Here is a 57,266-nt window from a genome sequence, read left to right as displayed (position 1 = left end):
GGAGCCAAGTTTGTTGCGGTAGGCAGTGATACTGGTTTATTGATGAAATCAAGCGGAAATTTAGTTACCAGCTTTAAACAAACCGTTAAAACATCAGCCACAGATACACCTGTGAGCATATACTAAAGATTGGAACTAGCCTTGTTGCCCATGACACCATGGGCTTTTTTTAAAAGTGGTTAATATGACTAATGATGATTGGATTCCCAATATTGATATAGGTAATGACTACGATAAAAAGTACCTCAACGCCAATATCCATTTAGATAAACTTACCCATTTGGCTGACCACTTTGGTCGAGATATGCCTATCCATTTGCATGCTCAATATCTACAAATTCATGTTATTAATGAAGGTGAAACACACTTTCATTTAGAAGAGAAGGTTTATCATGTATCAGGCCGAGCTTGTTTCTTAACGCCTGCATCAACCCCTCATGCTATTTTAACAGATGACAATGCCCAAGGTTCAGTCATCACAATCCATAACTCGTTAGTTTGGAATCTAATACAAGATTGTCAGATCAAGGAAGGTTACCGAGATGGCATTCCTGCTATGTGCATTGAAGAAAGCCAGATTCCACATGAACAGCAAGCTCACTGGTCCGCTTTTCTAGCAACATTGCAGCTAATACAAGATGAGTGGGGTCAAAGTTCTGATGATAAGGCCTTAGCGCTAGAAACCTTGGTTAGGTTACTTTTAATCCACTTAAAACGCATTTCAGCGACCAAGGCAAAAACCTCTACATCAAATTTTGAAGAGATAAGAATATTTCGCAACTTTTGTAATTTAATCGAGCAAAACTACACTCAACATGCCCCACTTAATCAATACTGTGAGGCCTTAAACATCAGTGAAAGTAGGCTTAATAATATTTGTCACAGAGTTTCGAGTACGCCTCCCAAAAAGCTAATTAATCATAGATTAATAAAAGAAAGTGAGCGCCTACTTACTCACACTAACAAGAGCATGAGCCAAATCTGCTATCACCTAGGATTCCAAGACCCTTCATACTTTTCACGATTTTTCAGAAAGTATCGAGGAATCAATCCAAAATTATTCCGCTATAACTTAAATCAAAGTAGCTAAGGAAGTCATTGCTTAGATTATTTTTAGCGACTCAAAAGAAACAAAGATAAGGGCTTTTTCATAACCCGTACTGAGGTCATAAAAAACCCTATTTCAAACATTTTTGTACCAGTTTTAATGATTGACTTTGCAATTGAAGACACATAAATTATTAACATGTTAACTATTTTAAAACCTATTCGAGAATCAATTTTTTAGGAGCCAGTTTATGGGCGAACTTAGTATTGCAGCCAAAATTACACATGTCCCTACCATGCTAATGTCAGAGCAACCGGGAAGATTAAAAGGCTGTCGTCAAGCAGCTATAGATGGCCATAAAGAAATCGTTCGTCGTGCTCGTGAAGCAGGCGTAGACACAGTTGTTGTACTCGATACCCATTGGCTGGTTAATGCTGGTTTTCATATAAACAGTAATGAACACTTTGAAGGTGTTTATACCAGTCATGAGTTCCCTCATTTTATCCAAAATATGGGTTATCAATATAAAGGAAATGGTGCACTAGGCGATGCTATCGCAGAAAAAGCGACGGCTAAAGGGGTCTTTACTCTTTCCCATAAAGTTGAAACGTTAACCCTAGAGTATGGCACTTTAGTCCCTATGCACTTCATGAATAAAGAAGCGGATCTCAAAATAGTTTCAGTTGCGGCTTGGGGTACAGTCCATAGTATTGAAGACTCTCGCCAGCTAGGAGAAGCAATTCGTGAAGCGATCGAAGAGTCAGACAGCAAAGTCATGTTACTCGCATCAGGTTCACTCTCCCACCGTATTTGGGATAACGATAAATACGAAGCAAATAACGGTACCTTTACCATTTCTAAAGAATTTAACCGACAAGTAGATTTAAGGGCTGTTGAACTACTGGAAAAAGGGGATATCAGCACCTTTTTAGCCATGCTACCTGATTATGCAAACCTATGTAGTGGTGAAGGCGGAATGCATGATACAGCCATGCTATTTGGCGCACTTGGTTGGGACGAATACCAAGGAAAAGGTGAAGTAATCACTCCCTACTTCCCAAGCTCAGGAACAGGCCAAATTAATATGGTTTTTCCTGTATTGCCTCTAGATTAAGTAGTACCAACAAAACTATGACGGCAATTATCCATCATCAAGAGTTAAGTTATCAGACGGCCATGTCCTTGGCCGTCCTTGTGGCTGACTACGCTGAGCAAGAGCACTTGGCTATCTGCATCAGCATTTTGTGTCCAAAGGGAAAGGTTTTAGCAAGCCTAAATATGAATAAGGCTCCTCTTCATAGTGCAAAAATAGCATTAGATAAAGCCTATACTAGCGCTAGCTTTGGATTAGCAAGTCATAGCTGGAAACAAAAGCTTGTGACTCAAAAAGATACCTTAAATGCCCTCTCTTTACAGCCTAACTTCACTACTTTGGGAGGAGGTTTTCCCTTGATATATCAAGGTGAAGTCATTGCTGCAATTGGTGTCTCAGGCGCCAGTGAAAAAGAGGACATGCAATGTGCGCAAATAGCGATAAATGGTCTTAGCAGTCTGCTTGAAGCAAGGTTATAAAGCACACCTATGACACTATCCCCCCGTTACCTTATTATCTTGTTAGCTAGCCTAGTTGCCTTTGGCCCCTTGTCTATTGATATGTATCTGCCTAGCCTGCCTTTGATTGCAACTAGCTTAAACGCGATAGAATCTGATGTACAAAAAAGCATTACGGTATTCTTATTCGGCTTGTTTCTAGGCATGCTTTTATACGGCCCACTATCGGATAAATATGGCCGTAAACCTCCTTTATTAATTGGTATTGGCCTTTATTTTCTGGCAAGTTTTGGCTGCGCTATGGCTCAAGACATTGATCAGTTACTCATTTGGCGATTTATTCAAGCACTAGGAGGTGGTGCAGCCTCTGTGCTCGCTCGAGCAATCGTAAGAGATATTTTTGCGGCCAAGGATACCGCTAGAATCTTGTCTCTAATGCATCTAGTGACTATGGTTGCGACACTTATAGCCCCTTTATTAGGGGGATACCTTATTCTCTTTTTAGGTTGGCGCATTATTTTTATCTTACTCATGCTGCTTGCTTGCATCTGTTTTTTCTTTGTTCAAACAAAAATTCAGGAATCCCGACCAGAAACACTTAATACACCAAGCGTAAAAAGCGCTTTTAACAGCTATTTCCTGATTTTAAAACAACCAACAGCCTTGTGTTTAATACTCTGCAATGCTTTTTCATTCAGTGGTATGTTTGCTTATATAACAGGCTCTTCATTTGTATATATTCAATATTATAGTACGTCAGCCCAAACCTACGCTTGGTTATTCAGCTTGAATATTGCAGGAATATTTATCATGACATTAGCGAATGCCAAACGGTTAAAGCACGATACCTCAAAAGCCCTACTATCTTATGCAAGCCATTTAAGTGGCTTAAGTGGTGTCGCTATTATTGTTAGTTATTGGCTCTTTGATCAATTAACTACAATGGTACTTTTTACCTTTTTGTATATCAGTGTTACTGGCGTCATTGCAGCGAACTCAACCGCCAATTTGCTCAACCTTTTTGCCAAACAAGCAGGTGCAGCTGCAGGTTTAGCCGTCGCGATACAGTTTGGATTAGGTGCTATTGCTAGCTTTTTTGTTGGCTTTTTCTTTGATGCTAGCCCTAAAGCCATGGTTTTAATTATGTCACTGTGCGGTTTATCTGGCCTCTTCTTTCTAAAACTCAGCCAACAGAACCACAGTACATAAATTCGTAGCTAAACAGAAAAGTACCCGTTTTCCTCAGAAAACTACATTCAAACCCAACACCTTTTTTTTAATAATTGAACCAAGACTTCAGTAAGTGAAGTCATTCAATAACAATAAAAGGTGCCCTATGCAGACTCAAAACCCTCTATTAGATGACCTAAAAGGTATTCTTCCTCTTATCGCTAAAAACGCTTGCGACGCTGAAACCTTGCGCCGTGTACCAGATGAAAATATCCGACTATTAAAAAGTGTTGGTTTACATAAAGCATTTCTGCCTAAGGTGTACGGCGGCTTTGAAGTGTCATTACCTGAATTTACCGAGTGTATTTCAGCGCTAGCAGGCGCTTGTTGTAGTACTGCATGGGCCTTCAGTTTACTTTGTACTCATAACCACCAAATGGCAATGTTCTCAAAACAGTTACAAGAAGATGTATGGGGAGACGACCCAGATGCCACTGCCTGCAGTAGCATCGCACCTTTTGGTAAAACTCAAGAAACTGAAGGCGGTATTATCTTTAATGGCGACATGCGTTGGAGCAGTGGCTGTGACCATGCTGAATGGGCGATTGTTGGCTTTTTAAGAGATAACAAAGAAGGCGCTAAGGACTATTGTTTTGCAGTCATCCCTGCTTGTGACTATCAAATTGATGATGATTGGCATGCGATGGCCATGAAAGGCAGTGGTACAAAAACCTTACAAATAAAAAATGCCTTTGTGCCTGAACATCGTATCGAGAAAGCCAAAGATATGATGGAAGGACGCTCATCAGGTTTCAATTTATACCCAGAATCTGAAATATATTTTGCCCCATATCGCCCTTATTTTGCATCTGGCTTTGCAGCAATGAGCTTAGGTGTTGCTGAACGTATGGTAGAGGTTTTTCGAGATGTTACGAAAACTCGTGTAAGAGCTTATACAGGTGCAAAAGTGGGCGCTGCTACTCCAGCTTTAATGCGTTTAGCTGAATCTCATCATCAAGTCAGTGCCGCTAAAGCTTTTATGCAAGCAACATGGCAGGAGCATAAACAACACGCGTTAGAGCATAAATATCCAAGTACAGAAACCCTAACACATTGGCGAACAAACCAAGCTTATGCCGTCAAAATGTGTATTCAAGCAGTAGATCGTTTATTTGAAGCCATTGGCGGTAATAACTGGTTTGAAGATAAAGAAGCTCAAAGACTATTCAGAGATTGTCATATGACAGGAGCACATGCTTATACAGATTATGATGTTTGCGCTCAGATTTTAGGTCGAGAGTTGATGGGGCTAGAACCCGATCCAGCATTACTTTAAGCCACATTATATTCAAGATTAAAAGTAGGTATTCATATGTCTGATTCAAACTTTGATACTAAGTCCTTTCGTAACGCTTTAGGTAGTTTTGCCACGGGTGTCACTGTCATTACAGCACAAGACACTAACGGTGCATTAGCTGGCGTTACCGCGAATAGTTTTAACTCTGTCTCACTTGATCCCCCATTAATTTTATGGAGTATCGCAAAACAGTCCAGTAGCTTTACTATTTTTGAGCAAGCAAGTCATTTCGCTGTAAACATTCTAGCTGCTGACCAAATAGATTTATCAAATAATTTTGCCAAACCTAGCGATAATAAGTTTGCTGATATCCCACACACATTTGGTTTAGGGCAAGCACCTCTTCTAGAGAATTGTACTGCTCAATTTGAATGCGAGAATCATCAAATATTAGATGGCGGTGACCATTGGATCATGCTTGGTAAAGTCATGAGCTTTAATACCTCAAATAAAGCGCCTTTGCTTTATGCTCAAGGTAGCTATGCAGGAGCAGTCCCTTTCCCTGCTCCCAAAAAGGACATGAATGCCGCAGATATCTTTAGTCATCAGCCGAAGAAGTTAGAATCAAATCTTTTTTATTTAATGACCCAAGTTGTACGAAAATATCAGCAAAGCTATCAACCTATTCAAGAATCTATGGGGCTTAGCGTTAGTGAAGCACGAATACTAATGATAATTGCCGAAGCACCAAGCTTGCCTTTAGTACAGTTAGAAGGAGCTGTTGCCATGCCGGCTATTGATGTAAACAACGCCATTGAAGGCTTAGTTGATAAAGGCTTTATTCGACAGTTAGAAGACTTTATTAAACTAACAGAGAAAGGCGCTAAAAAAGCGGATCAGTTATGGAGTCTAGCTCAGCAACAGCAGGAGAAAGTATTCCAAGACTTTAGCCAAGATCAAGTCGCTTCTTTCAATCAATCTCTTATTAAATTACTCACTTAGAGTTTATTGCCCCATTAACATATTTCAATTTTAATGGGGCTCTTTTCTTATCCTTTGTTTAAATAACGCAAAGCTTGATTACAGGCTAAACGAATTAACTTAGGCGCCATATCCCTTGCAGTACTTGTCTCTTGTCGAGTTCGAATCCAGCCAAGATATGTCATTGCTCGAGCGGTTAAAAATAAGTCTAACTTAGATTCTTGTGCCTCACTTAAATAACGATACTTTCTATAACCCGTGAATAACGCAGCTTTAGCTATAGGGTAAATTTCCTCTTCACGTATAAAGTAAAGCGCGGTAGCCAACTCAAACATATGCCAACCAAAGCCAGCATCATCAAAGTCTATCAAGCGGACTTTTCCAGCATCATTTATCAGATTCTCAGGAACAAAATCCGCATGAATCAAGCCATAATTATTCTGCTTTTTATCCAAGTGAGATAAGTCTTTCTCAAGCTTTTCTCTCACTTCAATAAGTAGCGTTTTTTGTTCTTGGGTTAATAATGCCAACTCCCAAAATCGCCCCCAAAAAGGCTGTTCCCCAACAAGGCCAGCTTGATCCCACGCATGTCTCTCAAAGCCTTCGGGTAATGGCCAACGACTCGATTGGTTGTGTAGTTTGGCCGCAAGCTCGCCTAGACAAGTAAACATGCTGTCTATCTCAGCCATATTTTGTCCTAACCCAGCTTCAATAGAGCCAATTTGCTTACCCTCAACCCAAGCAAATAAGTCGACTTGCCTAGCCTCTGGCACCTCTTCAATCTGAACCACAATAGACAGCTCGCCAGTTAAAGAAGGAATCACTTCGGGCACTAAAATATTCGACTCAGCTAACGCGCCTAACCAAAGCAGTTCACTATTTAACGCTTTGTCAGTGTGATAACCAGGCCTGTGGATACGCAAAGCATATTTTCTGCCATCCTTCAGCCTTACTTCATAAACGGCATTTTCTCGATATTTAATTAAGCTTAAATCAGCCTCTTCTAACCCCCAAAAAGCTAAAGCTTTCGAGCCTAATGATTGCAGTCTTTTTTCTTGTTCATACTGATCTAATTGATAGAAACCTTTCATCAATGCCCCTCCTCAATTAATTGCTCAAAAGAAGCGTCTAAAGTCTCTAACAAAAGGTTTGCATGAGTTTCATTAAAAGGCATGGGAGGTCGTAGTTTTAGAATCGAATCGGTAACACCTATAGTGCTAATTAATACTCCTCTCTCTCGCATAATATTGATAAGACGTTTCGCTTGATGGATCGCTGGCAGCTTAGTTTTTCTATCAAGCACTAACTCCAGAGCAAAAAACATTCCTAAGCCTCGAACATCACCAATAAGCTCAAACTTACTCTGTAATCGTTTTAAACCCTTGATTACATAATCTCCTGTGGATATCGCGTTTTGTTGAAGGTTTTCATTAGCTAAAACATCCAATACAGCCATACCAACCGCACTGGATACGGGAGTACCTGCAAAAGTATTAAAGTACATGGCTTGTTTACTGAAGCTTTCTACTAAGTCAGGCCTTGCGACCACACCAGCAAGTGGGTGACCATTGCCCATGGGCTTACCTAAAGTGACAATATCTGGAGTCACACCATAGGCTTGATGAGCCCACATATGCTTGCCAGTTCGCCCAAAACCCGCTTGCACTTCATCAGCAATAAAGAGTCCACCAGCCTTACGTACTATGGCTACAGCTTCCTCTAAAAAACCTGCAGGTACATTTAATAAACCTTCATTAGCAAAGTCAGGACAGACTAATATAGCGGCAACCTTTATTCCGGCGTCTTCAAATTCATCAATCGCTGTGCGTACTTGAGCAACATAAGCTTGTGCAAGCTCCTCATGTTTTACATCCGCCAAACCTCGGTAAGAGTCTGGTATTGCAAAGGCTTTGACACGCTTGGTTCGTTTTGCCTCTGGCATAAAACCTGTACCAATTTCGGCCACCGATTCAGTATTACCGTGATAGGCAAAATCTGTCACTATCACACCTTGAGCATTCGTTGCATGGCGAGCCATACGTAAGGCTAATTCATTCGCTTCACTGCCAGTACAGGTCAACATAGCCATGGATAGTGAGTCATCAAAGCTTGCTGTTAAACGCTCTAAATACTCAACCACATTATCGTTAAGGTAACGGCTGTGGATATTTAGCTGACTTGCTTGCTTATTTAAGGTTTCAACCACATGAGGGTGACAGTGGCCTACATGAGGTACATTATTGTAGACATCCAAATATCGACGCCCTTGTTTATCATAAAGCCAGACACCTTCTCCACGAACCAGATGTAAAGGCTGCTCATAAAAAACAGGGCTATGTTGCCCCATCACCTGAAAGCGGCGAGCAAGTAGCTCATGAGTCGTACTTTTTTTCATAACCTTATCTTCTATGTTTCAAATGTTAGAAGATAAGTATCAAGTTAGGCGGGCAAATTGGGCATCAACCAAAAGGTTGAAACCCTATTTTATTAAACTTGATGATGGGCCGTTTAAATTTAGGCTTGAACTAAGAAAGCACCATTAGTTGACTACGTGAGTTGACCTGACATTTACGAAAAATATGAATCAGATGGGTTTTCACTGTCGCGAGACTTAGGCCTAACTCATTCGCAATATGTTTGTTCTGCATGCCTCTTAATAACAAAGCTAAAACATCAAATTCCCTTTGAGTTAGGCCAAACTTGGTTTTCAGGCTCTGCTTTTGATTGGCTCGCTGAGGCAAATATATTGTCCCTAAAGAGAACTCTAAAAAAGGCTGTAACTTCTTTAACAAATCTAATTCTTGCTGGCTAAAGTCGTCTAAAATTTGTTCTCTTAAAAGGCTAATCACAGCCACTATCTTGCCTTCAATACGCAAAAAAATATCAAGTACATATCTATGGTTATTAGGCACCATAAAGTCTTGAAAGTAGCGTGTTTGTTTTAAAAAGTGGGGCTTAATTTGTGAGTCCAAGGTTGCAAGTTTGACCTGGCTCCCCTTAAATTTTGTCAGATTCAATGGGTCAAACTGTTTATAATCACGGCAATACTGACTCTCTATATCGTATTTTCCCTTATAACTAACAACACTATTGTGATGATCATTTTCTTCGACCAGAAAAAAAACAGCATCAGTGATTGGCAAGAGTGAATTAATAAGACTCAGGCTCTGAGTTTGAAACTGAGGTAAAAAAGTGGCGTTTGGTAGCATCATAATAACGTCGGAGGCTAAAACTTTAGCCTCCGTCACTTATCAATGTTTAGCGAATGATTTGAAACGGCCATAGGCAAAAATCAATATGGCTAAAAGAGTAACTGTTAGTAAAGTTAAACTGATAGGTCGCTCAATAAAAACCATAAAGTCTCCACCTGATACCCCCAAGGCTTGTCTCATTCGGGTGAGAAATACTGGCCCTAAAACTAGCCCTAAAATAATTGGCACTGCCGGAATATTGTTCCGCTTCATAATGTACCCAATGATAGAGAAGAAGAGTGCAATCAAAGCATCACTGAATTGGTAATTTTGGCTATAAGCACCGAGGAAGCCCAATACTAAAATGAACGCACCAATAAATCGTCCACGAATACGAGTAATATTTACGATGAATCTACTTGCCATACTTAAATAAAAGAAAACAAAGACATTCATGACAAATAAGGAAACATAAAGCCCGGAGATAAACTCAGGGTGTTCTGAGAATAACCTAGGCCCTGGGATATAGTTATGCACCATAAAAACAGATAATAACATGGCCATTAATGCATCAGCAGGGATACCAAAAGCTAATAATGGAATCAATACCGAGGCTGTTACCGCATTATTTGAGGTTTCAGAGGCGATTAAACCCGCTTCTGCACCATGGCCAAACTCCTCAGGTTTTTTTGAGAATTTTTGCGCTAACGTATAGGAGAAAAACTGCGATCCAAACTCACCCACACCAGGTAAAAGCCCCATTACCACGCCTAAAAAAGCAGAGCGTATAGCTGTTACCTTATTGCGCATTAAGATAAAGAAGCCCTCAAAGAAGTCACCCTTTTCCAATTTTGTAGCACTTGAGTCTTGCCCTCTAGTTGAAAGCAAAATATAAGCTTGTGACATGGCAAATAGACCAATCACAGCTGGTACAAGGGGCACTCCACCTAGCAGCCATTCTTGATCAAAGGTATATACTTGAGTGTTATAAGATCGGTCGATGCCAACTGTCCCCAAAAAGATCCCTAGACCAATCATAGCAGCCGCCTCAAGTACAAATTTATTGTGAGCCAGCACCACGAATACCATGCCTAACAAGGCCAGCATCGCAAATTCTGCACTCCCAAAAAGGGTTGCTACTTGGGATAGAATTGGAGCAAAAAATACCAGTGATAGCACACTAATAATGCCACCGAAAAAAGAAGAGGTGTAGGCAATAGAAAGGGCTTTTTTTCCCTTACCTTTTTTTGCCATAGGGTGGCCATCATAGGTTGTTAACACTGCAACAGGAGTACCAGGAGTATTCATCAATATTGCAGGTATGGCCCCACCATACCAAGCGCCTCCATAGACACCAAGTAGCAGGGTGACGCCAAATAATGGTTCCATCGAAAAAGTGAGTGGCAGCAAGATTGCCATCACACCTGCTGGCTCTAAACCAGGAATAGAGCCAATTGTGACACCAATTAAGGCCCCAAGAATTACCGCAAAAATAACGCCATTACTAAAGACTTCATTAATGCCTAACGTTAGCAGTTCCATACGCGTCTCTTAACTAAAAATATTTATTCATAAACCACAATAATTCGCCTTCAAAGAAAGCTTCATATAGGGCAACGTCTGGAAACCAAATATTCACACCAACACGGAATATGAGTACAACACCAATGACAGTTAAGCAGGTGCAAAGGGACCAGAATGGGTTTAATAAACGAGATAGCCACAACAATAGATGAACAAAAATTAAGGTTGAAAAGAAAAAGCCTATTAATGAAATACTCGATACATAAAAGTAAAACAGAACCGAAGTGATAAGCATGACACGATAGTTCGACAATGCAGTCATCAAAAAATCGAGAGAGAAATCACTAAAATCTCGCGTGCTTTTCAGATAAATAACAGACTTAATAAAAGAAAAAAAAGCCAATATGGATAAACCAAACAAAGGCGCAACATAAGGCTGAGTAAACCAACCTCTGCTAGAGCTAATCTCTTTCGTTTGAGTGGGATATATCAAGATGAGGATTAATGTAATCACAAATACATAGATAAACAGGTAATCATCTTTTTTTTCAGTAGGTGCCATTACTCGAACCCTCTTTCTTATTCTTAAGTTGGTTTGAGATAGGCACAATCAACACAGGTATTTTTGATTTGTGAATGACTTTTTGTGCAGTAGAACCCAAAAAAACTCGTGTTAAAGCATTTACTCTACGATCGCCCATTACAATTAAATCAATATCATATTGCTTAGACATATCTATGATAGTTTTGCTGGGCTCGCCAAACTCAACTAATACTTCAATTGACTCAATATCAATAGAATCCTCTTCTAGCTCCTCTACCATAAAGTCATAAATACGCTTATTTAGGAGCGCTTTCATGTCTTTGGTAACTGAGTCTAGATGTTGCTTATGTGCTTTTTTGATTCGAAATTGACTCGACCTTTCTCCATCGTCACGAATAAAGGGTTCAAATACATGTAAAAAATAAATGGTAGATTTATTCTGTATTGCTTGCTTTACAGCAATTTTAAACACATCTCTACTTCCTCGATTTAAATCGGACGAATAGAGAATTCTATTGAAATTCTTATCCATAAAAGCTCCATAAAAAAAGGAGGACTTTCGCCCCCCCTTTCACTTGAGATTATGATTTTGTAAGGTTTACAACTTTACGAACGGTATTTTCTAAAAGGCCTTCAAGACCAAATTCGACACCATAACCAGAGCTTTTATTACCGCCAAATGGTACATGCGGCAAAACCTCAGCGTGGTTATTTATCCATACTGTTCCGGAATCCAATTGCCCCACTGCATAGTCCATTTCTTCACCTGGCTCTCCCCATACAGATCCACCTAGTGCAAAATCAGTATTGGTTGCTTGCGTAATGGCATCATCTAATTCGTCATAAACTATGATAGGTAGAACTGGCCCAAATTGCTCTTCACTAACCACTCTCATGGTTGTTAAAGCCCCTTTCACAATCGTTGGCGCAATAAAGTAACCTTGAAGGCCTGCAGGAAGATCTGCGCTCAGAACTTCAGCGCCAGCGGCTTCGGCCTCACTAATAAGCTCTGAAACCTTATTAAATTGAGCTGCATTTTGTACAGGACCAAAGCTCACGCCATCTTGCATGCCGTCACCTACTTTTTGGCTCATGGCAAGCTCAACAAGAGCATCTGATAAAGCATGATATTGGCTTCTATGAACATACAAGCGCTTTAAGGCCGCACAAGTTTGCCCCATATTGACAAAGGCGGTAATAAAAATTGGCTCTGCAATTTTACTAATATCTGCACCCTTGAGTACGATACCTGCATCATTACCACCTAGCTCTAAAGTCACCTTTTTTAAGGTAGGTGAAATCAAGCCTGCTATATGCTTACCCACCAATGTAGATCCAGTAAACACAACCTTATTCACTAAGGTATTTTGAACTAGGGCTTCCCCAACATCCTTTTCACCTAATACAAAATTAACAATACCTTTCTCAGGCAAAGCCTGATTAATAATCTCTACTAACTTAAGTGTGCTTAAGGGAGTAAATGTTGAAGGCTTTATCACCACAGTATTGCCAACTTTTAATGCTGGCATAATATGCCAACAAGCAATCATTAAAGGCCAGTTCCAAGGTGTAATAGACGCAACCACACCAACCGGTTTTCGATGTACCTCTACCTTTCTTTGAGGGCTATCTTCTAGTACTTCAACAGGAATTTCTAACTCAGCATGATAACGAGTCCAACCAATTGCACCACCAACTTCCATCATAGCCAACGGCATAGGCTTTCCTTGCTCTGCCACTATTGTTTCAGCTAGATCCGTTTGAGCAGCTTCGATAGCATCAGCGATTTTATGAAGCCGTTTGCCTCTTTCGGCTTGATCCAAATTAGACCATTCGGAAAAAGCCTGTTGAGCATTAATAACCGCTTTATTCACATCATCAATATCACTTAGAGCAATAGAGGTGATCACTTCTTTTGTCGCTGGATTGATTACTTTTGTTTGCTGATTACCAGTGAAAACACATTCGTCATTTAGCATCATTCTTACCTTCTCATTCTTCACCAGAAAAATTTACTTATTCATGTATTCAATTAATTTTTCTGCGTTGTTGTAATCAAGCTCAACTACTTTTTCAGCATCATCACGTCCTGTCCAATACACAACAGCCCCTGTATTTTCAATTAACTCAATGACCCTAGAGTTTTGAAGTGCTTTTTCTGAAATTTGAGCGATACGCTCTTTAATCACCTCAGATGTGCCAGACTTAACAAACAAGCCATTCCAAGGTGTTTGAGAAATCCCTGTCTTTTCAAACAATGTTGGTAATTCTGGCGCAATCCTTAATCTGTCATGGGTAAAGGAGGTAAGTAGTTTTACCTGTTTTGAATTAATACATGGAAGAATTTGCTGTGTAGTCGTATTAATAACATCAGCATCGCCATTGGCTAATGTTGAGCAATCATTGGAGTCAAAAGCGGCATCTGATGAGAATTTGATATTGAGTTGTTCGGCCGCTTTAAAAGTCAAAGCTGTTGGTAAGTTTTGATAGCCAAAGTGAGCTAAAGAAACATTGTTTTGTTGAGAGTAATCTGCAAGCTCTTCCAATGAACTATAAGGCGCATCAGCTCTTACGGCTAATACAAAAGGATAGTCTAAAAAGATTCCAACTGGTTCAAAATCGTTTCTACTATAAGGCGCATTACCTGACATCACACTTGTCGTGAGTAGATCAACAACAAATGAACCTATCACTGAACCATCATTGCGTGAGCGTGCAACTTCAGCAGCACCAAGCACCCCACCACCACCAGGCTTATTCACCACAGTAGCAGGAACACCTGTTTCTTTACTCATTTCTTCGGCAATAACACGGGTTAATATATCTTCAAGGTCGCCAGGAGGCCAAGGCACGATAAACTTCACAGGGCGATTTGGATAATTATCTGCAGCAGTGACGCTAGCACTCATTACAACAGATGAAGCAGCGATAGCTAGCATGCTAAATGTTTTAACTATTTTAGAGTGTCTCATAAACCTTCTACCTTTTTATTTTTTTGATTTGAAACTAAATTAGCACAAAGCTTTTAAGCTCCCCCATGTCCCTAAAGGGACATTTTTATAAGTTAAGGGCTATTTTTTAATCAGAAAAAATCTATGAGTTAAAGAAGGTGGACTTAATCAGGAGCGAGTAAATCAATAATGAAAACGTATTTATATATTTTAAAATCAACACCTTATTTAATTTTAAAAAATTATTTTATTAATTTTGATTTAATAAAGGTTAGATTTCGAGTGAAAGGAATCAAAATTTAATTTAACATATTAATTAGTTTTATAGCCTTAAATATTTGCTATAAAGTACAAATTGAAATCACTTATTACTCAGTATGGATAGGCATAACTTATGCGAAAATTTGACGACTCTCTGCCTCTAAAATTACTCAAAGCAAGAGAAGCGACAATGGTATTTTTCAGACCATTATTACAAGAGGTTGATCTAACTGAGCAACAATGGCGGGTTATACGAGCATTAAATGAGCATGCTGAATTAGAGTCCAAACAGCTTGCCGTACATTGCTGCATTTTAAGCCCTAGCCTAACAGGCATCTTAAATAGACTAGAAGCTCAAGGCTATATAGTGAGAAAAAAGTCTACCGAGGACCAAAGACGAGTATTAATTAGTCTTAGTGATAAAGCACAAACTATGTTTGACGAAATCAGCCCTAGGCTCGAAGCTAAGTATGCTCAAATGACCAGTCAGCTATCTCAAGATAAAATGGATCAATTAAACGATTTGCTAAATCAACTTTGTAATATCAAACCTTAGCAAATCAGTAGAAACCAAATATGTCCCTTTCGGGACATAGATTCCTCTCTTCAAAACCATAGACTTAATGGCATCTTCACAAAAGATAGAACAAGTGACTATGCCAGCTCGCTGTTAAAACTGTGAATATATCTAGTTTCATACTCAGTTTTATGGGAGCAGATGTTAGCCTCCAAGGCTTTAAGATCGGCATTATCACTTGAATTAATAACACTCTTTTCACGTATTTGAGTTATTAGATTATCGGAGTAAATAATGTACGAAAAATATAAAACAGCCCCAAAAAACTTCTGGCACCCTATGGGCCCAACGTCTCCAGGCAATAAAGGTGAGACCCTTATTATCGCTTCTGCCGATGGAAATAATGTCACTGATGTGGATAACAATCAGATGATTGATGGTGTTGGAGGCCTATGGAATGTCAATATCGGCCACAATCATCCTCAAGTAAAAGCGGCTATTAATAAGCAGATGGATGAACTCTCTTATTATCAAATGTTTGATGGCATTGCTCACCCAAGAGCATACGATTTGGCTGACAAGCTTATTGAAATGTTTCAGCCAGAAGACATGGCACGAGTACTTTTCAGCAGTGGTGGTTCTGATGCAGTTGAAACTGCGCTTAAAATGACACGCCAGTATTGGATTGCTGCAGGAGAGCCGCAACGTACTAAATTTATCTCCTTAAGAAATGCTTATCATGGCGTCCATATGGGAGGCACATCTATAGGCGGTAATAACGTCTTTTTATTAAATCATGGACCAATGCTAGCAGGTTGTATTCAGGTAGACACGCCTTGGTTATACCGTAACCCTTGGAATTGCGAAGACCCAGAACAATTAACCCAATACTGTATCAAGCAGTTAGAAGAGCAAATTGTTTTCAATGGCCCAGAAAATATTGCCGCTTTTATCGCTGAACCCGTTCAAGGTGCAGGTGGTGTTATTGTTCCGCCAGATAACTACTGGCCCGCTGTACGTGAATTATTAAATAAATATAATATTTTAATGATTGCTGATGAGGTTGTAACAGGTTTTGGTCGCTCAGGTTGCATGCTAGGTTCACGAGGATGGGGAGTTAAACCAGATATTCTTTGCTTAGCTAAAGGTATCTCTGCTGGATACATCCCATTAGGGGCAACTGTTTTTAATAAACGCATTAGCGATGCAATTGAAAACAGTCAAAGTTTTGCCAGCATGATAATGCACGGTTACACCTACTCTGGACATCCTGTTGCTTGTGCTGCGGCTTTGGCTGTATTAGATATTGTTGAGCAAGCAGACCTTCCTGCTAATGCCGCAAAAGTAGGCGCGCATTTAAACAAAAAACTACAGCCACTAGCCGAGAAGTATCATGCTGTAGGTGAAGTTAGAGGTAAGGGGTTAATGCTAGCGATTGATCTAGTCAAAGATAAAACGACACGAGAGCCAGTTAATCCAATGGAAGGTTATGCAAATAAGGTTGCAGATATCGCTAAAAACAATGGCGTTTTAGTTAGACCTGTCGGAACCAAGATTATTTTATCTCCACCACTTACGCTAACTGAATCCGAAGCAGATAAGATTGCACACGCTCTTGATTTAGCATTTCAAGAAGCACAATAAGCTTTAACATTTCTCGATTACACCCGTTAGACCCTTTAGCCTAATCAATATTTGATTAGGCTATTTTTTAGAATAAAAAAAGCGCCTAAACCTGACGGCTTAGACGCAAATGTTCCAATCGATCTAAAAGACAAAATGGAACCTTGAATGATAGGGACTTAGGCTGGTTAGCTAAAGTTATGCTTGGACTCTCGCAAGCAAGAGCCCAATGATAACGTCAGATAATCAATTTTATCAGGCTATCAAGTTACGCTTAGAAAGCGTAAACAGCACCTAGTGCAGTGAAAGAATCTTCTGCAGTACCTTGTTGACCAGCTTCAACATAAACATAAACGTCACCGTCGTAGTCTAGGTTGTAAGTTACACCAACTGCGTATTCGTCATAGTCAGAACCTGTTTCAAGATCAACAGTTTGAACTGAACCGTAAAGAAGACCATCAGCATGATCAGCATTGAAACCAAGACCGATGTTTGTACCTTCATCAGAGTTGTCTTCATATTTAGCCATAACATTCGCTACGCCTAGGTTGTAAGAAGCAGCTAGACCAATAGTGTCATCTTTGTTGATAACGTTTTCTAGAGAGTCATAACCTACTGCTAGCTCCAAATCACCTGCTGAGTACTTGATTACAGCAGTGATTGCTGTGCCATCTTCTTCAGTCTTAGCTTTAACTTCAGATTCACCGTCGCCAGTTACCTGAGCAGAAACTTGTACTTCAAAACCATTCATTTCTGGTGAGAAGTAAGCAATTGTATCGCCTTCAGTTGTCGTTGAAGAACCAGTTAGACCAGCATACTCATAAGAATCGATACCGTCTTGGATTGCATTGTTATAGATGCTATCGAAAGTACCAACTTGTACTTTACCGAAATCACCTTTCAAACCAACATAAGCTTGGTCTAGGTTAACGTCAACATCAGATGTTTTTTCGTCAGCGTCAGCTTCTAGTTCATACTTGAAGAAACCTGTTAAGCCATGCTTAAGCTCTTTCTCACCTTTAAAACCAAAAGTAGAACCGTTATCAGTTAGTTCAGCTGTATCTTCACCATCAGCATAAACTAATTGGATGTTACCGTAAGTGTCGATATCAGCAGCTTGTGCAGTAACAGCCGTAAAGGCAGCAGTAGTAACAGCAACTGCAACTAGTGTTTTTTTCATTTCAAGATCCCCGTTTTATTTATTTCAATCATTATTCAGCTTCACTGTTTGTTAGTAGAAACAGAAAACAACAACAATTTAACCTCAGGGAGAATTAACTCAATAAGCAGGGGATTGGTTTCTTCCTTCTTCACAGTTAGTTGCTAACTAATTGAAATTTCACAGGAAATAAGGATTAATAAAAAATGACTTCGTTATATTTTTTTATCTTTTAAAACAATAAGATAACTTTAAGAAGGGAATTAATTCTATTGAAAACAAGTACTTATTTCTTGCTAATTTCAAGCCAACTTAAACTCTGCCATTTATCAATTTTTGAACCAATTAAAGTTAAGCCTAGAAAAAAGCAAAAAAAACGGCCATTAAAAATGGCCGTTTTTAGTAGATTTAAACGCTTACCACATCAAATCATCAGGAATTTTAAAATCAGCATAAGGATCATCTTCATCAACAACCTCTTCTGACCTGTCGTTACACACTAGAATGAATGATTCATCTCTTTGTGCAATTTTAGCAGCTACCTGTTCGGGGATAATCTCATAACCTTCATCAAGTTTAACTATTGCTAATCGACCTACAGAAAGATCCTTATGTATACCTTCATTAACATAGATTTTCTTAACTTTTTTCTCGTCTTTGAAGTTATAAGCAACTTCGCCATCTTTATGGGTTAGCCTATTAAGTTCGATCATTTGGCGAATTTGAGCTTGCACAGCTTTTAACTGCATCGCTTCTTCTTTGGCTTTATTTAACGCCTTGTCTCGCTCAATTTTTTCATCACGTTGCTTCTTTAGTTCAGCTTGTTTCGCTGAGTCATCTTCTGCGACAGCTTTCCCTGTTTTAATTTTCTGCTTTTTTTGCAGTTTTTCAGCTTTTAATTTATTTGCTTTCTTTTTATCTACTAAGCCAGCTTTTAGTAATTGATCTTGTAGAGATTTTGCGGCCATAAATGCTCCTTTATGTTATTGTCACGCCCACCAATAAAATACTATTTCAGCATCAGTTTTGAGACCGATAAAATACGGTTTCAATTCACCACCTCTTATATAAAGGATTAGCTTTAATGGACATTAGCTTTTTTACAATCAGCCTATTAATCGGTACAGGCTTTATAGCAGGCATTATAAACACTTTAGCTGGCGGAGGCTCGAATTTAACGCTACCAGCACTTATGGTAATGGGAATGCCTGCAGATATTGCTAATGCAACCAACCGTGTTGGCGTCATCATGCAATCTATTGTTGGGGTTGCCGGTTTTAAAAAAGCAAAAAAGCTTGATACGAATGACATTACACCCGTTTTAATACCGACCTTAGTTGGTGGGCTAGTCGGTAGCTTGCTAGCTTCCTATGTTGACCCTCAATATCTAAAACCTTTACTACTGATTGCTATGGTGAGTATGACCTTAATCATGCTAATAAAGCCTAGTGTTATCTCACCACCAGAAGGAACCATACCTCATAAAATAAGGGAGAAGCCAAGTGCTTGGTTAGCACTTTTTGCGGCGGGTATTTATGGCGGTTTTGTTCAAGCAGGTGTTGGCTTTATTTTGATAGCAGCCCTAGCCGGTACATTGAGATATGATTTAATTCGAACCAACGCATTAAAAATGCTGTGTACTATTGCTTTTACAGTTATTTCGTTAGCTGTTTTTATCTGGAATGATCAGATTATGTGGATACCTGGCTTAATCTTAGCTGTTGGTACCATGTTTGGTTCGCACTTAGCCGTCAAGTTTGCATTAAAAGCGAACCCAAAAACGCTAAAGTGGTTCCTCTTCATCATGACTGTATGCGGAAGTATTGCCGCGCTTTTAACCTAAATAAAGCAAGTTAATAACTGTTTTAAGGCAGCTAAGACTGCCTTAAAAGCAAAGTTTTGAATCATTCAAGTTAGACACTCTGTGCTTTTAAGTATCTTGCCAGCAGATAAGATTTCTGATTTCACTAAATTATAAGCATAAAAAAAGACGACATATGTCGTCTTTTTTAAAAGTCTACACTCGAGATTTTCTCGAACGTTACTTCCTTTATCTCAAAAAAGAGATCTTATAAAGGAGTTACGTTTTGTGCTTCTGGACCTTTTTTGCCGTCTGCTACTTGAAACTCAACCTTTTGGCCTTCAGCAAGAGTTTTGAAACCGCTAGAGTTGATTGCAGAGAAATGAACAAAAACGTCTGGACCTTTGTCCTGAGTGATGAAACCGAAACCTTTAGTTTCGTTAAAGAATTTTACTGTACCTGTTACTACTTCAGACATAACGTTATCCTGTATTAAATAAATTAACTCATCCACATATCCAAAATAGATTATGCGTAAATAAGAGATTGCTGAAAAACTCGGAATTACTTATGACGAACAGGACGCGAAATTACTTGTAGGTAACATCGTAACTCTGGACATAAATACATTGCCAACTCTTTTCTAACGCGGACATTGTATCCCCCTAAAAATCATGGGTCAATGAAATGTCACGCTTATTTTTTATAAACGATTGGTCAAAGTCTAATCTAAAATGCTAGAAAAGCGCCTAATCAGACTAGGAATACAAATATCATAACGTTTTATTTATCTGATGAGCCTGATAGTCATAAATAATAAAACTTATTGAAATAATTTCTTCTTATAATTCAATCTTATTCGAACTTAATTTTCTGAATATTTATCACAAAAATTACGCTATAACTGACTTTTATTCATTACCTAAAATACGCTTGCTAATATAATTCTGTGCTTCACTATTGAACCAGAATAGATAACTCAGGAAGAGGTTTTTATGAAAGTTGCTGTTTTCTCTTGTAAACCATATGACCAACGAACATTAGACGAAGCCAACAAAAATACGAATATTCAACTTCACTATTTTGAAAGCAGATTAAGCGAAGAAACCGTCAGCCTAGCCCAAGGTTTTGATGCCGTCTCATGTTTTGTCAACGATCAGCTTAATAAGCAAGTCATCTCTAAACTCGCCGCTTATCAAATTAAGTGTATCGCTCTAAGATGTGCAGGCTTTAATAATGTAGATCTAGAAGCAGCGAGTGCCCTTGGTGTACAGGTATTTCATGTGCCTGACTATAGTCCAACCTCTGTTGCAGAACATGCCGTTGCACTCATACTAAGCTTGAATCGAAAAACTCATAAGGCCTATCAGAGAGTAAAAGAAGGTAACTTTGCACTAGAAGGTTTAATGGGCTTCAACCTATCAGGAAAAACCATTGCGTGTATTGGTACAGGTCGTATTGGACGTGCCTTTGTTAGAATAATGCAAGGCTTTGGCTGCCATGTTATCTGTCATGACCCTTATCCTAATGAGAGTTTATTGAAACAAGGAGTGGAATATTCAACATTAGATAAAATCTACCAAGAAGCAGACATTATTAGCCTACACTGCCCATTAAACGCCCACACTCAACATCTGATAAATAAAAATAGTCTGGCAAAAATGAAAGATGGTGTAATGATAATTAATACAAGTAGAGGTGGTTTAGTTAATGTGCAAGATGCACTTGATGGGCTCTACCAAAAGAAAATAGGCTACCTTGGACTAGATGTTTACGAGCAAGAGGGCTCTCTCTTTTTTGAGGATATGTCTGATACCATCATTCAAGACAGTGTATTTCAGTTGCTATTAACCTTTCCAAACGTGATGGTTACAGGGCATCAAGGCTACTTTACAGACATAGCGTTAGAACATATCGCCCAAACCAGCATTGAAAACTTAACCAGTTTTCAATTAGGCAAAACAAATAATCGGCAACTTACTTCTCAAAGCGTGTAGAATTCATCTCTTATAGTCAGTCTAGCTTAAGGGCATCATGAAGATAACACTACGCCAATTACAAATTTTCGAAGCGGTTGTACATACAGGATCAGTGACTGCAGCCGCCGATTTAGTTGCTATCAGCCAACCTGCAGCTAGCCAAGCACTTAGAGAACTTGAAGCGCTGTTAGGTCGCCCTCTATTTAGACGCCATGGAAAAAGGCTACAAATAACACCTCAAGCTAGAAACTTGCTACCACAAGCAAGGGCTGTTCTATCTCAGATAGATCAAATTGAAAGTATGGGATCATCTGACGAGTTGAGTGGCTCGCTTCATTTGGCAACTAGCGTCAGTATTGGCAACTATTTATTACCAAAGCAAATGGCGAACTTTAGCCAACAGCACCCTCAAATACGCTTTAATTTAGATATAGGCAACACTCAAAGCGTTATTCAACAATTGTTAACAGGTAAAGCTGAAGTAGGTTTTATCGAAGGCTATTGTCAGCATGCAGAGTTAACAGTCGAACCCTGGTTACAAGATGAGCTAGTCGTTTTTGGGTCAGCGAAAGAAGAAAGAAGCAGCGAACTCAGTTGGGAAGAGCTTGCAGAGTCTAACTGGGTAATGCGAGAAGGAGGATCAGGTACAAGAACGATTCTCGAACAAGCTATTTCTGAACAACTTACTCAATTAAAGGTCTCACTCTCATTAACCCATATGGAAGCAGTAAAACAGGCTGTTATTCACCAAATGGGGCTGGGTTGCCTTTCTCGAATGGCGGTGTCTCAAGAATTAGAAGCAGGCCATATTCGCCTATATAAAACCCCTTTAAAACTTAATCGTAACCTTCTTATTGTGACACCTAAGGGCTCTGCACTGACTCAAAACGCTCAATGTTTTGTCGACCAATGTCGAAGTTTAAGCAGTGAAGAAATAAGCAACCACAAACATATTAATAGCTAGCAGCATGCTGAGGAAGATCATCTAAAATAGGCTCCCAGGCAGCTTTAGAGTCCACATAAATATGACACTGAGGAGTAATACTAGGCTCAGTGTCTAAGATAGCTAACGGAATATCCAAATGATTTGGGCAGTCTTTATTGTAGAAGTAGATATTAGTCCCGCAGTCTTTACAGAAACCTCGCCTAACTCTCTCTGAAGAAGCAAACTTTCTGACTCTTTTTTTTCCTGAAATCCATTCGACATCAGATTTAAGAGCTACGCCATAAGCGGCATTTGCAGCACCATGAGATTTTTGGCATTGCTGACAATGGCAAATACTCGAACTAATAAATGCTGTTTTAATTTCTAGTTTGACCTGTCCACACAAACAAGATGCCTTCATATTAAGCCTCTGCTAACGTCGATTTTGTCGACTAAATGCATGCACTAAATTAAGCGCTTAAGTTATGACGGCATTATGCCAGAGCTTCTGCTTCGCTCCAAGTTGTACAACCACACCTCCACATTGCTTTCAAACTCTAATCAAACAGACTCTTTCTATAGTAACCAACATTTAGTTAAGCCATTTCTGTAAAAATATGATCTACTTAATAAAATATTTTAACTAAGCTTGAACAGTCGTTTACAATAGAACGACTTTTTATCTATAAACTCAAATAGCAAAGTAATATTACTGGCTATTCGACTCATCACTCTTTTGGAAGTTAACTGCATAACGATAATGAATATAAATAAAATTGACCTGAATCTGCTTATTTATCTCGACGTGCTACTACGTGAATGCAATGTTACTCGTTCGGCTAACAAGCTAAACATCACTCAACCTGCCATGAGTAACGGCCTTAAAAGATTGAGAGACTTACTTGGTGACCCTTTACTAGTACGAACGAGTGAAGGAATGAAACCAACAGAAAAAGCGCTTAGACTTCAACCAATCGTTCGTAAAGTATTATTAGAACTTGAAGAGGCATTACAGCCTGAAGCCGACTTTAATGAAAAAACAAGTAAGCGTGTATTTCGTATCATGGCCAGTGATTACGCTGCGTCTACTGTGATTCCTGGCTTATTAAACCGTTTAAGAGAAAATGCACCAGGCATTACTCTCGATATCATGACCCCAAGTGATGTTACCTTTCATGATGTTGAAGCGGGTAAGATTGATATGGCCATCAACAGATTTGAAGAGTTACCTCAGTCATTCCATGAGAAAAGTGTTTGGCATGATACTTTTGTCTGCATGATGAGCTCGGACAACCCTCTAAAAAATAGTTTCAACCTTGATGCTTATTTAGAAGCTCAGCACATATGGGTAAGTAAGACGGGGTTTGGTGTTGGCGTTGGTATGGACCCAAATGACGTGCAAAAGTTAGGCTGGGTTGATGAAGCACTTCAAACAATAGGCAGAAAACGTAGTATACGCGTATTTACTCGAAGCTATCACACAGCAATGCATTTAGCTCATGAGCAAGATCTGATCGCAACGCTACCTCGTAAGGTTGCTATGGTGAATAAAAACAATCCAGATGTTGTCATTCTTGAGCCGCCTTTTACCATCCCTCCTATCGAATTAAAGATGATTTGGAGCCCACTATTACATCATGATGCCAGTCATAATTGGTTCCGTAAGCAAGTCATTGCCTTAGCTAACGAGCTTCAAGCTCAAGCAAAGCGCTAAAAATCATTAACAATAAACACAAAAAAGCCGACATTAATGCCGGCTTTTTTAATGCTTGAGCAAGGACTAATTATAGGCCTTCGCTGCTCTCAGCTAGGTAAGAAGCAACACCTTCTGGTGTATTTACCATGCCTTTGTCACCTTTGTTCCAACCAGCAGGACAAACTTGACCATTTTCTTCGAAGAACTGAAGTGCGTCAACAATACGTACAAGTTCGTCCATGTTACGACCGATAGGCTCGTCATTTACGATTTGTGAACGTACAAAACCTTTTTGGTCAATAACAAAAGAGGCACGCATAGCAACACCAGCTGGGTAGTAAGAATCGCCACCTTCAGATTCAATGCCGTATGCTTGAGCAATTGCGTGGTCCATATCAGCAGCAAGTGTATATTCAACTTGACCAATACCACCTTCGTTTACTGGAGTGTTTCTCCAAGCATTGTGAGTGAAGTGAGAATCAATAGAGATACCTACAACTTCAACACCCATTTTACGGAATTCTTCCATGCGGTTAGACATAGCAATGATTTCAGAAGGGCATACGAAAGTGAAGTCCAAAGGGTAGAAGAATACAACAGCGTATTTACCCTTGATTGTTTCTGCTAGGTTGAAAGAATCAACAATAGAGCCATCAGCAAGTACTGCTGGAGTAGTGAAATCAGGTGCTTTTTTACCAACTAAGATAGACATCTTAATAGTTCTCCATTTATGTAGTTAAAGTAATTAACGTAAAATTTGGCTTAGGTTTTAAAAACTCAATATGATTTAGCATTATACCGATTTATTTATGACAGACTGATTGAAACAATTTATTAACCTGATAAATAAAGGCTATAACCATTTTAACAAATCAGTTTTTGCTAAATATAAGTTGGTTAAAACTTACTCAGCAGACTCGTCAGATTCACCTGCAGCAGCTTTAACAATAGGTGTTAACTCACCGTTGTTAGCCATTTCTACCACTATGTCACAACCACCAATTAGCTCACCGTTAACCCAAAGTTGTGGGAAAGTTGGCCAGTTAGCATATTTAGGTAGCTCTGCACGAATCTCAGGGTTTTCTAAAATATTAACAAAAGCGAAACGTTCACCGCATGACATCAAGGCCTGAACAGTTTGCGCAGAAAAACCACACTGAGGCATACGAGGTGTACCTTTCATGTATAACAGTACCGAGTTATTCTCGATTTGCTCTTTAATCGTATCTAAAGTACTCACAATAAAACCTCATTCAACTATCTAATTAACCGGATTAGCCTTGACTCATATTGTATATTTTCTATACCAACAAAAATTTCAGGCGATTGATAGCAGATTATGGGGTGCCTTTTTACGATTACAAGGTTAATTTTTCATAACTATAAACAAAACCTGCTTTACTAGCGGTTTTGACTGTATTACATTCGCCGATTCACTTTTAAAAACTCAAGGAGACTATCGTGTCGCCAAGACATTTTCTTACGCTTACAGACCTTACTTCTGACGAGCTAAAGCAGCTACTTTCACGCGCAATTGAACTAAAAAAACTGCACCGTGACGGTACCCAATACCAGCCGCTTAAGAATCGCGTTATGGCAATGATTTTTGAAAAGTCATCAACACGAACACGAGTCTCTTTTGAAGCTGGTATGGCCCAATTTGGAGGTCACGCACTTTTTCTATCTCCCCGTGATTCACAACTAGGTCGTGGCGAGCCTATCGAAGACAGCGCTCGCGTGATTTCAAGTATGGTAGATGTTGTGATGATACGAACCTTTGAGCATGAAAAAGTTGCGAGATTCGCAGAGTATTCATCTGTTCCTGTTATTAACGCCCTGACTGATGATTTTCATCCTTGCCAACTATTAGCAGACATGCAAACTTATCTCGAACATAGAGGTTCAATAGAAGGTAAGAAAGTCGTCTGGGTTGGCGATGGAAATAATATGTGTCATTCCTATATGAATGCGGCCCACCTTTTAGACTTCCAACTTGTTGTTGCTTGCCCTAAAGGCTATGAACCGAATGCAGAGTTAACGGCTAAATACGCTGATCGAATTACCATTACTCAAGATGTACAAGCAGCTGCAACGGATGCAGATCTCATAGTGACCGACGTGTTTGCATCTATGGGCCAAGAAGATGAACAAGATGCTCGTATGAAAGATTTTGACGGTTTCCAAGTCAACAAAGCACTCATGTCTCTAGCCAATGATGATGCTTTATTCATGCATTGTTTACCAGCACACAGAGGTGAAGAAGTAACTGCTGAAGTTATTGATGCTGACGACTCTGTGGTTTGGGATGAAGCCGAAAATAGACTACATGCACAAAAAGCGCTGCTTGAGTTCTTATTATGTAGCTAACCTATGATAAGGGCTGTAACATTAGCTCAGCCCTTACCATCACCTTTTGAGCCAGATCCAGTTCAAACATGAGTATCATTGAAGTTCGTCACCTTAAAACCCTCACCGCATTACGCGAAACAGGTAGTTTAGTTGAAGCTGCAGAGCGCGTTCACCTAACTCAATCAGCACTTTCTCATCAATTAAAAGACCTAGAAGAAAAGTTAGGCTGTCCTTTATTTATCCGGAAAACTAAACCTGTACGTTTCACTAGCTCAGGCTTACGTTTATTACAGCTTGCAGATGATGTGTTGCTCTCTTTTCGTACAGCACAAAGAGATATACAGCGCTTTGCAGAAGGGGAAAGTGGCCGGCTTCATATCGCTATAGAATGCCATTCTTGTTATGAGTGGTTGATGCCAACCATAGATCATTTCCGCGAACATTGGCCAGATGTAGAATTAGACTTATCCAATGCTTTCAGCTTTATGCCCTTGCCGGCTCTGGCACGCGGTGATTTAGACCTTGTTGTTACGTCAGATCCGACTGACTTACCTAATATTGATTATATCCCTTTATTTCAATATGAATCCCAGGTTGCGTTATCACGTCATCATCCTTTAGCAAAAAAAGATTTTTTTGAACCGAGTGATTTTACTGAAGAAACGCTAATTAGTTACCCAGTTGAATCAGAACGATTAGATGTGTTTAAACACTTCTTAGAGCCTGCTGGAGTTTCTCCTAAAAAAGTTCGACACAGTGAATTAACTCTTATGATGATGCAGCTAGTTGCCAGTGGAAGAGGTGTATGTTGTTTACCTAACTGGGCATTAACCGAGTATACCAACCGCCAATATGTGATTACTAAGTCACTAGGTGAAGAAGGCGTTTGGTGCAAACTTTACCTTGCGGTAAGAAAAGATCAAAGGCATAACGCCTACATGGAAGACTTAATCAATACAGCGAAAAACACCTGCTTTAAAAACCTAAAGGGCATTTTAGCAGCAGACCTTTAATTGAAAACCTAGGTTAACCATAAAAAAGCCGCCCTCTGGCGGTTTTTTTATGGTTAGTAAAACTATGACAGTGTGTTCTTATGCTGATTACGAGACCAGATAAAGCTAAACTTAGCCCCTCCGAGCTCTGATTCATCCACCAGCACAGCGCCTCCATGCCAAAAAGCTATACGCTGTACGATAGCAAGACCTAAGCCATATCCACCAGATGCTCGTGTGCGACTATTATCTAAACGTTGAAATGGGATAAATACTTTATCTCTATCTTCTAGTGGGATGCCTGAGCCATCATCTTCGATATCAACTTGCCAACGCTCTGCATCTTGATGAAAAACAACACTTACCTTGGTGTTAGCATATTTAGCAGCATTCAGGATTAAGTTCTGCAATGCCCTGTGCATGTGGTGCGCATCTGCTAAAACACCGGACTCATCTTCACTAAAGGCAACCTCAACTTTAAGGTGAGAAAGGAGTAACGAATTATGCTGTAACACACCATCAACAAGCTGACGTATGTTCGTATCTTCAAAATGAAGATTTAAAGAGCCCTGCTCTAACTTACCATAAGTAAGCACCTCATCAACCAGAGTATTAAGCTCTTCAACATCACCTTCTAATGCTTCTATTGTCATCAGGTTATCTTGATCTACTTCGTCCTTTATTACTTCTAAACCAAAGCGTAATCTGGCGATAGGTGTTCTAAGTTCATGTGAAATAGCGTTTATCATTTCCCTCTGAACTTTAAGCAGCCTTTGTATATGGGATGACATAGAATCAAAAGAATAGGCTAACTCCTTTAAAGCACCACTACCATCTGGAATTTCATCTGGGATTCGACCATTGCCTTGCGCAATTTTTCGAGTAAAATTTTCAAAACTCTTACGTCTATTCTCTAAAGAAGAGAACTCTTTCCAGACAAATACCAACATGATCAACATAGCAATTGACACTATCGTAATAATAATCGCAGTTTGGTAATAGCGCTTATATACAATAGAGACTTGGAAGACACGTTTATCAGCTAATTGCCACAAATAAGCAAAACCCTCACCTTGAATAAAAACGTGAGCAAAATTACTCGCTAGTGGCGGTTTGGTCTGTTCAAAAGGGCTAATTTGCACACATTCCATCCAATCAATCATACTCAGTTTTTTAGCTTCACTAATATGAGGCGTTTGTAAGAACTGAGAGAACAAACGAGTAATTGGAAGAATATTATCATCTCTGGTGCTTTTTATTTCAGCTGTCTGCGCAAGATCAGGTAAGACTAGACTCGAAATACCAAGGGAAGAGGTAATGATTTTTTTGTTTTGAATAATCTCTTTAATATCTTCATCTGAGAATGTTTTATCACTCAAAGAACTGAGATCAAATTGAGAGTCATTAGGAGTTTGTAAAGGAATGCCATGTAACCCCATGGCCAAGCTAATTTCAGCATCAGCACATACATTACTTTGAGCTAACAATGTATTACGTTGAACACTCGAAAAAAGCAAAAAAAGTATACTAGTAAGAATTACCAGTATACTTCCAAAGATTAAGTGGCGGTATAAGCGCCAGAACTCAGGACGCATAAGCCTCTAGACTTCTTTAACAAATAAGTAGCCCTTGCTACGAATTGTTTTAATCCTTCTAGGATGAACAGGGTCATCACCAATTTTAGATCGAATACGTGAGATTCTCACATCAACAGAACGATCTTGTCCGTCGTATTCAATACCACGTAATTCGCCAAAGATTTCTTCACGGCTTAAAATACGTCCAGCATTGCTTGCCAACAACCATAACAGGTCGAACTCAGCACTGGTTAGTTCAATTTCTTCACCGTGCACCCAAGCTTCACGACGTGTGTTGTCTATGACAAGTGGCCCAAAAGTTAGATTCTGCTCACCTTGGCTTCCACCTGTTTGCTTGCCGACATCCATTACACTGCGACGTAGTAATGATTGAACCCTAGCAAGCAGTACTCTCGGTTTTACCGGTTTAGACACGTAATCATCAGCACCAATTTCTAAACCTAGAATTTGGTCCACATCGTCACTACGCGCTGTCAGCATAAGAATAGGTGATTTATAACCTTCTCTTACACTACGACATACAGTAAAACCATCAGCTCCAGGAAGCATTAAATCTAAGATCACTAAGGATGGCTGGGTTTCAATAATTCGAGTGATTGCTCGACTTCCGTCAGCTTCCACATCGACTTGATAACCATTTTTTTGTAAATATTCCTTGGTGAGTAACGCTAATCTCTCATCATCTTCTACGATTAGAATTGATTGACTTTCTTCGGCGCTCATTGCCAGCCCTCATCCACAATATTTTAATGACTCAAACCTAAGTTAAGTCCATGTTTAACATACCAAATTACTTTACAAGAGCCGCGCTGATTTGTCTAACTCGGTTTCGATTAACATCAAAATCAGAAAAACCAACACGAGATGCAGATCTAATATGAATAATATTTTCGTCTTTAGGTAAATAAAACTCAACATCATCAATAAAACCAATTAAATCACTTTCCACTTCCGTATGCAGGTAACCTAATTCACTTTTTACAACACGATACTTAGAAGTTGAAAGTAGGTACTTTTCTAGCGCTAGCTGCATTTTCGGACGGCTCATTTGATAGCTAATCGCTTCAATAAAATGTTGCTCGTCACTTATATCAGACAAACTAGATACGCAGTTGGGGGACTCGGGACAAACTTTTAATTGTCCATTAGTCACACCTAGTTCTTCAGGAGTACCATTATTCATATTGATATAAACAATAGCTGCAACCACTAAACTAATTAATAATATAACCAACCAACGCATCATAAAATTCCTATTCCATTATCTAAAAGTACGCTTACCTGATTTTTTAGGTTTAAATTCAGGCTTATCTGAAGACTGCCAATCAAAGCCTTTAGGCTTACGAGCTCCCATAGACTTACCTTTAAGGCGCTTCGCATCAGACTTTTGCTGCTGAGTTTTAGGCTTCACAGCACCATGAGACAAACCAACAAGATCACAAAGGCCGTTTACTTCTGCCTCATCCATCTCAACACTGCGGCCCATTTTGGCTTTTGATGGCAAGAAGACAGGCCCAAAACGAACACGCTTCAATCGGTTTACCTTAACCCCTTGAGATTCCCACAAGCGTCTTACCTCACGGTTACGGCCTTCCATAACACAAACGTAGAACCAACGGTTAATACCTTCACCACCACCATCAACAATATCAGTAAATTTCGCCATGCCATCATCAAGCAAAACCCCTTTCTTCAAGGTTTCAATATGATCATCATTGATTTCACCCATAACGCGCACTAGGTATTCACGATCAATTTCTGTTGATGGATGCATCAATTTGTTTGCTAATTCACCATCTGTCGTAAATAACAACAACCCAGACGTATTAATATCAAGACGACCAACAGCAATCCAACGTTCACCTTTCAATTTAGGCAACTTATCAAATACTGTCGGGCGCCCCTCTGGGTCTTTACGAGTACAGACTTCACCTTCTGGCTTGTTGTAGATAATAACTCTACGACTAGCACCGGCTTCAGTGACTTTTACTTCATAACCATCAAGCTTGATGTTATCAGTCACCTTAACTCTGTCGCCTAAGGTGGCAACTTCACCATTAACTAGAACACGACCTTCTCGAATACGCGTTTCCATTTCACGGCGTGAGCCTTGTCCAGCACGTGCTAATACTTTTTGTAACTTCTCGTCCATTACGACCTCTTTTTGGAATGCTTCTCAGCAACCTTCTTACTAAAATTCAAATTCTGTGTGTCATGCAAAACTTATGCAATTGGGCGCATTATAAGCGGCAAGCCCTTTAATACCAAGTGATCAAATGTAATTAAATAAAAGCGCTTGCATCTCCTGCCCCTTGGCGCAGCACTGCCATATCATCAACATCCATTTTAATCACGGTTGTTGGCTCCATTCCACAGTATCCGCCATCAATTACTAGATCTAATTGATGCTGTAATGTATCGCGAATGTCATAAGGATCCATCATTGGCATAGTTTCATTAGGCAGGATAAGAGACGAGCTCATAATAGGCTCACCTAATTCATCTAATAAAGCCTGTACAATTTTGTTTTCAGGGATTCGGATACCTATTGTCTTACGCTTAGGATGCAATAGACGTCTTGGTACTTCAGAAGTCGCCCCAAAGATAAAGGTATAAGGCCCTGGCGTGTGATGCTTTAATAAACGATAAAGCCTATTGTCGAAACGTGCATAGGTTGAAATTTCAGATAAGTCTTTACAAACAAGCGTAAAATTGTGTTTATCATCTAAACGCCTAATTTGACGAATTCGATCCAAAGCGGCTTTGTCACCTATATGGCAACCCAAGGAATATCCACAATCAGTAGGATAAACAATGACCCCGCCATTACGAATAATGTCCGTCGCTTGACGAATCAATCTCGCTTGCGGGTTATCAGGGTGGATCTGAAAAAATTGACTCATGATTTAATCTCTCCCGCCTCATTCCTTGAGAAAATATTTAGACATCAATTAGATACTAGCCTAATAATGAAGCAAAATCCGATTTAAATCATCAGACTAATATTTAAAGCCATTTATGCCAAAGAGGATTTAGGCTAGCTTCTTGAATTGAAGTGAACTTCCCAACCTCACACCAAGGCCCATATGGCCCATGAAAGTCGCTACCAACCGAGACAGACAAACCTAGGTCTCGACTAATGGTCTCTAGGAGACGCACACTTTGTGGGTTTTCATTACCAGAAGACACTTCCATTGCATTCCCTCCAAGTTCAGAAAAGAGAGTCATTAAGCGTCTTAGCTTAGTTAATGTAAGAGGGTAGCGTTTAGGATGAGCCATCACCAGATCACAGGATGTTTTAGCTAAATCAGGAACGACTTCTTCAAGGGTTGGCCAAACATCACGTAATTTACCTAAACGCTTGTTACCTAAATATTGATCAAAGGCTTTATTCTCATCTTTCACCAGCCCCTCTCTGACCATCACCCTAGCAAAATGAGGCCTGCCGATTTGACTGGGACCAGCTTCTAGCACAGCCTTTTCATATAAATCTGGTAAGCCTTGTTTAACCAATAATTGAGCAATACGTTTCGCTCTTTCTAATCGCGTTTCTTGGTTTTTCTCAACAATAGAGGTTAAAACATCATTTTCTTTATCAAACCCAAGAACCACCATATGCAATGGAATCCCTGACCACTGGACAGAGAGCTCTACACCTGGAACAAGTTTAATCCCAAGCTTATCCGCAGCGGTTTGCGCCTCTTGTAGCCCAGTTAAAGTGTCATGATCGGTTAATGAGAAGACTTCTATATTCTGTTCTTTCGCTTTAGTTAAAAGCTCAGTAGGTGTTAACATTCCATCCGAACAGGTTGAATGGGTATGTAAATCGATTCGACGATGTAATAAAGACTCTTGCATGTCTCTCTTGTTCTTTGGGTCTATAGATAGGTATTATGCTTCCAGCATACATAATTTGGTTTTTATATGAAAATTTTATTCGACTTTTTACCCATCATTATCTTCTTCGCTGTGTACAAGTACACAGGAGATTTAATCATGGCGACAGCCGTTCTTATTCCTGCGACAATTATTCAAGTTGGTTACAACTGGGTTAAACATAAAACTGTTGAAAAAATGCACCTGGTGTCACTTGTTCTCGTGATTTTATTAGGTGGCGCGACAATTTTGTTTGGTGACGGCGACTTTATCAAATGGAAACCAACCATAGTTAATTGGTTATTCGCTGTTGTATTTTTTGGTAGCCAATTTGTTGGCCAGAAAAACATTATGCAACGTATGATGGGAGAAAAGATCCAACTTCCTTTTAAGGTTTGGCGTACCCTAAACCTTGCTTGGGTTGGCTTCTTTCTTGTGTCTGGCACATTAAACTTATATGTCGCCTTCCAATTCAGCGAAGAAATTTGGGTTAACTTCAAACTATTTGGTCTACTAGGTTTAACCTTTGTTTTTGTTATTATTCAAGGTATTTACCTGTCCTCACATATTCAAAATAAGGATTAAACATGCTTTACGCTGTTATTAGCCAAGACGTTGAAAATAGCCTAACAGGAAGGCAAGCAGCAAGACCTGCCCACCTTGAACGCTTACAAACGCTTCGTAATGAAGGCCGCTTAGTTCTTGCTGGACCTCATCCTGCAATTGATAGTAACGATCCTGGCGATGCTGGCTTTAGTGGCAGTTTAGTGGTTGCTGAATTTGACAGTCTTGCAAGTGCACAAAACTGGGCAGATGCAGACCCTTACCTAGAAGCAGGCGTTTATAAATCTGTCACAGTAAAACCCTTTAAACAGGTTTTCTAAAAGCTTCTGACTAAATAAAAAAGCCTAACTATTGTTAGGCTTTTTTATGTTTGTCTAGATGACCAAGATCCCTTTCTGGGTCAATTAAATCCCTTAACCTCTGCTTCAATGCTTTTGCATCAGGAAAACCATCTTCTTGCTTGCGGCACCAGATTTCTTCATCATTGGCTCTAACTTTGAATATCCCACCTTGAACAGGAATCAGCTTCACACTTTTTATGTCCTCATCAAAAGTCGACAACAATTCTTGTGATAACCATGCTGCACGTAACATCCAACGACACAAGGTACAGTACTCAATTTCTACTTCGACATTTCGCATGCATCACCATTTACATCAAAATTCATCATTAATTCTTTTAAATTCAACTTAAGCTATTGGCTCAAGAGAGCCGAGTCACTAGTATAAAGCAAATTTTATAAGGAAGATTCTATCTATGAAACAGCTTATTTGCTTCTTGTTCATCACTCTATCAAGCTTGTCTGCCTTTGCAACACAAGTAAATATCACGACTAATTTAGGCAACATTGAAGTAGAGTTGTACGACAATGAGTCCCCTATTACAGTGCAAAACTTCCTAACCTATGTTGATGAAGGTTATTACTCAGGCACTATTTTTCATCGTGTTATGTCAGGCTTTATGATTCAAGGCGGTGGCTTCACTAAAGATTTAGCACAAAAGAAAAGTAAAAAGCCGATTCCATACGAAGGTCAAAACGGTCTATTTAATGATAGAGGCACTCTTGCAATGGCAAGAACATCAAATCCAAACAGTGCAACCTCTCAATTCTTCATTAACCATGTATCCAACCCTTTTCTTAACCATGGGGTAAATGGCTATGGTTATACCGTATTTGGCAAGGTACTTAATGGCATGGATGTTGTTGATAAAATTGCAGCCCAGCGAACTGGAAATGTTGGGCCATATCAGAATGTGCCGCAAACCCCAGTCATTATTGAAAGCATTACTCGTAACTAACAGATAAAAGGTTAACTCGGCTTGAAAAGCTATAAAATTGAAGCACCTCAACTTTCTTGGGGTGCTGATGGTGTTCCCCGCTCAAACCAATTTGACGATATCTATTTTGACCAAAAATCAGGTCTAGATGAAACTAATTATGTTTTTCTACAACACAATCAGCTAAAAGAAAGGTGGCTGGAGCTCGCTCTATCACCAAATCCAAACAGCTTTACAATTGCGGAAACTGGTTTTGGTACAGGCTTGAACTTCCTGTGCGCTTGGTTACTCTGGCAAGAGCTTTACCAGCAAGACAAAACCGGCTTTGAGCATAAACGCCTACATTTTATTTCAGTCGAAAAGTACCCTCTGACAAAAGAAATGCTAACAAATGCTTTAAGCATTTGGCCAACATTAAGCCACTTATCAGAAGAGCTAATCACCAAATATCCAACCTTATGCAAAGGTCTACACAGAATAGAACTTGATCAAGGTCGAGTGCAATTAAGTTTATATTTTGGTGAAGCCGCCGATGGCTTTGCCAGCATGAATGCTGATGTTGATGCTTGGTTTTTAGATGGCTTTGCACCTAGCAAGAATCCCGAAATGTGGAATGAAGCCCTTTTCCAGCAAATAAAGCGGCTCAGTAAAACAGGCTCTACTTTTTCTACCTTTACCGCTGCAGGCATAGTCCGTCGAGGACTTAAGTCTATTGGTTTTGAGGTTAACAAAGTAAAAGGCTTTGGTCACAAACGAGAGATGGCAATCGGAAAACTAGAACAGCAGACACTGAACTATGCTCAACGCCAAACTGAAGGGCTTGCTTGGTTTAGCAACAGACCAGTCAAAGCTCCCTCTGAAAAAATACTCATTATTGGAGCGGGGCTTGCTGGCTGCCATACAGCAAGAGCACTGGCAAATAAGGGTTTGCATGTGGAGGTGTGGGATTCACACAAAAATGTTGCAGAAGAAGCCTCAGGCAATGCTCAAGGCATGCTATACCCCAAACTAGCCAGTCAAGATACTGGCATCAATCGTTTTTACCTCAGCTCTTACTTATATGCTAATAGAGAACTTAACCAGCTTGGAACAGATAACAAAGGTATTTGGCAACAAACAGGCCTAGAACAAAGACCGACCAATGATAATGAAGCAGCTAAATTCGATAAGCTTATTCATCAAGGTCTATACCCTAAAAGTATCGTCGAACCGGCGAAAAACAGAGCAATTTACTTACCTCTTTCTGGCTGGGTATGCCCTAAAAAATGGTGCCAACAACTGATTCAACATGAAAACATTCAATTCCGTGGCAATCATGAATTAACAGATCTAAAACAAACTAATGGTGGTTGGGAAGTCAGAGCTAAGCTCTCTCAAGAGGGTGGCACCAAAACACAAAGAGCAAATACTCTAATTTTATGCACAGCAAACCATAAAGAAATAGTTGATCGCTTTATCTCTCTGCCCACAAAAGCAATAAGAGGCCAAGTATCTGCACTTTCTCTAACGGAGCCTTTAAACCTAGAAAAAGTGCTTTGTCAGACAGGTTATGTCTCTCCTGCAATAAATAATGTGCTCAATTTTGGTTCTTCTTACGGGTTGAGCGATACCAGCACAGACGTCACTTTAGCTGACCATCAAAGCAACCTTAAAAAGCTCTCTGAGCTTTTACCTGAGCATGATTGGCTAGCAAGAGACACTGATTGCAGCGGAAGAGTATCCTTTCGTTGTACTGTTGCTGATTATGCACCAATCGTTGGCCCTATTCCTGACCAAGAAGCATTTAAACAAGCATATAAAGCACTATCAAAAAATGCTAAATGGAAAACAGATCAGATTGCTGAAAACCTGTCAGGCTTATACATTAATATGGGCCACGGATCTCGCGGGCTCATCTCAACCCCACTATCGGGAGAGTATTTAGCTAATTTAATTCTTGGTGAAACTTCGGTATATGAGAGGCAAATTGAAAATGTCATTCATCCCGCTAGATTCCTTACAAGAAGCTTAAAAAAAGGCCAATAATAAAAAAAGCGCTTATGTTAATAACATAAGCGCTTTTATATGATCAGCTGACTATCTTTTAATTAACTTTGCTTTCAAATAGCTCACAAGCTAAAGGAATCAACCTTTCTAAATTATTTAAAGTTTCTGTTCTAAACACAACAGTATCTAGTTTAGGCAAAAGTTTTCTCAGTTTAACACTTAGATTCAGTACAACTGGGTTAATTACTTCATATGGATACTCATGATCCTGCATGCTTAGTTTATGCAATTCATCAAGTTCATCTTGCAACATGCATTTCATTGCAAAAAACATATCCTTATTATTGATTTCATTCATTTCCCAATAAGCATTAGAAAACTCACTGTTTAATTCGTAAAACACATGCAAAGCATCTGCAACAGTCTTAATAGTCATATTCTCTCCAACTTAGGTGAAGCAGCAATCATTGCACTCCCCCTTGTTTTGTTACATTCTACCCATATTAAGCTTCATTCTAGCTTCAAATTCAAATAGGTAGACAGATCTTGAGCCATTCAACAACATCCTCTGTGACATCAAGCAATTTATGGTCATCTTTAAAAGATGAGGCCAAACAATTAGCACAGGGTGAACCGATTCTAGCCAGTTTATTTAACACTACCATACTAAGGCATGATTCTTTAAGCTGTGCTTTGAGTTTTTTACTCGCCAGCAAATTGGATAGTATCTCAGTACCAGCTCTGGTGTTAAGGGAAGTTATTCAAGAAGCCTTCTCAGATCCAGAGTCGGGCATAGTCAAAGATATTGAAAATGACATTTTAGCCATACCGGATCGAGATGCGGCATGCGAGTCATTGACTACACCTTTACTCTTTTTCAAAGGCTTTCATGCACTTCAAACTTACCGTGTTGCCCATTGGCTGTGGAATAATGGCAGAGAAAGTTTAGCGCTGTATTTACAAGGCCAGATGTCGATTGCGTTTGGCGTTGATATCCATCCAGCAGCAAAAATTGGTTCAGGTATCATGCTTGATCATGCCACAGGTTTAGTGGTTGGTGAAACCTGTGTGATAGAAAATAATGTTTCTATCCTGCAGTCTGTCACCTTAGGTGGAACAGGTAAACAACATGGTGATCGCCATCCAAAAATTAGACGTGGTGTACTCATTGGCGCTGGCGCTAAAATTTTGGGTAATATTGAAGTTGGTGAAGGCGCGAAAGTCGGAGCAGGTAGCGTTGTTCTTGAAGCAGTAAGAGCACACACAACGGTTGCAGGCGTTCCAGCGAAAGAAGTTGGCCGTAATACAGAAGCGGAACCAGCATTAGGAATGGACCACAATATTAACCATTGTGTTCGTACACCTTCAGGTGAATGTAAATAGTTTATCTAGATAAGCTGATTTAACTACTTTGTATTCAAAAATTTATTTGAATCATATGATGGAAGTAAATACTTACTTCCATCATAATACCTAATCCATATCATATTGTGACATCTGATCACGACTCACAAGCTTGATCGTTTCACTCTCTGTATCAAAGACTAAAAAGGCTTGCTGGTTTTTGAGCATCAAATGAGCTTGCTGGCATTTTTGCTCTAATGACACATCGTAATTACCATAGTCAGTACCATCTCGTGTGACCACTTCAACCAGAATATTGTTAAGTGTTTCAGTTTCTAATGAATCAAAAGGAATGAGAGTATCCATTAAGCTACCCCATACTCTTCAAGCAAAGCCAACATACCAGCTTCATCAAGAATTTGTATCCCTAGGTCTTGGGCTTTCGTTAACTTAGAACCCGCTTTTTCACCAGCAATCAAGCAATGTGTTTTAGCTGAAACAGACCCACTTACCTTAGCGCCTAATGAAATAAGTTTATCTTTAACTTCATCTCTTTTCAGTGCTGTGAGAGTACCCGTAACGACATAAGTAAGACCTGCTAAAGGTTGTGACACTGTATCAGATGACACTTCCTTTTCTTGCCAATAAACGCCAACATCAAGTAAGGAATTAACCATCTCTCGATTAGATTCTTTATAAAAGAAGCGCCTTAAATGCTGAGCAACAATTGGACCTACATCATCTACTTTTACTAGACTGTCTGTATTTGCTTCGATAATTTTATCTAACGTTTTAAAGTGGTTAGTTAATGTTCTCGCCGTCGCCTCACCGACTTCTCGAATACCTAATGCATAGATAAAGCGATGAAATTCTGTTTGTTTTGATGTTTCAATAGAGGTTAATAGCTTTTCTACAGACTTCTCCCCCATGCGCTCAAGTGCTAACAATTGCTCTTTTTTCTCTGATAATGTGTAAATATCAACAGGGGTTTTAATAAACGCTAAATCAACTAACTGCTCAATTAGTTTGTCTCCTAAGCCATCAATATCCATCGCTTTACGGGATACGAAATGCTTTAACGCTTCCTTTCGCTGAGCCGCACATACAAGGCCACCGGTACAACGAATAACCGCTTCGCCTGTCACTTGCTCTAGTTCAGATTGACAAATAGGACACACTTCAGGAAACACAACATCAAGAGTATGCTCATCTCGCTTCTCATGAATGACTTTCACTACTTGAGGTATAACATCTCCTGCACGTCGGATACTGACGAAGTCTTTCACCTTAACACCAAGACGATTAATTTCGTCCTTATTATGCAAGGTTGCATTGGATACTGTTACACCACCGACAAACACTGGATCCAAACGCGCAACAGGTGTAATGGCACCAGTTCTGCCAACTTGAAAATCAACCTCTAAAATTTGAGTAATTGCCTCTTCCGCTGGAAACTTTCTGGCAATTGCCCAGCGAGGGGCCCTAGCAATAAAACCTAACTCTTGCTGTAGGCTTAGAGAATCTACTTTATAAACAATACCATCAATATCGTAAGTAAGATCTGGACGTAACACGGAAAGGCGTTGATAGTATTCCATGCAGCCCTTAATACTGCTCACCTTCTCCATTAAAGGATTGGTTTTAAACCCCCACTCAGACATCAAGGTCAAAGAATCATAGTGACTATCAGGCTGGGTCCAGCCTTCGGTATGGCCAATTGAGTAAGCACATAAAACCAAAGGTCGTTTAGCCGTAATACTTGGGTCAAGCTGCCTCAAGCTACCTGCTGCTGCGTTTCTTGGATTAACAAAGGCTTTCTCACCCTTTTCTTCTGCTTGCTGATTCAGGGCTTCGAAACCAGCCTTAGGCATATATATTTCACCACGAACTTCTAATACAGGCGGTGGTGTTTGAGTTCTAAGTTTAAGCGGTATAGAGCCTATGGTCTTAATGTTTGAGGTGATATCTTCACCTGAAACACCATCACCTCGTGTTAAGCCTCTTACTAGAACACCCTCTTCATATCTAAGGCTTATCGCCAACCCGTCAAGCTTAGGCTCACAACAATAACTGATTGCTTGAGTACCTATTAGTTTAAATAATCTTTGCTCAAACTCATCAAGCTGCTCATCACTAAAGGCGTTATCAAGTGAAAGCATTGGAACGGTATGAGCAACTGTTTGAAAGCCACTGTCAGGCTTTTCACCCACTCTTTGTGTCGGTGAGTCAGCTTGTATCAACTCAGGAGATTGCTTTTCTAGGGCGACTAAAGCTTGATAATCAAGATCATACTCAGCATCAGATACTTTAGGCTCATCTTTAACATGATAAGCATAGCTGTAGTCATTTAAACGGGTTACAAGCTCGCTAATTTGAACGGCAATAGGATCTGACATTATGGGTAACTCTTTTTAGAAGTGAGATAAGGGTAAAGCTGAAAGGTTATTATGGCCCTTATCACAAGATAAGGACCATAAAAGAGGTTAATTACTTTTAACACGCATTAAGCGGCGACGTTCAAAATCACGAATACGCTGACGGCAATGCTCGATACTTTGCTCGCTCATGATAGTGCGTCTTTCATCACGCAACTCACCATCAAGGTTACGTACCAAGGTTTGCGCAGTTTCTAGCATAAAGTCAAACGCTCTCATGCTATTTTTAGGGCCAGGCAGCCCCATAAAGAAACTTACACCTGGGGATGTATTATCGCCCATGGTATCCAAATTAAAGGTTCCAGGCTCAACAGCATTAGCCATACTGAACTGAACCTTTCCTTGATCAAAACCATCTTCATGACGGTGGAAAATGTCCATATCGCCATAACGCATGCCGCAATTAAGCACTAGCTGTAATAGCTCCATGCCAATGAATGGTTTGTCCTCTGCAGCAAAAACATTAATGACAATCACTTCTTCAATTTCAGCATCGAACTCGTCATCTTCAAGTGCATCAGCTGTGCCATGTGGCGTTACTTGGCTAACATCAACATTTGAATATTGTCGCTCGAAACTGTCTTCGGAATAATCACTTTCTTGAGCAAAAGATTCAGCTTCATCAGGTATGTCTGAGTAGTCTTTTTGACTATCAGCTTCGGAGTTCATTCTTTCTGGAACCAAAGAAGCTAACTCATCAAACTGTAAATCATCCGCTTTATCTATTTCAGGCCCAGCGTCAACCTTATGGGGTAGATCCGTTAAAGGAGCATTAACTGTTTGTTTGGCATTTTGAAAAGCATTTTTAACAGGATCAGAAGAAGCACGAGCACCACCATTAGGCAGCTCCCGTCTTAACATAGCTTCTTTCAGAAGCATGTCCTGATCAACATAATCGTCGTCATCTGCTTCATCAAATTTTTGCGATTTTTTATATCTTCGAAATCCATCAACTAAGATCACTACAATAATGATCACACCGATTAAGATTAGCCATTCGCGTAAGCTAAATTCCATTATTTATTCCGACTTACATCAATAAAGTTAATGATATTATCAAGCTAAGTCCCATCAGTTGCAATTACAACTCGATAGAGATATGAAAAACTTTGTTCTGATTTACTAAAACATCCTTTAATTTAGCAATTTCTAAGCCTTTAGTCAGATCTTGATCACTAGAACTCGCTAATTTTACAACTAAATCAACCTTTTGAGCTTCGGCCAGTGTCATACCTGGCATAAGGTTATCTAGATTAGTCAGCTCAACTTGTGATAGCAAAGCGTCTTGCCTCAAGCGTTTTATCGCTATTGGCATAGGTCTCAAGGGCAACTTAGCATATACAAGAAAAACAGCATCTGCGGTTAATTTCTCAGGATTTTCTATGCTAAAACTTAGTTTAATCTTATGACTAATCAAGCTAGGTACTTGCTCTTGTGTAATACCACCGATTTCTCGAGCTTGCTGTATTCCTTGAAGAAGCCCCTCTCTCTCAGCAATGCTAGCACCAAATTTTATTGCTTGCTGCCAGACCAATACCGCTTCTCTATATGCTCCACGATCAAATTCAATAATCCCCTGTAGCCCTAGAGCAGTAGAATTATTCGCATCAATTGCGAGTATCTGAGCAATCACAGACTCAAGTTTAGGGTCGACCTTTCTTTGATTAGCAAAGAAAATGCTCTGAGCATATTCAGTTAAAATCACCACCACATCATTTGGGTCTTCTGGCGGGTTCTTTAGAGCTTGCTCAAAAGCAAATTGAGCCCCTAAATAATCTTGTTGGCTTACCTTGTCTTGAGCAACAAAAAACCAGTCTTGAGGTCTTTGATTCTTTTCTGCACGATAAAGTAAAAAATCACTCATACCCTCTTGGGTAATACTGCCCTGCTGCATTCTTTCAGTAAAAATCACTTCTTTTGAAAAACCTAGATACTGATATAGAGCAACCGATCCAAGTGTTGCCGTAACAAGTATGAGAGCAAACATTTGGCTAGGTAATCGCCCTGAATCTTGGGTGAATTTTCTACCTAGATTATTAGCAGGTTCAGAAGCTAGACTTATTTCTGTTACTAAATCCGCTTTTAATACACTGGCTTCCGCATCACTAATTCGACCTGATTGACACTCTTCATCTATCTCAGCAGCCCTTACTTTGGAGAAGTTAACCAAGTCAGATTCTGCATCTTCAGCCATGGTTTGTTTAACATAATAGGCAACATAAGTAAGTGACAATACTAAAATTGCCCCCATCAAAATCCAACTAAGCATTAGCCTTTCGTCCTCTGTTTTCTTCGTTTAGCATTTCTACGAATGACTAAAATAAACCCAATTAAACCAACCCCTAAAATAATAAAGGGTCCATACCAGAGAATAAAATTAACACCTTTTTTTTGTGGGCTGTATAAAACAAACTCACCATACCTTGCCACCATATAAGCTAGGATTTCAGTGTCGCTGGTACCATCGTTAACCATGTCATAAACATGGGTACGTAAATCAATAGCAATTTGTGCATTAGAATCTGCTAAGTTCTGATTTTGGCATTTAGGACAGCGTAGCTCACTGATCAAATCATGATATCGAACTTGATCAACTTCAGATTTAAAATTCAGTACTTTTTCAGCTTCAGCACTTACAGAAAAGCTAAATAAAGCCAATAGAACAATGCTTAAAAAACGTAAACTTATCATTTCAAATAGCCCTTCATTTCTTGCCACACTTGCTCATTAACAATACCTTGATGACGATATGTCACTATGCCCTCGGCATTAACCACAAAAGTTTCAGGTGCTCCTGTCACTCCCATATCAATGCCAAAATTTCCTAATTCATCAAGCAAAACGACAGAATAGGGGTCTCCCTTTTCATCCAGCCACTTTATTGCAGCAGCGGTTTCATCTTTATAGTCAATACCGACGATATCTATGCCTTCGGAAGCAAGCTTCATCAGATAATCATGCTCAAAACTACAAGCAGGGCACCAAGTCCCCCAAAAGTTAATTAAAAAACCTTGCTCACCAAGGTCCTTGTTATTCATTACCTCGTTGGTTTCAAGGCTCACTAATGAGAAATCGGGCAAGGTTTTACCAATTAATGCAGAAGGCATATATTGAGTGTCTTTACCTAGCTGAGAAAAGAAAACACCAGCTAATAAAGCAAAAGCTAAAAAAGGTAAAAATAACGCAACTTTTTTCATTTTACTGTTTTTACCCTCACTCATATTGTCGCTCCTGCTACTTTTCTATAACGCTTATCCATTGCTGATAGGAAACCACCTATCATCATTAAGATACCACCTAACCAAATCCAACGAACAAAAGGTTTTACATGAACCCTTAACCCCCAAGTATCACCCTCTAATTGCTCACCTAAAGAAAGGTAAAGGTCACGAAATAAGCCTGCATCAATTGAAGCTTCTGTCATCATTTGAGTTCGCGCTTGATAAACACGCTTTTCAGGTGCTAATGAAGCAACTTGCTGACCATCTTTAAAGATTGAAACATTGGCTCTATCTGCAACATAGTTAGGGCCTTGTACCTGAGAAACACCATTAAAAACAAACTCATAACCAGATAGGGTCACACTGTCATTTGGCGCCATACGAACCATTTCTTCTTGGCTTTGTACACTCACAAATAAAATACCAATTAAACTTACCGCCATCCCTAAATGCGCAATCAACATTCCATAATAGTTACGAGGTAATTTTTTCGCTCTTTGCCACCAACTTGAGCCTACATTACCAAGCTTTGACGCCCAATCAATCAGGGTTAATAAAAGCACCCAATAAGCAACAAACAAACTAACCAGTGTAATCCATTCAAATTTCTGCCAGATTAAGGTAATACCAGTAAGCACACATGCCAAAATACAAGGGAATATAAGTTGCTTAATTAAGGTATTCAACTTAGTACGATTCCACTTCAGCAAAGGTCCAATTGCCATAACCAGCATTAAAACTAGTGCGATAGGAGAAAACACACTGTTAAAGTAAGGCGCGCCAACCGATACTTTCCCCATATCAAGAGCATCAAACAATAGAGGGAATAAAGTACCTAGCAATACAGTTAAAGTTAAAGTTACCAATACTATGTTGTTGATTAAAAGCCCAGCTTCTCTTCCTGTAATACCAAAGGATACATCCGATTTAACATCTGCAGCGCGCATGGCATATAAAAGCAGACTTCCACCGACAAATAAGAAAAGCAAGACAAGAATAAATACACCACGAGTAGGGTCTGCAGCAAATGCGTGCACTGATGTTAAAACACCAGATCGTACTAAGAATGTTCCTAATAAACTTAAGCTAAAGGTAAAGATAGCAAGTAACACGGTCCAGCTTTTAAATACACCCCGTTTCTCTGTCACGGCAAGAGAGTGAATCAATGCAGTACCCGCAAGCCAAGGCATAAAAGACGCATTTTCAACAGGGTCCCAGAACCACCAGCCGCCCCAGCCAAGCTCATAATAAGCCCACCAGCTACCCAGACCTATACCTAGAGTTAAAAACGCCCAAGATACTGAAGTCCAAGGTCTTGCCCACCTAGCCCAAGAAGAGTTTAAGTTACCAGAGATAAGCGCTGCTATAGCAAAAGCAAAAGCGACAGAGAAACCCACATACCCCATGTACAACATAGGTGGATGAATGATCAAGCCGACATCTTGTAAAAGAGGGTTTAAGTCGGCACCTTCTGCCGGCATATCAGGTAAAAGGCGTACAAAAGGAGATGAAGTGAACAATAGAAAAGCAAGGAAACCTGTGGTTACTATACCTAGTGTCGCTAAAACTAAGGCTCTAATATCTTCAGGTAACGTTTTACCTTTATAAGCAACAGCAGATGACCAGCCACAAAGAATCAAAACCCATAAGAGTAAAGACCCCTCATGCCCACCCCAAACCGCACTTAGTTTAAAAACGAAAGGGAGCAAGCTGTTCGAATGCTGACTAACATAAAGAACAGAGAAATCATCAACAGCAAAGCTATATGAAAGAATAATAAAGCTGAACAACACCAACAAACTCGTCACGTGAGTCAAGGGTGTCGAATAAGCCATTAAAACCTTATGCTTTTTGATATATCCCAATATAGGAACAAAAGATAAAGCTAATGCAAAGAATAGCGAAAGAATTAACGCAAAGTGACCAATTTCAGGCAACATGAAAGATACAACTCACTATAAATTAAAATTCATTAGGTTAGATTGAACAAGGATCAATCTTCTTTTTTCTTGGCATTCTCAAGCGCGTCTGTAATTTCTGGAGGCATATACTTTTCATCATGCTTTGCCAATACTTCTTGAGCGATCAATACCTTATCTTGGTTCAATTTACCTTGTGCGACTATCCCCTGACCTTCTCTAAATAAGTCAGGTAAAATGCCTTTGTATTCTATTGTCACTTTATGGGCAAAGTCGGTCACTTGAAATTGAACGGCTAGACTTTTTGGATCACGTTTTACACTACCGTCAACAACCATGCCTCCAACTCGTAGCATCACATTATTAGGAGCTTCACCTTCAGCTACCTGACTTGGGGAATAAAATAAGTTGATATTCTGCTGTAGTGCATAAAGCATCAATCCGACAGCAGCACCAATAATCACTAAGATAGCGCTTATCGTGATTAAGCGTTTTTTTCTAACTGGATGCATTAACTTTTCTGCTCCCTTAAGTACCTTTGTTTAAGCCTTTTTATCTGATTTTTTTTCGCTTTTACACTAGCGAAATAACTTCCTAAAAGTAAAATCAGAGAAATGCCATATACTGACCACACGTATGGTCCATGAGTTCCCATAGAAATGAACTCATTTATTGATTCAAATGCCATTATCTAAAATTTCCTTTTTTACCCAATTGGATCTGTGCTCACGAACAAGCACTTCTGTTTGCATCCGCCACATAGCAATTGCAGCAATAAAACCATACATACCTAGGGTTGATAACAATAACGGCAGCCACATCTCCATAGGCATTGCAGGTTTAGCAGTAATGGTAAAAGTCGCAGGTTGATGAAGTGTATTCCACCACTCAACAGAATATTTTATGATAGGTAAATTAATGAGGCCTACTACACTGATAACAGCAACCGCTTTGTCTGCTAACTGCATATCATCCAAGCTATTTTGGATAGCAATTACACCCATATAAAGTAAAAAGAGAATAAGCACAGATGTTAATCTTGCATCCCAAACCCACCAAGCGCCCCAGGTTGGTTTGCCCCAAATGGCGCCTGAGATTAGTGCAATCACAGCCATAACAGCACCTAAAGGCGCAACAGCTTTAATAAAGACTGGCGCCATTTTCATTCGCCAAACCAATGAGACTAGTCCAGCAACACCTAATCCTAGGTAGCAAGATTGAGCTAAAATTGCACTTGGAACATGTATGTAAATAATACGAAAACTATTCCCTTGCTGATAATCTGCAGGAGCAAAACCCAACCCCCAAGCGATACCAACAACAAGCATCACAAGACCGATGACAAACGCGAACCTACTCCACTTATTCGCCCATTGAAAAAACCACTTGGGTGATCCCAGTTTATGAAACCATATCCAATTCATTAATTTACACTCGCTTTTATAGAGACCGCAGCCATAATGGGCGACAAGGTCAAAGTCATTAAAGAAATAGCTCCTAGGATAGCCAATTGACCATTATATGGCTGACCTACCTGCGCCGCAGCTATTGCTCCGGTTGAGAAAATAATTACCGGTAAATAAAAAGGTAAAATGATAAGCAACATTAATACTGCACCTCGTCTTAGGGAAACAGTTAAAGCTGCACCTATTGTACCAATCAAAAACAGTGCTGGGCTGCCTAAAATCAGAGTTAAAATTAAAACCCACAATATTTCCCAATTTATGAACAACATCTGAGACAAAATGGGGGTTAAAACCAGTAAGGGAAGCATGATTGCAAACCAATGCACTGCAAGTTTTAATAAGACTAAAACAGGTAAATACAAACCGCTGACGACAAGCTGTTCAAGTGAACCGTCGTTATAATCTTCTTTAAACATGCCTTCAACAGACATGAGTACCGCTAAAGCAACAGCACACCAAATAATGCCACCGGCGGCTGGCTGCAAAAATTCTTTTGACGGGCTCACTCCAAGCGGAAATAGCGTTATAACCAATAAAAAAAACACAAGCGCGTTAACCGCATCCTGCTTACGTCGAAAAATGGCTAGAATTTCAGAGTAGAAAAAGGATGAATAAGTCATTAAACCAACTTTATTTCTTTAACTGACAAGGCGTCATCTAGAGCTTGGTGAGTAGTCAGTATCACTAAACCGCCAGCATCTGTATGTTGTTTTATTTTGGCTTCTAAAACAGCTACTCCTTTTACATCTAGAGCAGTAAAAGGCTCGTCTAGCAACCAAACTTTCTTGTCAGTTAACCATAAACGAGCCAAGGCAATACGTCTTTGCTGACCCGCAGATAACTGATGCGCTGGCGTATCCGAGTACCCAGCTAAGCCAACAACGTCTAATGCTAATTCGATCGCATCAGAAGTTTGATTAGGACAATACCAGTTCAAGTTTTCTGCAACACTAAATACAGCTTTGATTCCTGCATGGTGACCAAGATACAAAAGCTCTCTATGAAGCATATCTCTGTGATAACTAATATCTTCTCCAGAGAAAAAAATTTGCCCTTCAAGTGGCTGAAGTATTCCTGCAATTACTTTTAATAATGTGCTCTTACCTGCACCGTTTTCTCCCATAATTCGTGCCACCTCCCCAGCTTTCACCACACAAGAGAAGTTGTCACACAGGATTCTTTCTGATCGCTCTATCACTAAACCAGAAATGGATAAATCAAGATTTGAGTGCAAAGGTTTACCTAAATCAGCCGATATCATGAGAGTAAGACGCTAAACTGTCTTACATACCTACACTTGATTTAGCTTAAATTGCTAGAAACAGACATATTGCTAAATCAAAAAGCGACTTATTATAAAAGAAAGCTATCTAAATAACGACTTTATTGGAACGCGTGAATGGCCAACCTCATTAACTCAATGACAAATGACAAGCTTAGCCAATTAAATGGCAGTTCAGTTTCGACAAAAGAGCTTGGAAAACTAACGAAATTAGTCAATGAAATTAAGTTAATTGAGGGCTTCCAGCCCATTAAATTAACAGGTAACAGGCAAATTTTTATTGATAATAAACCTGCTCAGTTATTAGAGGCGAGAACATTAGATAACAAAAGCTTTTCCATGATTAGCGAGCAATTACAACCAACTATTGATAAGTTAAAGCAGGTTGGTTTAACGGTAGATAGCAAAAACAAACAGTTTACTTTGAGCTTTAATGATGGAACAGATCTAAGAGAAGCAAAATTTAACAAAAAACCAACTCAAGGAATAGAAGGTATAATTTATAAAAACAATAACTTAGAAGCATCCTCTCAAGCAAGAAGCGTTAATAAACACTATCAAAATCAAGCCACTGTAGCATCTGACCCTAGGCCTAATGTAGAACAAAGCAAACAATATCAGAGTAAGGAAATACCTGTTCGCTTAGCCTCTAAAGTCGAGTTTATTAATGTCATAGCAAAACTCCCATCACAAGACACCCCTAGAACAACTCCTCCTAATCAGAACAGCTCTCAAATAGGAGCTCAATTAGGGGCTCAATCTCAAGTGCAAAAAACAGGCATTTCAGTAAATAGTTATTCCCAAATCACACCGAAAACAAGCCCCCAAACACTAACTCAAAGAGAGTCTACAGCCTCTATTAATAGCAAGAATACGCCAATACAATCATTAGTGGCAGACGCTAAAACACCACAATCCGAAACCGAAACTCAGCAAAGGCAATCTGCTCAAAGCCAAAGCATCACAACTCAACAGGATAAAAGCCAAGCATACATAAGTAAGCCCCATCTGACAGATTTTATCCCTAAACAAGTAACAAAACCTATTTCATCAACACAAACGGGAATACCGCAGGAACAGAGCCAACTTAATGCAAAGCCAATACAAACTCTTTCAAGCAATCAAGTAAAAAGCAGCCAAGGCACAAGCTCCCAATTAACAGGCGCACCTAATCTTAACTTCAAACCCAGCTATGCTTTAATCGGCAATCATCAAGAAAAGCCCGAAAACCGCATAATTCAAGAGCAAGTATTAAGAACTGAGCTAACAAACAAATCTAATCAGTATAAAGTCAGCCAGTCATCTCAAAACTTCATAATTGAATCGATTAAACCCTTAAGTGTAGGGGATACGATCCCTGTTATAAGAGATGAAAATGGTAAGCTTCAACTATTGCCAATTACACAAGAAATGACGAGTAAAACTCTAGACTCAGGTTTAGCTAAAAGCCTCCCTCAACAATTAACAAAAGGCGAACTAAGTCAGCTTATTCAGACTTTCAATCAACTTCAGAACAACCCAGAAACAAGTAAGGATACTCAGAGATTAATACAGCAAATTTTAACAAGCATCCCTCAAAGCCAGAATATTGAGTCTCCTAAAGAATTAAAACAGGCCTTATCAAATAGCGGTCTATTTCTTGAGAATAAACTACTTAAAAGTTCTGATAATTTAAATCATGACTTCAAGGCTAATTTATTAAAACTGCAAACCAACATAGCTCAATCTGAATCAACAAGTACCCAAGCCTACATAAAGGACAATCTCGATCAGAGGACAGGTCAAACTATTTCCCAGGCCATAGAACGTATCACCTCTTCACAAATTAGAAATCTGTTAGAAACTAATAAAGTTGAAGGTCTGAACTTACCTTTAACAATAGAGTTTCCTATTCAAGATAAGGGTGCCACCTCTATATTTCAGCTTCAAGTTGATAGAGACAGTGATAGCGACACAACCTCTACCAATAAACGTCGCTGGTTAGCCAAGCTATTATTCGACTTTCCAGAGACAGGGAAATTTGAGGCAAGACTCAATGTTGAAGGTAATAAATTAGCTGTCATCTTTGTTGCTGAAGAAAAAGAAACAGCAAACAAAATTCATCAATATACTCAAAATTTGACAAAACAATTAACCAACAAAGGGCTAGAGGTTACTCAAGTAGATAGTTTCTGCAAACCTGTTGAAGACAAAGTTCAAACCAAAGTTAAGCGTAACCTAATTGATGTGAGGACCTAATGAATAAAAAAGCTGTTGCACTTCATTATGATTATCATGGAGCCCCTAAAGTTAGTGCAAAAGGTAGTGGGCTAATTGCGGAAAGAATAATGCAGGTTGCCGAAGAGAATGACATTGTCATTCATAAGAGTCCTGAATTAGTTGAAGTACTCAGTAGCCTTGAGCTTGGAGATGAAATACCTGAAGCTCTGTATCTTGCCGTTGCAGAGATAATTGCCTTTGCCCACTCTCTTAAGTAATTCCATATTAGCAATAAACTCATCAGACAATAAAAAAGGCCCTTAGGCCTTTATTCATATTTATGATTAGCACTTCGCTTAGATTCTTTAAAAAGTAAATCTATTAACTCTGCTTCGGCACGAATCAAACCACATTTTGCAACAAGGTCATCAACAGTTGCGCCCATTTCTAATAGTTCCATGGCCCTATTATATGAAACACCACCTTCCTTGGAGAGAATTTCTGTTTGCCTTTCAACCGCAATGTTAAGTTTCTTCTCTATTGCTACTAAGCGTCTACCCATGCCAATCGAACCTGAGGCCAATACTTGCACTTGTTTCTTTTGATTACTTTCACTTTCAGCTTGAAAAAGTAATGCTTTTTTCAATTTTTTAGAAATCACCAATATCCAAATTGATAAAGCAACAACCAAAATAAAAGACAAGACTAACAGCAGATTAAATAGCCATTGTGATTCCATTTAACACTCATACTCAACTTACATGGAAGAAATATCAGACCATTCATCTTCAGATAGCAATCGATCTAAATCAACTAAAATCAATAAGGTTTCGCTTTTATTACAGACACCTTGGATGAACTTCGACGATTCATCATTACCAACATTTGGTGATGGTTCAATTTCAGACTGACGAAGATAAACCACTTCTGAAACAGCATCAACTAAAATACCAATAACATGACCATCCACTTCTAAAATCATTATTCGTGTAGAGTCTGAGATCTCACCTGTTTGAATACCAAACCTTTGGCAAGTATCGATCACTGTCACAACACTGCCACGCAGGTTAATAATGCCAAGAACAAAAGACGGTGCGCCAGGTACTGGAGCAATCTCTGAGTAACGTAATACTTCCTTCACTTGCATTACATTAACACCATAAATTTCATCATCTAATCGAAAGGTCACCCATTGTAATACTGGATCATCTACTTCCTGTACCGCTCTACCTGTCGTCATATTATTTCTCCAAATGTGGAAAGTCTGCGTTTACCTGCATTGTTATTTAAGATGAGCCTTAAATCCATTTTTAGGATCATCAAGTAGCTCTATAAAACCTTGTACATCTAAAATAGCACACATATGATCAATTACAGTGCCTGCTAACCAAGGCCTTTTACTTCTATCTGATCGCCACTTTACTTCAGAAGGCTCTAACGAAATTGCTTCTGCAACATCTTCGCATGCTAGCCCCCAATTGGAGCGATCTAATTGAATTATAAACTTAAATGAGTCATGCAACTCACCTTTATAATGATTTGGCATTACCCATTGAGCAGTATCTACCGTTCGAATCCTTAGATCATTTACACTAGATACCCCAATAAACCAATTTGGCTGACCAAAAATCTTAGTAACTTTTTCATAATCAGCTTTTTGGATACCGCCTAATTCAACTAAAGGGACGGCCATTTTCAAACCACCAACATTAAACAAAAGACATTCAAAGCGACTTTCGGCCCAAGGCAAAGGCTTGGTTTTATCTGATACAATTTCAGGCTCTAAATCTGCAGCATCTTCTTGCGTTGGTTCTACAGCGATTGTCTCTTGAGTACCTTTATCTAATTTAGCCTCTGATTCGGTTTCTTGCTCGACAGTTTCAACAAGCGCAGGGGGCTCAACACCTTTTTCATCAGTTTCGGCTTGTATAATCTCACTTTCTACAACTGGCTCATTGCTTACAACTACCTCAGGCTCAGAAGCCAGTTCACTCTCAACGGCTTGAGTTTCATTCTCTAGGGCTGCAACAGCAAACTCAAAAGCGGCAAAGGCATCTTCTTCATTTTCTATTTCGTGTAAAACAAATTCATCTTGCTGATCATGCTTAATTTCAGCATCCGTTTTATCGTGTGTTGTTAACTCTTCAGCTTGTTTTTCATCAGCTAGCTCTTCACTAACTGAGTCGTCCTCAACGTCAGGTACAGCTTCAACATTCACAGTTGCATCTTGGAGTAACTCATCCAAATAGCGTTGAACTGCAAGTTGAGGCGCAATTAACACCTCTGTTGATGGTTTTTCATCTTTCATTTAACTCATTGGCTCCAATAACGTCGTCACCAAACTAGTATAAGCCTTAACGCCTCTCGCGTTATTGTCTAAAGCAGATGGAGCAATACCTGCCGTACTTGCATCTCTTAACTTAGTATCTATAGGAATAACAGAGTGCCAGACAGCTTCATCATAGGCTTCTTTTAAGCTTCTCAAGCTTTTATTTGAAGCTTGAGTTCTTCTATCAAATAAAGTCGGCACGATTAAATAAGGAACAGGTCTTTTTCTAGCTCTATTTATCATGGTTAACGTTCTAACCATTCTTTCCAAGCCTTTGATTGCTAAAAACTCAGTTTGAACCGGTATAATAAGCTGCTGACAAGCTGCAAGCGCATTAATCATTAATACCCCTAAGACAGGTGGACTATCAATCAAAACATAGTCGTAGTCATCCCATAAAATGGCCAATGTCTTAGAAATGACAAGCCCCATACCACCTTGCGCTTGAGCATGTCGCTCTAACGTTGCTAAGGCAGTAGAAGATGGTAGTAAGGATAAATTTGGATGCCCAGTTTCTAAAATAAGCTCTTTCGGTAAGCTTTCTTGTATTTTTCCATTACCTAAGAACAAATCATAAGCACTATGCTCAATTGAATCAGGATCAAAACGAAAATAGCTAGTTAAAGAACCATGAGGATCAAGGTCAACCATCAAGACACGATGACCTGCATCTGCGAGCAACCCTGACAGGGTTACCACACTAGTTGTTTTACCTACTCCACCTTTTTGGTTAGCTACCGCCCAAATGTGCACCTTTTATCCCCTAATAATGCCTATACTATTATTTTACTTACAGTTTCTATGATTATCTTATTGAAGTATATAACTATTCAAACAAGTAGTCGTATAGGTTTTCTGCTTCAATCTTACCAATTTTCAATGTCACTCGTCTGTTTCTTGCCCGTGAAAAGTCGCTGTTGTTTCTGACTTTAGGTTTCTCACTGCTCAACCCCATCACAGCAATTAGCTTAGGATTAACGCCTCCGCTAATTAACTCATCTACAACAGACGATGCCCTAGCACTTGATAGCTGCCAATTTGAGGTATAAAAGTTGTTAACTGGCAAATCATCTGTATGCCCTTCCACAACAACAGGGTAACTATATCGATTCAGGACCTGACTAATCGAAATAAGCACAGCGACAGCTTCATTAGTCAACTCAAACTCTCCTGACGAAAAAAGCAAACCTGCTTTTAATTCAATCTCGATCCAAAGCTCACTCTCATTTATTGATATCAAACCATTCTGTTGATACTCCCCCATATGGGTCAGAATCATTTGATTTAACTCTTGAACCACCTTGAGTTCTTTTTTTACGATCGTTTCTTGATTCTGTTTTGGACTAGGAATTGGGTTACTATCTCTATCTGGTGTTAACTCTTGGAAAACATCATCCTCAGCTTCACCTGTTGTTACTTGACCGATATTAATAGGCTTTACTGACAATTGAACAGCGTCCAAAACCCCCTCAAGAGTCTCTGTTAGTAACTTAGAATCGCCCTGATTTTTCAAAGAGATAGAGTATAGCGCGACGAAGAAAGCAAAAAGCAATGTTATAAAATCAGCATAAGATAAAATCCAACGATCTTTATTCTGATTAGTGTCATTACGAACACCTAAGTGCCGACGACGTTTAGCACGATACCTTGAACCAAGCTTATCATTGCTCATAACCACTCAACTCAATATCAAGACGGTGAGGGTTTTTACCTGTCGCTATACCATAAATACCATCAACTATAAGCTGATAATAAAGAGCTTCTTTATCAACATAGTTTGTTAGCTTTTTTGTAATTGGAAAGATAATTAAGTTAGCAAAACCTTGCCCATACAAGGTGGAAACAAAAGCAACTGCGATACCATGCCCTAATGCTTCAGGGCTATCTAGGTTTGCCATTGCTTGAATTAGGCCAAGTACTGACCCCATAATTCCTAATGTTGGCGCATATCCACCAATCGACTCAAGAAAGTCGACACTAGCCATTCTTTTATCCCTAAACCTAAGCACTTCATCATGCAATAGCTCAGAGAAGCTATCAGGATCAGCACCATCGATCGCCATCTGTAACGCTCTTTCAGAAAACCCATCATTTAATGAATTTAATTCTGACTCTAAACTCACAACAGATTGACGTCTGGCTTGATTTGCTAATTTATAAATCAGCTCTCGAGCATTATTAAATTCAAAAACAGGAGGGAATAATGACCATTTTAATAGAGATAGGGATCTAGTAGCTTCTAAAATATTACTCTGAACAAGCGCAGCCCCAAGACTACCAAAAATAACTATAATTGCTGAAGGGAGGTTAATCAGTAGAACCATCTCCCCTCCACCAAGAAGGTTAGATAGCACTACTGAAGAAAAGGCAATAACAAGGCCGGCTAAGGTCAATAGATCCATTAACCAACCTCTTTAACAATACGCTCGCCTATTTGTTCTAGATGAATTACGTCATCAGATAAATTAGCTTTTTCTACTGCCATTGGCATACCGTAGATAACACAAGTTTCTTCACTTTGTGACCAAACTCGAGAACCCGTATCTTTTAGCATCCTGGCACCTTCTCGTCCATCAACACCCATTCCAGTCATAACAACTGAAAGCACCCTTCCTGGGTAGCATTTAGATGCAGAGCCGAAAGTTACATCAACGGAAGGCTTATAGTTTAAGCGCTCATCACCATCCAGAATTCTGACACATCCACCATTTCTTGGATCAACCATCATCTGCTTGCCACCAGGCGCTAACAAAGCAACACCAGCTTCAAGTTTATCTCCGTCTTTGGCTTCTTTAACGGTGATTTCACAAATCTGATTTAAACGCTCAGCAAAAGCACCTGTAAAAGCTGCAGGCATATGCTGAATCAAAACAAGCGGTGCAGATAAATTTTTAGGCAATTTAGTTAACACTGTCTGCAATGCCATAGGGCCACCTGTTGATGTTCCTATTGCAATTAAACTGACATTCTTGCGCCTACGAGGAATAATCACCCCTTGCTCTAACACAATAGGCGCAGGAGCTGCTTTCTTCTCAGCAGGAGCTGCAATTTTTGTTTGCCCCATAAAACGAGTTCGTGCTACAGCTAAAACACGCTCAATTAAGGTTTTCTTTACCACTGCAGAATCACGCGAAATATCTTCAAAGTTTTTTGGCATGAAATCAACTGCACCAGCTTCTAGCGCATCAAGTGTAACCCTAGCACCTTCATGAGTTAATGAAGAGAACATTAAAACAGGTGTTGGGCGTGATTTCATAATGCTAGCAACTGCCGCAATGCCATCTAAAACAGGCATTTCGTAGTCCATAGTCACTACATCAGGTTTTAGGGACTGCACCTTATCAACGGCTTCTTGTCCGTTAGTTGCAGTACCTATAACCTTTAAGCGTGGATCAGCATCAAAAATTTCAACCAGACGTCTTCGAAAAAAACCAGAATCGTCTACCACCAGTACATTTACTGGCATAAAGCGTCTCCTAAAAATCCAATTAACCTATCGCGATGCATAACTCTTAAGCATGCTAGGAACATCTAAAATTAATGCAATTCGTCCGTCTCCGGTAATAGTTGCACCAGCCATACCGGATGTACCTTGCAACATTTTACCAAGAGGCTTAATCACAACCTCTTCTTGACCGACCAACTGATCAACAACAAAGCCAACTTCATTCATCCCAACCTGAACAACAACAACATGAGCTTCTTCAGGGTTAAGATCAGCAGCTTGACCTTTAACTAACCAGTGTTTCAAATGGAAGATAGGCAGTGTTTTACCACGAATTACCACCACTTGTTGACCATCTACTATGTTTGTCTTTTTAAGATTCAAATGGAAGATTTCATTTACACTCACTAGAGGGAATGCAAATGCTTGATCTTCTAGCATCACCATCAGCGTAGGCATAATAGCTAAGGTTAAAGGCACCTTAATAGAGAATCGTGATCCCTTACCTAAAACAGATTTGATGTCTAATGTTCCGTTAAGTTGCGAAATTTTCGTCTTAACTACGTCCATACCTACACCGCGGCCGGACACATCAGTAATTTCAACCTTAGTAGAAAAACCTGGAGCAAAGATCAAATTAAAGGCTTCATCATCAGATAAGCGCTCTGCAGCATCAGTATCCATTAAGCCTTTTTCAACTGCTTTTTGACGCAACTTATCTGCATCCATACCAGCACCATCGTCTTCGATGGATAGAAGTATAT

The 57,266-nt window shown here is 39.5% G+C and carries 64 protein-coding genes (2 of these 64 running past the window's edge); 22 read left to right on the top strand and 42 right to left on the bottom strand.

The annotated features are described in order from the left end of the window. The 7 genes from hpaI to TW85_RS01080 form a co-directional block, all read left to right on the top strand. A protein-coding gene (gene hpaI / locus TW85_RS01110) for a 4-hydroxy-2-oxoheptanedioate aldolase (RefSeq protein WP_046015233.1) crosses the window boundary here: on the top strand, positions 1-126 show its 3' end. Its footprint begins 684 nt before the window's first position; only the last 126 of its 810 coding nucleotides appear in the window; its start codon lies beyond the left edge, outside the window; its stop codon occupies positions 124-126. A 58-nt stretch (positions 127-184) separates the two neighbouring features. After that, entirely contained in the window at positions 185-1,090 is a 906-nt protein-coding gene (gene hpaA, locus TW85_RS01105; RefSeq protein WP_046015232.1) for a 4-hydroxyphenylacetate catabolism regulatory protein HpaA, read from the top strand. Positions 1,091-1,298: 208 nt separating this feature from the next. Then, entirely contained in the window at positions 1,299-2,162 is an 864-nt protein-coding gene (gene hpaD / locus TW85_RS01100) for a 3,4-dihydroxyphenylacetate 2,3-dioxygenase (protein ID WP_046015231.1), read from the top strand. A gap of 17 nt (positions 2,163-2,179) precedes the next feature. After that, entirely contained in the window at positions 2,180-2,620 is a 441-nt protein-coding gene (locus tag TW85_RS01095) for a heme-binding protein (RefSeq protein ID WP_052701760.1), read from the top strand. A 9-nt stretch (positions 2,621-2,629) separates the two neighbouring features. Continuing rightward, a complete protein-coding gene (locus TW85_RS01090) occupies positions 2,630-3,808 on the top strand; it encodes a Bcr/CflA family multidrug efflux MFS transporter (protein WP_046015230.1) in 1,179 nt (392 codons plus the stop codon). A 127-nt stretch (positions 3,809-3,935) separates the two neighbouring features. Then, complete coding sequence (locus tag TW85_RS01085) at positions 3,936-5,105, top strand: p-hydroxyphenylacetate 3-hydroxylase oxygenase component (protein ID WP_046015229.1); 1,170 nt, start codon at positions 3,936-3,938, stop codon at positions 5,103-5,105. Positions 5,106-5,141: 36 nt separating this feature from the next. Further along, positions 5,142-6,068: a p-hydroxyphenylacetate 3-hydroxylase reductase component gene (locus TW85_RS01080; protein WP_046015228.1), complete on the top strand. Its 927-nt coding sequence runs from the start codon at positions 5,142-5,144 to the stop codon at positions 6,066-6,068. Between the two features lie 47 nt (positions 6,069-6,115). Here the strand turns inward: TW85_RS01080 and TW85_RS01075 are convergent, their stop codons facing one another. The 8 genes from TW85_RS01075 to TW85_RS26120 form a co-directional block, all read right to left on the bottom strand. After that, positions 6,116-7,138, bottom strand: coding sequence for a phosphotransferase (locus TW85_RS01075; protein ID WP_046015227.1), 1,023 nt, complete (start codon positions 7,136-7,138; stop codon positions 6,116-6,118). Beyond that, the gene (locus TW85_RS01070) at positions 7,138-8,442 is read right to left on the bottom strand and encodes an aminotransferase class III-fold pyridoxal phosphate-dependent enzyme (protein WP_046015226.1); all 1,305 of its coding nucleotides are present in this window, start codon (positions 8,440-8,442) and stop codon (positions 7,138-7,140) included. The genes TW85_RS01075 and TW85_RS01070 overlap by 1 nt, the downstream gene beginning before the upstream one ends. A 130-nt stretch (positions 8,443-8,572) precedes the next feature. Continuing rightward, complete coding sequence (locus TW85_RS01065; protein ID WP_046015225.1) at positions 8,573-9,259, bottom strand: helix-turn-helix transcriptional regulator; 687 nt, start codon at positions 9,257-9,259, stop codon at positions 8,573-8,575. Between the two features lie 39 nt (positions 9,260-9,298). Beyond that, positions 9,299-10,780, bottom strand: a complete 1,482-nt coding sequence (locus TW85_RS01060; RefSeq protein ID WP_046015224.1) for a tripartite tricarboxylate transporter permease — start codon at positions 10,778-10,780, stop codon at positions 9,299-9,301. A 13-nt stretch (positions 10,781-10,793) separates the two neighbouring features. Then, on the bottom strand, positions 10,794-11,324 hold the full coding sequence (locus tag TW85_RS01055) for a hypothetical protein (RefSeq protein ID WP_046015223.1): 531 nt from the start codon (positions 11,322-11,324) through the stop codon (positions 10,794-10,796). After that, positions 11,311-11,838 carry a universal stress protein gene (locus tag TW85_RS01050; RefSeq protein ID WP_046015222.1) on the bottom strand — a complete coding sequence of 176 codons (528 nt, stop codon included), beginning with the start codon at positions 11,836-11,838 and terminating at the stop codon, positions 11,311-11,313. The genes TW85_RS01055 and TW85_RS01050 overlap by 14 nt, the downstream gene beginning before the upstream one ends. A 49-nt stretch (positions 11,839-11,887) precedes the next feature. Beyond that, complete coding sequence (locus TW85_RS26125) at positions 11,888-13,288, bottom strand: aldehyde dehydrogenase family protein (protein ID WP_046015221.1); 1,401 nt, start codon at positions 13,286-13,288, stop codon at positions 11,888-11,890. Positions 13,289-13,318: 30 nt separating this feature from the next. Then, entirely contained in the window at positions 13,319-14,278 is a 960-nt protein-coding gene (locus TW85_RS26120; protein ID WP_046015220.1) for a tripartite tricarboxylate transporter substrate binding protein, read from the bottom strand. A gap of 373 nt (positions 14,279-14,651) precedes the next feature. On the opposite strand from TW85_RS26120, the gene hpaR reads away from it, so the two are divergent. Then, positions 14,652-15,074, top strand: a complete 423-nt coding sequence (gene hpaR / locus TW85_RS01035) for a homoprotocatechuate degradation operon regulator HpaR (RefSeq protein WP_046015219.1) — start codon at positions 14,652-14,654, stop codon at positions 15,072-15,074. A gap of 255 nt (positions 15,075-15,329) precedes the next feature. Continuing rightward, positions 15,330-16,679, top strand: a complete 1,350-nt coding sequence (locus TW85_RS01030; RefSeq protein WP_046015218.1) for an aminotransferase class III-fold pyridoxal phosphate-dependent enzyme — start codon at positions 15,330-15,332, stop codon at positions 16,677-16,679. Between the two features lie 253 nt (positions 16,680-16,932). On the opposite strand, the gene TW85_RS01025 is transcribed toward TW85_RS01030, so the two are convergent. Together TW85_RS01025 and TW85_RS01020 are read right to left on the bottom strand one after the other, a co-directional pair. Beyond that, positions 16,933-17,838: a porin gene (locus TW85_RS01025; protein WP_046015217.1), complete on the bottom strand. Its 906-nt coding sequence runs from the start codon at positions 17,836-17,838 to the stop codon at positions 16,933-16,935. A gap of 395 nt (positions 17,839-18,233) precedes the next feature. Then, a complete protein-coding gene (locus tag TW85_RS01020) occupies positions 18,234-18,785 on the bottom strand; it encodes a DUF2058 domain-containing protein (protein ID WP_046015216.1) in 552 nt (183 codons plus the stop codon). A 116-nt stretch (positions 18,786-18,901) separates the two neighbouring features. Between TW85_RS01020 and TW85_RS01015 the strand changes: the two genes are divergently transcribed. Next, positions 18,902-19,660, top strand: a complete 759-nt coding sequence (locus TW85_RS01015) for a sulfite exporter TauE/SafE family protein (protein WP_046015215.1) — start codon at positions 18,902-18,904, stop codon at positions 19,658-19,660. Between the two features lie 226 nt (positions 19,661-19,886). Here the strand turns inward: TW85_RS01015 and TW85_RS01010 are convergent, their stop codons facing one another. Continuing rightward, positions 19,887-20,096: a cold-shock protein gene (locus TW85_RS01010; protein WP_009835384.1), complete on the bottom strand. Its 210-nt coding sequence runs from the start codon at positions 20,094-20,096 to the stop codon at positions 19,887-19,889. Between the two features lie 517 nt (positions 20,097-20,613). On the opposite strand from TW85_RS01010, the gene TW85_RS01005 reads away from it, so the two are divergent. Beyond that, positions 20,614-21,615 (top strand): 2-hydroxyacid dehydrogenase, encoded by a 1,002-nt coding sequence (locus TW85_RS01005; protein WP_046015214.1) that lies wholly within the window; start codon positions 20,614-20,616, stop codon positions 21,613-21,615. Positions 21,616-21,652: 37 nt separating this feature from the next. Continuing rightward, entirely contained in the window at positions 21,653-22,561 is a 909-nt protein-coding gene (locus tag TW85_RS01000; protein ID WP_046015213.1) for a LysR substrate-binding domain-containing protein, read from the top strand. Here the strand turns inward: TW85_RS01000 and TW85_RS00995 are convergent. Further along, the gene (locus TW85_RS00995; RefSeq protein ID WP_046015212.1) at positions 22,551-22,943 is read right to left on the bottom strand and encodes a GFA family protein; all 393 of its coding nucleotides are present in this window, start codon (positions 22,941-22,943) and stop codon (positions 22,551-22,553) included. The two genes, TW85_RS01000 and TW85_RS00995, sit on opposite strands and share 11 nt — an antisense overlap. A gap of 339 nt (positions 22,944-23,282) precedes the next feature. Here TW85_RS00995 and TW85_RS00990 point away from each other — a divergent pair, with 339 nt between their 5' ends. Next, on the top strand, positions 23,283-24,236 hold the full coding sequence (locus TW85_RS00990; RefSeq protein WP_046015211.1) for a LysR family transcriptional regulator: 954 nt from the start codon (positions 23,283-23,285) through the stop codon (positions 24,234-24,236). Positions 24,237-24,306: 70 nt separating this feature from the next. Here the strand turns inward: TW85_RS00990 and TW85_RS00985 are convergent, their stop codons facing one another. Together TW85_RS00985 and grxD are read right to left on the bottom strand one after the other, a co-directional pair. Further along, a complete protein-coding gene (locus TW85_RS00985; RefSeq protein WP_046015210.1) occupies positions 24,307-24,930 on the bottom strand; it encodes a peroxiredoxin in 624 nt (207 codons plus the stop codon). Between the two features lie 192 nt (positions 24,931-25,122). Beyond that, positions 25,123-25,461 carry a Grx4 family monothiol glutaredoxin gene (grxD, locus tag TW85_RS00980; protein WP_046015209.1) on the bottom strand — a complete coding sequence of 113 codons (339 nt, stop codon included), beginning with the start codon at positions 25,459-25,461 and terminating at the stop codon, positions 25,123-25,125. Between the two features lie 218 nt (positions 25,462-25,679). On the opposite strand from grxD, the gene argF reads away from it, so the two are divergent. Together argF and TW85_RS00970 are read left to right on the top strand one after the other, a co-directional pair. Beyond that, positions 25,680-26,585, top strand: a complete 906-nt coding sequence (gene argF, locus TW85_RS00975; protein WP_046015208.1) for an ornithine carbamoyltransferase — start codon at positions 25,680-25,682, stop codon at positions 26,583-26,585. Positions 26,586-26,653: 68 nt separating this feature from the next. Then, positions 26,654-27,580, top strand: coding sequence for a LysR family transcriptional regulator (locus tag TW85_RS00970; RefSeq protein ID WP_272947144.1), 927 nt, complete (start codon positions 26,654-26,656; stop codon positions 27,578-27,580). Between the two features lie 62 nt (positions 27,581-27,642). On the opposite strand, the gene TW85_RS00965 is transcribed toward TW85_RS00970, so the two are convergent. The 6 genes from TW85_RS00965 to TW85_RS00940 all read right to left on the bottom strand — a co-directional run bounded on the left by TW85_RS00965 (position 27,643) and on the right by TW85_RS00940 (position 33,015). Continuing rightward, positions 27,643-29,076, bottom strand: coding sequence for an ATP-binding protein (locus tag TW85_RS00965; protein ID WP_238326151.1), 1,434 nt, complete (start codon positions 29,074-29,076; stop codon positions 27,643-27,645). Between the two features lie 84 nt (positions 29,077-29,160). Beyond that, complete coding sequence (locus TW85_RS00960; protein ID WP_046015206.1) at positions 29,161-29,880, bottom strand: response regulator transcription factor; 720 nt, start codon at positions 29,878-29,880, stop codon at positions 29,161-29,163. A 67-nt stretch (positions 29,881-29,947) separates the two neighbouring features. Beyond that, entirely contained in the window at positions 29,948-30,403 is a 456-nt protein-coding gene (locus tag TW85_RS00955; protein ID WP_046015205.1) for a DUF1499 domain-containing protein, read from the bottom strand. 15 nt (positions 30,404-30,418) lie between these two features. Then, the gene (rluB, locus tag TW85_RS00950) at positions 30,419-31,309 is read right to left on the bottom strand and encodes a 23S rRNA pseudouridine(2605) synthase RluB (RefSeq protein WP_046015204.1); all 891 of its coding nucleotides are present in this window, start codon (positions 31,307-31,309) and stop codon (positions 30,419-30,421) included. A gap of 130 nt (positions 31,310-31,439) precedes the next feature. Then, positions 31,440-32,060 (bottom strand): L-threonylcarbamoyladenylate synthase, encoded by a 621-nt coding sequence (locus tag TW85_RS00945; RefSeq protein WP_046015203.1) that lies wholly within the window; start codon positions 32,058-32,060, stop codon positions 31,440-31,442. Between the two features lie 103 nt (positions 32,061-32,163). Next, complete coding sequence (locus TW85_RS00940; protein ID WP_046015202.1) at positions 32,164-33,015, bottom strand: PHP domain-containing protein; 852 nt, start codon at positions 33,013-33,015, stop codon at positions 32,164-32,166. A 66-nt stretch (positions 33,016-33,081) separates the two neighbouring features. Here TW85_RS00940 and TW85_RS00935 point away from each other — a divergent pair, with 66 nt between their 5' ends. Then, positions 33,082-33,618: a septation protein A gene (locus TW85_RS00935; protein WP_046015201.1), complete on the top strand. Its 537-nt coding sequence runs from the start codon at positions 33,082-33,084 to the stop codon at positions 33,616-33,618. A gap of 2 nt (positions 33,619-33,620) precedes the next feature. Next, on the top strand, positions 33,621-33,917 hold the full coding sequence (locus TW85_RS00930) for a YciI family protein (protein WP_046015200.1): 297 nt from the start codon (positions 33,621-33,623) through the stop codon (positions 33,915-33,917). Between the two features lie 34 nt (positions 33,918-33,951). Here TW85_RS00930 and TW85_RS00925 read toward each other — a convergent pair whose 3' ends face one another. After that, a complete protein-coding gene (locus tag TW85_RS00925; protein ID WP_046015199.1) occupies positions 33,952-34,239 on the bottom strand; it encodes a SelT/SelW/SelH family protein in 288 nt (95 codons plus the stop codon). A gap of 115 nt (positions 34,240-34,354) precedes the next feature. On the opposite strand from TW85_RS00925, the gene TW85_RS00920 reads away from it, so the two are divergent. Together TW85_RS00920 and mnmC are read left to right on the top strand one after the other, a co-directional pair. Next, the gene (locus TW85_RS00920; protein ID WP_046015198.1) at positions 34,355-34,897 is read left to right on the top strand and encodes a peptidylprolyl isomerase; all 543 of its coding nucleotides are present in this window, start codon (positions 34,355-34,357) and stop codon (positions 34,895-34,897) included. A 21-nt stretch (positions 34,898-34,918) separates the two neighbouring features. Then, positions 34,919-36,901, top strand: a complete 1,983-nt coding sequence (gene mnmC, locus TW85_RS00915; protein ID WP_052701756.1) for a bifunctional tRNA (5-methylaminomethyl-2-thiouridine)(34)-methyltransferase MnmD/FAD-dependent 5-carboxymethylaminomethyl-2-thiouridine(34) oxidoreductase MnmC — start codon at positions 34,919-34,921, stop codon at positions 36,899-36,901. 58 nt (positions 36,902-36,959) lie between these two features. Here mnmC and TW85_RS00910 read toward each other — a convergent pair whose 3' ends face one another. After that, positions 36,960-37,298 carry a hypothetical protein gene (locus tag TW85_RS00910; protein WP_046015197.1) on the bottom strand — a complete coding sequence of 113 codons (339 nt, stop codon included), beginning with the start codon at positions 37,296-37,298 and terminating at the stop codon, positions 36,960-36,962. A gap of 110 nt (positions 37,299-37,408) precedes the next feature. On the opposite strand from TW85_RS00910, the gene cysE reads away from it, so the two are divergent. Further along, a complete protein-coding gene (gene cysE, locus TW85_RS00905; RefSeq protein ID WP_238326150.1) occupies positions 37,409-38,245 on the top strand; it encodes a serine O-acetyltransferase in 837 nt (278 codons plus the stop codon). A gap of 90 nt (positions 38,246-38,335) precedes the next feature. On the opposite strand, the gene TW85_RS00900 is transcribed toward cysE, so the two are convergent. The 12 genes from TW85_RS00900 to ccmA form a co-directional block, all read right to left on the bottom strand. Next, positions 38,336-38,572, bottom strand: coding sequence for a YheU family protein (locus TW85_RS00900; RefSeq protein ID WP_046015196.1), 237 nt, complete (start codon positions 38,570-38,572; stop codon positions 38,336-38,338). After that, complete coding sequence (gene ligA, locus TW85_RS00895) at positions 38,572-40,602, bottom strand: NAD-dependent DNA ligase LigA (RefSeq protein WP_046015195.1); 2,031 nt, start codon at positions 40,600-40,602, stop codon at positions 38,572-38,574. Before ligA ends, TW85_RS00900 begins: the two co-directional genes overlap by 1 nt. 87 nt (positions 40,603-40,689) lie before the next feature. Further along, on the bottom strand, positions 40,690-41,658 hold the full coding sequence (gene zipA, locus TW85_RS00890; protein WP_046015194.1) for a cell division protein ZipA: 969 nt from the start codon (positions 41,656-41,658) through the stop codon (positions 40,690-40,692). Between the two features lie 64 nt (positions 41,659-41,722). Beyond that, a complete protein-coding gene (locus tag TW85_RS00885) occupies positions 41,723-42,910 on the bottom strand; it encodes a hypothetical protein (RefSeq protein ID WP_046015193.1) in 1,188 nt (395 codons plus the stop codon). Beyond that, complete coding sequence (locus tag TW85_RS00880) at positions 42,910-43,332, bottom strand: cytochrome c-type biogenesis protein (protein WP_046015192.1); 423 nt, start codon at positions 43,330-43,332, stop codon at positions 42,910-42,912. Before TW85_RS00880 ends, TW85_RS00885 begins: the two co-directional genes overlap by 1 nt. Then, a complete protein-coding gene (locus TW85_RS00875) occupies positions 43,329-43,862 on the bottom strand; it encodes a DsbE family thiol:disulfide interchange protein (RefSeq protein WP_238326149.1) in 534 nt (177 codons plus the stop codon). The genes TW85_RS00880 and TW85_RS00875 overlap by 4 nt, the downstream gene beginning before the upstream one ends. Then, entirely contained in the window at positions 43,859-45,802 is a 1,944-nt protein-coding gene (locus TW85_RS00870) for a heme lyase CcmF/NrfE family subunit (RefSeq protein WP_046015191.1), read from the bottom strand. Before TW85_RS00870 ends, TW85_RS00875 begins: the two co-directional genes overlap by 4 nt. A 53-nt stretch (positions 45,803-45,855) precedes the next feature. Then, positions 45,856-46,293, bottom strand: a complete 438-nt coding sequence (gene ccmE, locus TW85_RS00865) for a cytochrome c maturation protein CcmE (protein ID WP_046015190.1) — start codon at positions 46,291-46,293, stop codon at positions 45,856-45,858. Beyond that, positions 46,293-46,436 carry a heme exporter protein CcmD gene (gene ccmD, locus TW85_RS25820; RefSeq protein WP_231870404.1) on the bottom strand — a complete coding sequence of 48 codons (144 nt, stop codon included), beginning with the start codon at positions 46,434-46,436 and terminating at the stop codon, positions 46,293-46,295. The genes ccmE and ccmD overlap by 1 nt, the downstream gene beginning before the upstream one ends. Positions 46,437-46,458: 22 nt before the next feature. After that, positions 46,459-47,205 (bottom strand): heme ABC transporter permease, encoded by a 747-nt coding sequence (locus TW85_RS00860; RefSeq protein ID WP_046015189.1) that lies wholly within the window; start codon positions 47,203-47,205, stop codon positions 46,459-46,461. Beyond that, complete coding sequence (ccmB, locus tag TW85_RS00855) at positions 47,205-47,867, bottom strand: heme exporter protein CcmB (protein ID WP_046015188.1); 663 nt, start codon at positions 47,865-47,867, stop codon at positions 47,205-47,207. Before ccmB ends, TW85_RS00860 begins: the two co-directional genes overlap by 1 nt. Next, on the bottom strand, positions 47,867-48,481 hold the full coding sequence (gene ccmA / locus TW85_RS00850; RefSeq protein ID WP_052701773.1) for a cytochrome c biogenesis heme-transporting ATPase CcmA: 615 nt from the start codon (positions 48,479-48,481) through the stop codon (positions 47,867-47,869). Before ccmA ends, ccmB begins: the two co-directional genes overlap by 1 nt. A 165-nt stretch (positions 48,482-48,646) precedes the next feature. Here ccmA and TW85_RS00845 point away from each other — a divergent pair, with 165 nt between their 5' ends. Beyond that, positions 48,647-50,767 carry a flagellar hook-length control protein FliK gene (locus TW85_RS00845; protein WP_046015186.1) on the top strand — a complete coding sequence of 707 codons (2,121 nt, stop codon included), beginning with the start codon at positions 48,647-48,649 and terminating at the stop codon, positions 50,765-50,767. Further along, on the top strand, positions 50,767-51,006 hold the full coding sequence (locus tag TW85_RS00840) for an EscU/YscU/HrcU family type III secretion system export apparatus switch protein (RefSeq protein ID WP_046015185.1): 240 nt from the start codon (positions 50,767-50,769) through the stop codon (positions 51,004-51,006). Before TW85_RS00845 ends, TW85_RS00840 begins: the two co-directional genes overlap by 1 nt. Positions 51,007-51,056: 50 nt before the next feature. Here TW85_RS00840 and TW85_RS00835 read toward each other — a convergent pair whose 3' ends face one another. The 8 genes from TW85_RS00835 to TW85_RS00800 all read right to left on the bottom strand — a co-directional run. Beyond that, the gene (locus tag TW85_RS00835) at positions 51,057-51,467 is read right to left on the bottom strand and encodes a DUF2802 domain-containing protein (RefSeq protein ID WP_046015184.1); all 411 of its coding nucleotides are present in this window, start codon (positions 51,465-51,467) and stop codon (positions 51,057-51,059) included. Between the two features lie 18 nt (positions 51,468-51,485). Continuing rightward, a complete protein-coding gene (locus tag TW85_RS00830) occupies positions 51,486-51,968 on the bottom strand; it encodes a chemotaxis protein CheW (RefSeq protein WP_046015183.1) in 483 nt (160 codons plus the stop codon). Positions 51,969-52,010: 42 nt separating this feature from the next. Continuing rightward, on the bottom strand, positions 52,011-53,036 hold the full coding sequence (locus TW85_RS00825) for a chemotaxis protein CheW (RefSeq protein WP_046015182.1): 1,026 nt from the start codon (positions 53,034-53,036) through the stop codon (positions 52,011-52,013). Beyond that, complete coding sequence (locus TW85_RS00820; protein ID WP_046015181.1) at positions 53,037-53,810, bottom strand: ParA family protein; 774 nt, start codon at positions 53,808-53,810, stop codon at positions 53,037-53,039. Positions 53,811-53,883: 73 nt separating this feature from the next. Beyond that, positions 53,884-54,729, bottom strand: coding sequence for an OmpA family protein (locus TW85_RS00815; RefSeq protein ID WP_046015180.1), 846 nt, complete (start codon positions 54,727-54,729; stop codon positions 53,884-53,886). Beyond that, on the bottom strand, positions 54,719-55,459 hold the full coding sequence (locus TW85_RS00810) for a flagellar motor protein (RefSeq protein WP_046015179.1): 741 nt from the start codon (positions 55,457-55,459) through the stop codon (positions 54,719-54,721). The genes TW85_RS00815 and TW85_RS00810 overlap by 11 nt, the downstream gene beginning before the upstream one ends. Beyond that, positions 55,459-56,523 carry a chemotaxis response regulator protein-glutamate methylesterase gene (locus TW85_RS00805; protein ID WP_046015178.1) on the bottom strand — a complete coding sequence of 355 codons (1,065 nt, stop codon included), beginning with the start codon at positions 56,521-56,523 and terminating at the stop codon, positions 55,459-55,461. The genes TW85_RS00810 and TW85_RS00805 overlap by 1 nt, the downstream gene beginning before the upstream one ends. Before the next feature lie 27 nt (positions 56,524-56,550). After that, positions 56,551-57,266, bottom strand: partial view of a chemotaxis protein CheA gene (locus TW85_RS00800; RefSeq protein ID WP_046015177.1) — the 3' end only. Its footprint extends 1,609 nt past the window's final position; the window shows 716 of its 2,325 coding nt (coding positions 1,610-2,325); the start codon falls outside the window, past its right edge; the stop codon is at positions 56,551-56,553.

The sequence above is a fragment of the Marinomonas sp. S3726 genome (genome assembly GCF_000967665.1).
GTDB lineage: Bacteria > Pseudomonadota > Gammaproteobacteria > Pseudomonadales > Marinomonadaceae > Marinomonas.
This window is presented reverse-complemented; position numbering and strand designations above follow the sequence as displayed.

Excerpts from the sequence above, each read along its gene's own strand:
- hpaA (WP_046015232.1), top strand. The coding sequence starts at position 185 with ATGACTAATGATGATTGGATTCCCAATATTGATATAGGTAATGACTAC.
- hpaD (WP_046015231.1), top strand. The coding sequence starts at position 1,299 with ATGGGCGAACTTAGTATTGCAGCCAAAATTACACATGTCCCTACCATG.
- TW85_RS01095 (WP_052701760.1), top strand. The coding sequence starts at position 2,180 with ATGACGGCAATTATCCATCATCAAGAGTTAAGTTATCAGACGGCCATG.
- TW85_RS01090 (WP_046015230.1), top strand. The coding sequence starts at position 2,630 with ATGACACTATCCCCCCGTTACCTTATTATCTTGTTAGCTAGCCTAGTT.
- TW85_RS01085 (WP_046015229.1), top strand. The coding sequence starts at position 3,936 with ATGCAGACTCAAAACCCTCTATTAGATGACCTAAAAGGTATTCTTCCT.
- TW85_RS01080 (WP_046015228.1), top strand. The coding sequence starts at position 5,142 with ATGTCTGATTCAAACTTTGATACTAAGTCCTTTCGTAACGCTTTAGGT.
- TW85_RS01075 (WP_046015227.1), bottom strand. The coding sequence starts at position 7,138 with ATGAAAGGTTTCTATCAATTAGATCAGTATGAACAAGAAAAAAGACTG.
- TW85_RS01070 (WP_046015226.1), bottom strand. The coding sequence starts at position 8,442 with ATGAAAAAAAGTACGACTCATGAGCTACTTGCTCGCCGCTTTCAGGTG.
- TW85_RS01065 (WP_046015225.1), bottom strand. The coding sequence starts at position 9,259 with ATGATGCTACCAAACGCCACTTTTTTACCTCAGTTTCAAACTCAGAGC.
- TW85_RS01060 (WP_046015224.1), bottom strand. The coding sequence starts at position 10,780 with ATGGAACTGCTAACGTTAGGCATTAATGAAGTCTTTAGTAATGGCGTT.
- TW85_RS01055 (WP_046015223.1), bottom strand. The coding sequence starts at position 11,324 with ATGGCACCTACTGAAAAAAAAGATGATTACCTGTTTATCTATGTATTT.
- TW85_RS01050 (WP_046015222.1), bottom strand. The coding sequence starts at position 11,838 with ATGGATAAGAATTTCAATAGAATTCTCTATTCGTCCGATTTAAATCGA.
- TW85_RS26125 (WP_046015221.1), bottom strand. The coding sequence starts at position 13,288 with ATGATGCTAAATGACGAATGTGTTTTCACTGGTAATCAGCAAACAAAA.
- TW85_RS26120 (WP_046015220.1), bottom strand. The coding sequence starts at position 14,278 with ATGAGACACTCTAAAATAGTTAAAACATTTAGCATGCTAGCTATCGCT.
- hpaR (WP_046015219.1), top strand. The coding sequence starts at position 14,652 with ATGCGAAAATTTGACGACTCTCTGCCTCTAAAATTACTCAAAGCAAGA.
- TW85_RS01030 (WP_046015218.1), top strand. The coding sequence starts at position 15,330 with ATGTACGAAAAATATAAAACAGCCCCAAAAAACTTCTGGCACCCTATG.
- TW85_RS01025 (WP_046015217.1), bottom strand. The coding sequence starts at position 17,838 with ATGAAAAAAACACTAGTTGCAGTTGCTGTTACTACTGCTGCCTTTACG.
- TW85_RS01020 (WP_046015216.1), bottom strand. The coding sequence starts at position 18,785 with ATGGCCGCAAAATCTCTACAAGATCAATTACTAAAAGCTGGCTTAGTA.
- TW85_RS01015 (WP_046015215.1), top strand. The coding sequence starts at position 18,902 with ATGGACATTAGCTTTTTTACAATCAGCCTATTAATCGGTACAGGCTTT.
- TW85_RS01010 (WP_009835384.1), bottom strand. The coding sequence starts at position 20,096 with ATGTCTGAAGTAGTAACAGGTACAGTAAAATTCTTTAACGAAACTAAA.
- TW85_RS01005 (WP_046015214.1), top strand. The coding sequence starts at position 20,614 with ATGAAAGTTGCTGTTTTCTCTTGTAAACCATATGACCAACGAACATTA.
- TW85_RS01000 (WP_046015213.1), top strand. The coding sequence starts at position 21,653 with ATGAAGATAACACTACGCCAATTACAAATTTTCGAAGCGGTTGTACAT.
- TW85_RS00995 (WP_046015212.1), bottom strand. The coding sequence starts at position 22,943 with ATGAAGGCATCTTGTTTGTGTGGACAGGTCAAACTAGAAATTAAAACA.
- TW85_RS00990 (WP_046015211.1), top strand. The coding sequence starts at position 23,283 with ATGAATATAAATAAAATTGACCTGAATCTGCTTATTTATCTCGACGTG.
- TW85_RS00985 (WP_046015210.1), bottom strand. The coding sequence starts at position 24,930 with ATGTCTATCTTAGTTGGTAAAAAAGCACCTGATTTCACTACTCCAGCA.
- TW85_RS00970 (WP_272947144.1), top strand. The coding sequence starts at position 26,654 with ATGAGTATCATTGAAGTTCGTCACCTTAAAACCCTCACCGCATTACGC.
- TW85_RS00960 (WP_046015206.1), bottom strand. The coding sequence starts at position 29,880 with ATGAGCGCCGAAGAAAGTCAATCAATTCTAATCGTAGAAGATGATGAG.
- TW85_RS00955 (WP_046015205.1), bottom strand. The coding sequence starts at position 30,403 with ATGATGCGTTGGTTGGTTATATTATTAATTAGTTTAGTGGTTGCAGCT.
- rluB (WP_046015204.1), bottom strand. The coding sequence starts at position 31,309 with ATGGACGAGAAGTTACAAAAAGTATTAGCACGTGCTGGACAAGGCTCA.
- TW85_RS00945 (WP_046015203.1), bottom strand. The coding sequence starts at position 32,060 with ATGAGTCAATTTTTTCAGATCCACCCTGATAACCCGCAAGCGAGATTG.
- TW85_RS00940 (WP_046015202.1), bottom strand. The coding sequence starts at position 33,015 with ATGCAAGAGTCTTTATTACATCGTCGAATCGATTTACATACCCATTCA.
- TW85_RS00935 (WP_046015201.1), top strand. The coding sequence starts at position 33,082 with ATGAAAATTTTATTCGACTTTTTACCCATCATTATCTTCTTCGCTGTG.
- TW85_RS00930 (WP_046015200.1), top strand. The coding sequence starts at position 33,621 with ATGCTTTACGCTGTTATTAGCCAAGACGTTGAAAATAGCCTAACAGGA.
- TW85_RS00925 (WP_046015199.1), bottom strand. The coding sequence starts at position 34,239 with ATGCGAAATGTCGAAGTAGAAATTGAGTACTGTACCTTGTGTCGTTGG.
- TW85_RS00920 (WP_046015198.1), top strand. The coding sequence starts at position 34,355 with ATGAAACAGCTTATTTGCTTCTTGTTCATCACTCTATCAAGCTTGTCT.
- TW85_RS00910 (WP_046015197.1), bottom strand. The coding sequence starts at position 37,298 with ATGACTATTAAGACTGTTGCAGATGCTTTGCATGTGTTTTACGAATTA.
- TW85_RS00900 (WP_046015196.1), bottom strand. The coding sequence starts at position 38,572 with ATGGATACTCTCATTCCTTTTGATTCATTAGAAACTGAAACACTTAAC.
- ligA (WP_046015195.1), bottom strand. The coding sequence starts at position 40,602 with ATGTCAGATCCTATTGCCGTTCAAATTAGCGAGCTTGTAACCCGTTTA.
- zipA (WP_046015194.1), bottom strand. The coding sequence starts at position 41,658 with ATGGAATTTAGCTTACGCGAATGGCTAATCTTAATCGGTGTGATCATT.
- TW85_RS00885 (WP_046015193.1), bottom strand. The coding sequence starts at position 42,910 with ATGCTTAGTTGGATTTTGATGGGGGCAATTTTAGTATTGTCACTTACT.
- TW85_RS00880 (WP_046015192.1), bottom strand. The coding sequence starts at position 43,332 with ATGATAAGTTTACGTTTTTTAAGCATTGTTCTATTGGCTTTATTTAGC.
- TW85_RS00875 (WP_238326149.1), bottom strand. The coding sequence starts at position 43,862 with ATGAGTGAGGGTAAAAACAGTAAAATGAAAAAAGTTGCGTTATTTTTA.
- TW85_RS00870 (WP_046015191.1), bottom strand. The coding sequence starts at position 45,802 with ATGTTGCCTGAAATTGGTCACTTTGCGTTAATTCTTTCGCTATTCTTT.
- ccmE (WP_046015190.1), bottom strand. The coding sequence starts at position 46,293 with ATGCATCCAGTTAGAAAAAAACGCTTAATCACGATAAGCGCTATCTTA.
- ccmD (WP_231870404.1), bottom strand. The coding sequence starts at position 46,436 with ATGGGAACTCATGGACCATACGTGTGGTCAGTATATGGCATTTCTCTG.
- TW85_RS00860 (WP_046015189.1), bottom strand. The coding sequence starts at position 47,205 with ATGAATTGGATATGGTTTCATAAACTGGGATCACCCAAGTGGTTTTTT.
- ccmB (WP_046015188.1), bottom strand. The coding sequence starts at position 47,867 with ATGACTTATTCATCCTTTTTCTACTCTGAAATTCTAGCCATTTTTCGA.
- TW85_RS00845 (WP_046015186.1), top strand. The coding sequence starts at position 48,647 with ATGGCCAACCTCATTAACTCAATGACAAATGACAAGCTTAGCCAATTA.
- TW85_RS00840 (WP_046015185.1), top strand. The coding sequence starts at position 50,767 with ATGAATAAAAAAGCTGTTGCACTTCATTATGATTATCATGGAGCCCCT.
- TW85_RS00835 (WP_046015184.1), bottom strand. The coding sequence starts at position 51,467 with ATGGAATCACAATGGCTATTTAATCTGCTGTTAGTCTTGTCTTTTATT.
- TW85_RS00830 (WP_046015183.1), bottom strand. The coding sequence starts at position 51,968 with ATGACGACAGGTAGAGCGGTACAGGAAGTAGATGATCCAGTATTACAA.
- TW85_RS00825 (WP_046015182.1), bottom strand. The coding sequence starts at position 53,036 with ATGAAAGATGAAAAACCATCAACAGAGGTGTTAATTGCGCCTCAACTT.
- TW85_RS00815 (WP_046015180.1), bottom strand. The coding sequence starts at position 54,729 with ATGAGCAATGATAAGCTTGGTTCAAGGTATCGTGCTAAACGTCGTCGG.
- TW85_RS00810 (WP_046015179.1), bottom strand. The coding sequence starts at position 55,459 with ATGGATCTATTGACCTTAGCCGGCCTTGTTATTGCCTTTTCTTCAGTA.
- TW85_RS00805 (WP_046015178.1), bottom strand. The coding sequence starts at position 56,523 with ATGCCAGTAAATGTACTGGTGGTAGACGATTCTGGTTTTTTTCGAAGA.